The organism is bacterium (genome assembly GCA_016703265.1).
Classification (GTDB): Bacteria; Krumholzibacteriota; Krumholzibacteriia; order LZORAL124-64-63; family LZORAL124-64-63; genus CAINDZ01.
Genome location: JADJCK010000005.1, coordinates 403701 through 461371 on the forward strand (window position 1 = coordinate 403701; position 57671 = coordinate 461371).

Annotated in this window: 36 protein-coding genes and 1 pseudogene (2 of these 37 cut by a window edge); 21 read left to right on the forward strand and 16 right to left on the reverse strand. The window is 69.9% G+C overall.

Going from position 1 to position 57671, the window contains the following annotated elements:
* The 3 genes in view from IPG61_11340 to IPG61_11350 are tightly spaced (at most 8 nt apart) and all read left to right on the forward strand, a layout consistent with a single transcriptional unit that may run on beyond the window.
* Positions 1-844, forward strand: the end of a protein-coding gene (locus IPG61_11340) for a CHAT domain-containing protein (GenBank protein MBK6734663.1). Its footprint begins 2039 nt before the window's first position; only the last 844 of its 2883 coding nucleotides appear in the window; its start codon lies off the left edge, out of view; the stop codon is at positions 842-844.
* Positions 841-1452 carry a sigma-70 family RNA polymerase sigma factor gene (locus IPG61_11345; protein MBK6734664.1) on the forward strand — a complete coding sequence of 204 codons (612 nt, stop codon included), beginning with the start codon at positions 841-843 and terminating at the stop codon, positions 1450-1452. The genes IPG61_11340 and IPG61_11345 overlap by 4 nt, the downstream gene beginning before the upstream one ends.
* A gap of 8 nt (positions 1453-1460) precedes the next feature.
* Entirely contained in the window at positions 1461-2168 is a 708-nt protein-coding gene (locus IPG61_11350; GenBank protein ID MBK6734665.1) for a hypothetical protein, read from the forward strand.
* A gap of 7 nt (positions 2169-2175) precedes the next feature.
* Here the strand turns inward: IPG61_11350 and IPG61_11355 are convergent, their stop codons facing one another.
* Entirely contained in the window at positions 2176-5010 is a 2835-nt protein-coding gene (locus IPG61_11355; protein ID MBK6734666.1) for a PAS domain S-box protein, read from the reverse strand.
* Positions 5011-5278: 268 nt separating this feature from the next.
* Here IPG61_11355 and IPG61_11360 point away from each other — a divergent pair, with 268 nt between their 5' ends.
* From IPG61_11360 to IPG61_11370, 3 genes are all read left to right on the forward strand, one after another.
* Positions 5279-7711: a leucine--tRNA ligase gene (locus IPG61_11360; protein ID MBK6734667.1), complete on the forward strand. Its 2433-nt coding sequence runs from the start codon at positions 5279-5281 to the stop codon at positions 7709-7711.
* 108 nt (positions 7712-7819) lie between these two features.
* Positions 7820-9832, forward strand: a complete 2013-nt coding sequence (locus tag IPG61_11365) for a hypothetical protein (GenBank protein MBK6734668.1) — start codon at positions 7820-7822, stop codon at positions 9830-9832.
* A 144-nt stretch (positions 9833-9976) separates the two neighbouring features.
* Positions 9977-12388 (forward strand): penicillin acylase family protein, encoded by a 2412-nt coding sequence (locus IPG61_11370; GenBank protein MBK6734669.1) that lies wholly within the window; start codon positions 9977-9979, stop codon positions 12386-12388.
* A gap of 8 nt (positions 12389-12396) precedes the next feature.
* Here the strand turns inward: IPG61_11370 and IPG61_11375 are convergent, their stop codons facing one another.
* The 4 genes and pseudogenes from IPG61_11375 to IPG61_11390 all read right to left on the reverse strand — a co-directional run bounded on the left by IPG61_11375 (position 12397) and on the right by IPG61_11390 (position 17733).
* Entirely contained in the window at positions 12397-13116 is a 720-nt protein-coding gene (locus IPG61_11375; GenBank protein ID MBK6734670.1) for a cytidylate kinase-like family protein, read from the reverse strand.
* Between the two features lie 114 nt (positions 13117-13230).
* Positions 13231-14397, reverse strand: a complete 1167-nt coding sequence (locus IPG61_11380) for a carotenoid 1,2-hydratase (protein ID MBK6734671.1) — start codon at positions 14395-14397, stop codon at positions 13231-13233.
* A 54-nt stretch (positions 14398-14451) separates the two neighbouring features.
* Positions 14452-17044, reverse strand: a pseudogene (locus IPG61_11385) (ABC transporter permease).
* Complete coding sequence (locus IPG61_11390; GenBank protein ID MBK6734672.1) at positions 17041-17733, reverse strand: ABC transporter ATP-binding protein; 693 nt, start codon at positions 17731-17733, stop codon at positions 17041-17043. Before IPG61_11390 ends, IPG61_11385 begins: the two are co-directional and overlap by 4 nt.
* A 211-nt stretch (positions 17734-17944) precedes the next feature.
* On the opposite strand from IPG61_11390, the gene IPG61_11395 reads away from it, so the two are divergent.
* Positions 17945-19090 (forward strand): glycosyltransferase family 4 protein, encoded by a 1146-nt coding sequence (locus tag IPG61_11395; GenBank protein MBK6734673.1) that lies wholly within the window; start codon positions 17945-17947, stop codon positions 19088-19090.
* Here the strand turns inward: IPG61_11395 and IPG61_11400 are convergent.
* From IPG61_11400 to IPG61_11420, 5 genes are all read right to left on the reverse strand, one after another.
* The gene (locus IPG61_11400; protein ID MBK6734674.1) at positions 19074-20651 is read right to left on the reverse strand and encodes an anion permease; all 1578 of its coding nucleotides are present in this window, start codon (positions 20649-20651) and stop codon (positions 19074-19076) included. The genes IPG61_11395 and IPG61_11400 overlap by 17 nt on opposite strands.
* A 1-nt stretch (position 20652) precedes the next feature.
* A complete protein-coding gene (locus tag IPG61_11405; protein ID MBK6734675.1) occupies positions 20653-21297 on the reverse strand; it encodes a DUF47 family protein in 645 nt (214 codons plus the stop codon).
* Between the two features lie 96 nt (positions 21298-21393).
* Positions 21394-21855 carry a CYTH domain-containing protein gene (locus tag IPG61_11410; GenBank protein MBK6734676.1) on the reverse strand — a complete coding sequence of 154 codons (462 nt, stop codon included), beginning with the start codon at positions 21853-21855 and terminating at the stop codon, positions 21394-21396.
* Positions 21856-21891: 36 nt separating this feature from the next.
* On the reverse strand, positions 21892-23439 hold the full coding sequence (locus IPG61_11415; protein ID MBK6734677.1) for a fused MFS/spermidine synthase: 1548 nt from the start codon (positions 23437-23439) through the stop codon (positions 21892-21894).
* A gap of 84 nt (positions 23440-23523) precedes the next feature.
* The gene (locus IPG61_11420) at positions 23524-26046 is read right to left on the reverse strand and encodes a S9 family peptidase (protein ID MBK6734678.1); all 2523 of its coding nucleotides are present in this window, start codon (positions 26044-26046) and stop codon (positions 23524-23526) included.
* An 88-nt stretch (positions 26047-26134) separates the two neighbouring features.
* Here IPG61_11420 and IPG61_11425 point away from each other — a divergent pair, with 88 nt between their 5' ends.
* Genes IPG61_11425 through IPG61_11440 form a run of 4 tightly spaced genes read left to right on the forward strand, consistent with a single transcriptional unit; the run spans position 26135 to position 38167 of the window.
* Entirely contained in the window at positions 26135-29518 is a 3384-nt protein-coding gene (locus tag IPG61_11425) for a S8 family serine peptidase (protein MBK6734679.1), read from the forward strand.
* Between the two features lie 26 nt (positions 29519-29544).
* Positions 29545-33744, forward strand: coding sequence for a choice-of-anchor D domain-containing protein (locus IPG61_11430; protein MBK6734680.1), 4200 nt, complete (start codon positions 29545-29547; stop codon positions 33742-33744).
* Positions 33642-37589 (forward strand): choice-of-anchor D domain-containing protein, encoded by a 3948-nt coding sequence (locus IPG61_11435; GenBank protein MBK6734681.1) that lies wholly within the window; start codon positions 33642-33644, stop codon positions 37587-37589. The genes IPG61_11430 and IPG61_11435 overlap by 103 nt, the downstream gene beginning before the upstream one ends.
* A gap of 23 nt (positions 37590-37612) precedes the next feature.
* Positions 37613-38167 (forward strand): hypothetical protein, encoded by a 555-nt coding sequence (locus IPG61_11440; protein ID MBK6734682.1) that lies wholly within the window; start codon positions 37613-37615, stop codon positions 38165-38167.
* 10 nt (positions 38168-38177) lie between these two features.
* Here the strand turns inward: IPG61_11440 and IPG61_11445 are convergent, their stop codons facing one another.
* Positions 38178-39512 carry a PQQ-like beta-propeller repeat protein gene (locus IPG61_11445; GenBank protein MBK6734683.1) on the reverse strand — a complete coding sequence of 445 codons (1335 nt, stop codon included), beginning with the start codon at positions 39510-39512 and terminating at the stop codon, positions 38178-38180.
* Positions 39513-39602: 90 nt separating this feature from the next.
* Positions 39603-40259 (reverse strand): hypothetical protein, encoded by a 657-nt coding sequence (locus tag IPG61_11450; GenBank protein MBK6734684.1) that lies wholly within the window; start codon positions 40257-40259, stop codon positions 39603-39605.
* Positions 40260-40423: 164 nt separating this feature from the next.
* On the opposite strand from IPG61_11450, the gene IPG61_11455 reads away from it, so the two are divergent.
* The 8 genes from IPG61_11455 to IPG61_11490 all read left to right on the forward strand — a co-directional run bounded on the left by IPG61_11455 (position 40424) and on the right by IPG61_11490 (position 51832).
* A complete protein-coding gene (locus IPG61_11455; GenBank protein ID MBK6734685.1) occupies positions 40424-40777 on the forward strand; it encodes a carboxymuconolactone decarboxylase family protein in 354 nt (117 codons plus the stop codon).
* Positions 40774-41244: a YhcH/YjgK/YiaL family protein gene (locus tag IPG61_11460; GenBank protein MBK6734686.1), complete on the forward strand. Its 471-nt coding sequence runs from the start codon at positions 40774-40776 to the stop codon at positions 41242-41244. The genes IPG61_11455 and IPG61_11460 overlap by 4 nt, the downstream gene beginning before the upstream one ends.
* Before the next feature lie 58 nt (positions 41245-41302).
* Entirely contained in the window at positions 41303-41653 is a 351-nt protein-coding gene (locus IPG61_11465; protein ID MBK6734687.1) for a hypothetical protein, read from the forward strand.
* A gap of 83 nt (positions 41654-41736) precedes the next feature.
* Positions 41737-43506 (forward strand): ABC transporter ATP-binding protein, encoded by a 1770-nt coding sequence (locus tag IPG61_11470; protein ID MBK6734688.1) that lies wholly within the window; start codon positions 41737-41739, stop codon positions 43504-43506.
* Between the two features lie 240 nt (positions 43507-43746).
* Positions 43747-44673, forward strand: coding sequence for a sulfate adenylyltransferase subunit CysD (gene cysD / locus IPG61_11475; protein ID MBK6734689.1), 927 nt, complete (start codon positions 43747-43749; stop codon positions 44671-44673).
* Positions 44673-46595 (forward strand): sulfate adenylyltransferase subunit CysN, encoded by a 1923-nt coding sequence (gene cysN / locus IPG61_11480; GenBank protein ID MBK6734690.1) that lies wholly within the window; start codon positions 44673-44675, stop codon positions 46593-46595. The genes cysD and cysN overlap by 1 nt, the downstream gene beginning before the upstream one ends.
* A gap of 269 nt (positions 46596-46864) precedes the next feature.
* Positions 46865-47431 (forward strand): hypothetical protein, encoded by a 567-nt coding sequence (locus IPG61_11485; GenBank protein MBK6734691.1) that lies wholly within the window; start codon positions 46865-46867, stop codon positions 47429-47431.
* 18 nt (positions 47432-47449) lie between these two features.
* Entirely contained in the window at positions 47450-51832 is a 4383-nt protein-coding gene (locus IPG61_11490) for a T9SS type A sorting domain-containing protein (protein MBK6734692.1), read from the forward strand.
* A gap of 107 nt (positions 51833-51939) precedes the next feature.
* Here the strand turns inward: IPG61_11490 and IPG61_11495 are convergent, their stop codons facing one another.
* Positions 51940-52770 carry a LysR family transcriptional regulator gene (locus IPG61_11495; GenBank protein MBK6734693.1) on the reverse strand — a complete coding sequence of 277 codons (831 nt, stop codon included), beginning with the start codon at positions 52768-52770 and terminating at the stop codon, positions 51940-51942.
* Positions 52771-52895: 125 nt separating this feature from the next.
* Between IPG61_11495 and IPG61_11500 the strand changes: the two genes are divergently transcribed.
* Both IPG61_11500 and argH read left to right on the forward strand, forming a co-directional pair.
* A complete protein-coding gene (locus tag IPG61_11500; protein ID MBK6734694.1) occupies positions 52896-54206 on the forward strand; it encodes an argininosuccinate synthase in 1311 nt (436 codons plus the stop codon).
* The gene (gene argH / locus IPG61_11505; GenBank protein MBK6734695.1) at positions 54203-55414 is read left to right on the forward strand and encodes an argininosuccinate lyase; all 1212 of its coding nucleotides are present in this window, start codon (positions 54203-54205) and stop codon (positions 55412-55414) included. The genes IPG61_11500 and argH overlap by 4 nt, the downstream gene beginning before the upstream one ends.
* On the opposite strand, the gene IPG61_11510 is transcribed toward argH, so the two are convergent.
* The 3 genes from IPG61_11510 to IPG61_11520 all read right to left on the reverse strand — a co-directional run.
* The gene (locus tag IPG61_11510) at positions 55401-56390 is read right to left on the reverse strand and encodes a hypothetical protein (protein MBK6734696.1); all 990 of its coding nucleotides are present in this window, start codon (positions 56388-56390) and stop codon (positions 55401-55403) included. The two genes, argH and IPG61_11510, sit on opposite strands and share 14 nt — an antisense overlap.
* Before the next feature lie 169 nt (positions 56391-56559).
* Complete coding sequence (locus IPG61_11515; protein ID MBK6734697.1) at positions 56560-57201, reverse strand: energy transducer TonB; 642 nt, start codon at positions 57199-57201, stop codon at positions 56560-56562.
* Between the two features lie 155 nt (positions 57202-57356).
* A protein-coding gene (locus tag IPG61_11520) for an rRNA methyltransferase (GenBank protein ID MBK6734698.1) crosses the window boundary here: on the reverse strand, positions 57357-57671 show its end. 744 nt of this gene lie beyond the right edge of the window; 315 of the gene's 1059 nt are visible here — the last part of the coding sequence; the start codon falls outside the window, past its right edge; its stop codon occupies positions 57357-57359.

A 57671-nucleotide genomic window follows, 5' to 3' on the forward strand; every position in this document is an offset into this window, starting at 1 on the left:
GGTGTCGCGGGTGCCTTCGGCCACCGTGTTGGCGACACTGCGGCGTGATGTCGTGAGTGCCGATGGTTCGGCGACCGGTGCCCATCAGGGCCTGGTCCTGCTCTCGAATGGCGATGGCGTGGCAGCGTCCAGGTTGGCGGGGGCGAGACACGAAGCCCGCGACCTCGAGCGCCGCTACAAGGATGTGAGCGAACTCCGGGTCATCGACGGGGGCAGCGACGTGCATTGGTTGCGCGCGGCCGCGGGCAAGGCGGTGCTGCACATCCCGGCGCATTCCGAGGCCTTCGACCAGCGGCCGTGGAACTCGCGCATCCGCGTTGGCACCGACGACGAAGGCCGGCCGCGCTGGCTCCTGAGCGCCGAGATCGCGGCGGCTCCCCTCGACGTCTCGCTGGCCGTCCTCTCCGGCTGTTCTTCCGCAGGCGGTCTGGCCCTTTCCGGCGAAGGCATGCTCGGCCTGACCGGGGCGTTTCTGGCCGCGGGCTCGCACGCCGTCGTCGCCTCGTTGTGGGATGTCGATGACGGTGCCACAGCGTGCCTGATGGAACACTTCTACCGGGAACTGGCGGCCGGGCAATCGGTGGCCGGCGCGCTGGCGGCGGCGCGCCGTGCGGTTGCCGCGGACCCGGCGACGGCGGCCCCGTGCTACTGGGCCGGCTTCGTCGTCGTGGGCGACGGGGCCCTCACAGTGCCGCTGGAACGGCGATCGGCTGCCGGTCCCCTGGCGGCCGCCGGTTCGGTCGCCCTGGCGGCCCTGAGTGCCGCCTGGCTCGCCCGCGGCCGCCGGATGCGCCAGGTCAACGGGCGGCCTGTGATTTCCGGGCCGGGCGGGACTCTCCCATGATGGAGCGGAGCGCATTGGGGTCGGCCCTCGACGCGGATCTGGTGACCCTGATCCGCGCCGGGGGCGCCCAGGCGGAACCGGCCGCGGCCGAGCTGTTCGGGCGCTACCACAGCCGTGTCTACGCCTGGTGCCGGCGCTATCGCCGGGACCCGGACCAGGCCCTCGACCTTGCCCAGGATGTGCTGCTGGCCGCCTGGCGCTCGCTGGGAACCTGGGAGGGCAAGGCGCCGTTCGGCGGCTGGCTGTTCGTGATCACGCACCACGCCTGCGTGCGGGCCGCCCGGGCGCGGCCGCTGGTGCAGGACGGCGACTGCGAACTGGAGGACCTGCCCGATCCCCGGCCGGATCCCGCGTCGGATCTGGAGGACAGGCAGGAACAGGCGGCCCTGCTGGCCCTGGTGCAGTTGCACCTGGATCCGCAGGAGCAACGCGCCGTCTGGATGCGCTGCAACGAACGCATGCCCGTGGATGAGATCACGCGGGTGCTCGGCTTGAAGACGGCGACCGGCGCCCGGGGATTGCTGCAGACCGCGCGCCGGAAACTGAAGGCCGCACGGGAACGACAGGACCTCGAGCAGGGCGGATCAACGGTCGATCCGGGCCCATAAGGGGGGGCATGAAACACGAATGTTCAGGACCGGCCGAACTGGCCGCCCTGCTGGACCTGCCGGCTGATGATCCGCAACGGCGCGCCGCGCACGCCTGCACCCGCTGTGACGCCATGCTGTGCGCCATGGCGGCGTTCCTGGCCGGCGACCCCACCGTGCCCGAGGCCGAGGCAGCAGCTGCCGCAACGAGCCTTGCCGGCACGTTGGCCGGGCTTGTCGGGCAGCCGGCACCGGCAGCCGCGCGCGCGAAGACCGTGCAACTTCCCATGCGGCAGCGGGGACGCGGGCGCTCCGGCTGGGGCTGGGGACTGGGCCTGGCGGCCGTGCTGACGGGAGTCGTCATTCTCGGGACACGCCCGGCCTGGCTGCCAGGCGAAGGATCGACCGGTCCCAACGGGGTCCTGCGCGGCGGGGAACCGGTCGCCGGCGCTCCGGTCGACATGGCCGTCACCGTGGTGTCGTCGGGTGAGGGCACACTCGCCGTCAGCTGGCCGGCGGTGCCCGGCGCCGATCATTACCAGCTCGAGCTCTTCACCACGGCCCTCGACACCCTGGCTGTCCTCGGACCGCTGCCGGAACCAATGGCGACAATCGCCTCAGATCTCGTCGCGGTGCAGGCCGGCCCGGAGGGCGTCGACGTCCTCTGCCGTGTGAGAGCGTTGGGTCCGGCGGGACAGGTAGCCGTGTCGCGCCTGGTGGGCATCCGCAAGCCCTGACGGCGCGTCAGGAATCGTCGCCGGCAGAGTCGCCTGCAGTCCGCAGCGCCCGCTGCAACGCCTGCGCCAACGCCGCGACCCGGAACGGCTTACCCAGCACCAGGTCGCCGGATTTCGCGGCCTCACCCGCAAGTGCGCTCTCGAGATCGTATCCCGTCATGAAGAGGACCGGCAGCCCCGGACGCAGTTGCCGCATCCGGCAAGCAGCTTCCGGGCCGCCGAGCCGCGGCATGGACACGTCGAGCAGCGCGATGTCCACTTTTTCCGGATGTTGCGCCAGCAACGCCACGGCGTCCTCGCCGTTGGCAGCCAGGACCGTGCGGTAGCCCAGCGACGAGAGCAGGTCGCGCACGAGGGTGCGCATGAACGGTTCGTCATCGGCGACGAGCACCAACTGCCCATCGCCACGCGGCACGGCATCGGGTGCGACCGTCGGCTTTGTGCGCGGTACCGCGCCGGTCAACGGCAGGTGGAGGATGACGGAGGCACCGAGGCCGGGCCTGTTCTCTATGTGCACACAGCCCCCGTGGCCGGCGACAATACCGTAGACCATCGGCAGTCCCAACCCGCTCCCCTGGCCAACGGCCTTGGTCGTGAAGAACGGCTCGAACACGTGCGGCAGGTCGGCGGCAGCGATTCCGGGCCCGTTGTCGGCCACGATCAGGCGCGCGTAGTGACCGCTCGGCAATCCGCCGTGCGCCTGGCGAAATTGCGGGTCCAGAGTCGTCGCATCGAGACTCACGGTCAATCGGGGCGCCATGCGTCCGTGCATTGCGTCGCCGGCATTTGCCAGGAGGTTCAGCAGCACCTGCCGCATCTGGGTTTCGTCGGCGGCAACGACCACGGGCGCGGCAGGTACATCCACCTCGAGGAGACAGCCTTCAGGCAGCGCAGCCCTCGCGTGATCGAGGGTCGCGCGCACGAACACCGCCAGGTCCACCGGATGCAGTTGCGGGCGGTCCCGCCGCCCGAAGGCGAGCAGCCGCTCGATCATCACCGCCGCCTGGGTGCCCAGTTGCTCGACGCTGCCCAGGCGCTCCCGGGCATTCGCGACAGCAGTCGCTTCGGCTGCAGCGCTGCCGTCACCCAGTACCTGCATTGCCAGGTGCAGGTTGCCGAGCATGCCGGCCAGGAAGTTGTTGAAATCATGGGCGATGCCGCCGACCAGCGTGCCAAGGGCTTCCAGACGCTGGGCCTGGCGCAGGGTTTCCTCGAGTTGCCGCTGGCCCGTTACGTCCTCCATCACTCCCAGCATCGAGGAGCGGCCCTCCAGGCCCGACCCCGGGATTGCTGCGGTCGAGACGCGCAACGTGCGTTGCCGCCCATCGCGCGTGGTGATGGTCCATTCCTCGCCGTGCAGATGCTCGCCGGCGACGGCGCGCCGTGCGCGCGCGATGGCGCGTTCGCGCAACGTGGCCTCGGGGAACAGGGCCTGGTACCAGCCGAGGTGATTGATGTCGTACTGCGTATACCCCGTCAGTTCACGCAGACGTCGATTCCAGACGGTCATGCGCACGTACGGCGCCTCATCGCACATGTAGCCGGCGCAGATGCCCTCGGTTGCCGATTCGATCAGGGCCTCCCGGAAATCCGACTCGGCGCGCAGGTGCTCCTGCATACCGATGCGCTCGCTGATGTCGAGCACGTAGCCGTAATAGTGCGTAGGCCGGCCCTCGTTATCGCGCAGGATGCGCGTGAAGTCGTGCAGCCAGAGCAGGCGACCATCGCGATGTCGCAGCCGGTACGGGCGGTGCTCGAAGAACGCGGTCGGTCCTGCGCTCGCCTTCTGCACCTCCTCACGCACGCGGTCGAGGTCGTCGGGATGGATGAGGTCGGCATACCGCTGCGTGCCCGAGAGAAACTCCTCGGCCCCGTAACCCAGGACGCCGACCACGTTGGCCGAGACGTACTCGACGGGCCAGCCTTCGGTGGCGCGCCAGCGAAAGGCGACCACAGGCCCGGCAATGAAGAGATTCCGCTCGGATTCAAGACCGCTGACGGTCGCCTGCAGACCGCGCGCCTGTGCCAGTTCCTCGTCGCGCGATCCGCGCAGGCGTCCCTGGGCCCGCCGCACCTCGGTGATGTCGCGAGCCACACCCAGCACTCCGATCAGCCCGCCCTGGCTGTCGCGCATCGGCGTCTTGACGGTCTCGAAGAGCCCGCGGTAGCCGCCGTCGGTGAAAGTCAGCCATTCCTCGTTGCGCGTGGGGCGCCCTGCCTCCGCAGCGCGGCGATCGTGGTCGCGGAAGAACTCGGCGGTGGTGGAGTCGACGAAATCGAAGTCCGTATGGCCGATCAGCTTCGATTCCGGCTGGCCGTAGAGACGCTCGAAGGCCGGGTTGCAGGCGCGGTAGCGGCCGGCCGGGTCCTTCAGCCAGACCAGGTCGGGAATCGCGCGGAGCAGCGCCAGCAGCCGCGAGCGCTCGTGGTCCAGCGCCCGGGTCGCCGCCTGCTGCGCGCTGATATCGCGGAAGATACCCTGTACGATCCGCTGCCCTCCGCTCTGCCAGAGCGTGGTGTTGATCGTGACCGGAATGTCACGTCCGTCCGCGTGCCGCACCAGCGATTCGACGAAGACCGGTCGCGCCGCCGCCGCCGTCTGGACATGTGCGGCGAACATCTCCGCATAGCGGTCCGACTCGCCGGGCGGATGCAGCGCGGTCTGGTGCAACCCCGGCAGTTCCCGGTGGTCCCGCCCCAACAGCCTGCCGGCGGCCGGATTGGCGTGCAGGATCAGCCCGGAATCGGCATCGGCGAGGAAGATGCCGTCGACGGCGTTGTGGAAGACGGCGGCCAGCAGCGACGGATCGAGTTCGGGATGGGGCGGCGGGGGTGGTGGCAAGGAAGTATCTCCTGGGGTGAAGGCGCCGGATCGAGGTTACCCGAATGCCGGCGCAAATCCAAGGGCCGTGCCGCCGGATCCGGCCCGGGCCGCACAGCCGGTGGCGACGGGCGGGCGGTCCGGCGGGGCTCCGGTTGGCGGTGGCAACCCGGTCGGGAACGCCACTGCCGGTACAATCGTTGGCAAGTTCCGCGCGATGGCGCATATTTCCCGCTTGCACAGCCGGCGCCGCCCTCCACAGCGGCCTCCCCGCACCCCGAGGATCGCGATGTCGTACGACCCTTCCCGGATCGAGCCCCACTGGCAGCAGCACTGGGCCGACCACGACCTGTTCCGCGCCGCCGACCCGGCTTCGCCCGGCGCCGGGGACCGCCCCAAATACTACGTGCTGGACATGTTCCCCTACCCCTCGGGCTCCGGCCTGCACGTGGGGCATCCGGAAGGCTACACGGCCACCGACATCCTGGCCCGCTACAAGCGCATGCGCGGATTCAACGTGCTGCACCCGATGGGTTGGGACAGCTTCGGGCTGCCGGCCGAGAACCACGCGATGAAGACGGGCACGCACCCGGCCGTGACCACGCGCGCGAACATCGACAACTTCCGTCGCCAGTTGAAGCTGTTCGGCTTCAGCTACGACTGGGACCGCGAGGTGGCCACCTCGCATCCCGGCTACTACCGCTGGACGCAGTGGATCTTCACCCTTCTCTACAAGCAGGGCCTGGCCTACGAGGCGGAAGTTTCCGTCAACTGGTGCCCGGCGCTGGGAACCGTGCTGGCGAACGAGGAAGTCATCGACGGGCGCAGCGAGGTGGGCGGGCACCCGGTCGAACGCCGGCCGATGAAGCAGTGGATGCTGCGCATCACCGCCTACGCCGAGCGGCTGCTGGCCGACCTCGACGGACTGGACTGGCCCGACTCGATCAAGGACCTGCAGCGCAACTGGATCGGCCGCAGCGAGGGCGCCGAGGTCGATTTTCCCGTCGTCGGCCACGATCGCGCGCTGCGCATCTTCACCACGCGCCCGGACACGATGTTCGGCGCCACCTACATGGTGATCAGCCCCGAGCACCCGTGGGTTCGCGAACTGACAACGCCGGACCGGAGTGCTGCCGTCGAGGCGTACGTGGACGAGGCCCGCCGGCGCAGCGACCGCGATCGCCAGGCAGCGAAGAAGAAGACCGGCGTCTTCAGCGGCGCCTACTGCCGCAACCCGGCCAACGGCGCCGACATCCCGGTGTGGATTGCCGACTACGTGATGATGGGCTACGGCACCGGCGCCATCATGGCCGTCCCCGGCCAGGACGAGCGTGACTGGGAGTTCGCCGAAGCCTTCGACCTGCCGATCCTGCGGACCGTGCAGCCGGCTGCCGGCTTCGACGGCAAGGCCTGGACCGGCGACGGACCCGCGATCAACAGCGATTTCCTTGACGGTCTCGTCGTCGACGACGCCAAGGCCCGCATGATCGACTGGCTGGTGGAGAAGGGCCTGGGCGAACGCAAGGTGAACTTCAAGCTGCGCGACTGGCTCTTCAGCCGGCAGCGCTACTGGGGCGAACCGTTCCCGCTGCTCAAGCTTGCCGACGGCACCGTCCGCCTGCTCGACGCCGACGAACTGCCGCTGATGCTGCCCGAAGTCGGCAAGTACGAACCGGCCGGCACCGGCGAGGGCCCGCTCGCGATCATCGACGAGTGGATGAACGTCGACGACGGGCGCAGCGGCCAGCGCGCACGCCGCGAGAGCAACACGATGCCGCAGTGGGCGGGCTCGTGCTGGTACTACCTGCGTTTCCTCGACCCGCGCAACGACCACGAGGCGTGGGCGAAGGACAAGGAACAGTACTGGATGCCGGTCGACCTGTACCTCGGCGGCACCGAGCATGCCGTGCTGCACCTTCTCTACGCGCGCTTCTGGCACAAGGTGCTCTACGACCTGGGCCTGGTCACGACCACCGAGCCGTTCCGCAAGCTGCGCAACCAGGGCATGATCCTGGGCGAGAACAGCGAGAAGATGAGCAAGAGCCGCGGCAACGTCGTCAACCCCGATGACGTCATCCGCGTGCACGGCGCCGACAGCCTGCGCCTGTTCCTGATGTTCCTCGGGCCGCTCGAGCGCGACAAGCCGTGGTCGACGACCGGCATTGAGGGTGTGCACCGGTTCCTCGACCGCGTCTGGCGCCTGTTCTTCGACGAGGAGGACCGCTTCCTGCCGGCTGTCGTCGACGGCCCGGTGGACGACGACGCCCAGCGCGCGTTGCACAAGTGCATCGACCAGGTCACGCAGATGACCGAGGACCTGCGCTTCAACACCGCGATCAGCCAGATGATGATCTTCACCAACGAGATGAACGCGCGGGAGAGCCGGCCGCGCGCGGCGCTCGAGACGTTCGTCCTGCTGCTGGCGCCGTACGCGCCGCACCTGGCCGAGGAACTCTGGTCGCGGCTCGGCCACGAACGTTCGCTGATGTACGAGCCCTGGCCCGTTGCCGACCCGCAGTGGCTGGTCAGCGACACGGTGACGGTGGTGGTGCAGGTCAACGGCAAGCTGCGCGACCAGTTGCAGGTGGCGGCCGATGCCGATCCCGAGCAGGTGAAGGAACTGGCCCTGGCCAGCGCCAAGGTGCGCCAGTGGACCGACGGCAAGCAGATCGTGAAGGTGATCTGCGTGCCCGGCAAGCTGGTTAGCGTGGTGGTGAAATAGCGGCGGCGGCCGGATTGACGGCGGTTCCCTCCGTAGGGTAGAATCAAGACGATCGCGGATGCCTTTCCGGTGCCGCGGGAACGCCGTACCCCGCCCGGAGGTATCACCATGTTTCGGCTGCGCCGCCCCGACCGGGCGTTCCTGTCGACCATTTGCCTGCTGCTGGCCGCTGCGGCTGCGCAGGGGCAAGAGACCGTCCTGCAGAACGACGCCTTCGTCGACGGCCAGTCGGCCGCCTTCCAGGGCGGGTTCGTGGCCGGCGAAATCGCGGCCGTGCGCCTGTCGCCGCCCGGACCCTTCCCGATGTCCGTCACCCGCGTGCAGTTCCTGTTCGGGGGCGCGACCACGACCCGGGTCGTGACGCTCCGCATCTGGGACGACAGCGGCGGCGCCGCCGCGCCCGGTACCGAGCTCTACAGCGGCGACTTCGAGCTGACGGGCTCCGATACCGCGATGCAGGAGATCGACCTCTCGACCGCGAACCTGCAGGTGGGCGGCCCGTTCCGCGTGGGCATCGAGTTCCAGCACAGCGGCGCGCCCTCGGTCGCGCGCGACGGCAACGGCATCACCGCGGCGCGCAATTTCATCGAGGCGCAGGGACTCGGCTGGTTCGACGCCGCGGTGCTGGGCGTGACCGGCGACTGGATCATCCGCACCGGCGTGCAGCCGCTCGGCGGCGGCGGCGGCGGCCCGGTCGTGCAGAACGACTCGTTCGTGCCCGGCCAGCCGGCCGGCTTCCAGGGCGGCTTCGTGGCCGGAGAAACAGCGGCCGCGCGCCTGCTGCCCACCGGCACGTTTCCGCAGCAGGTCAGTGCGGTGCGCTTCCTCTTCGGCGGCGCCGCCGGAACGCGCACTGTCACGCTGCGCATCTGGGACGACCCGACGGGCGCTGCTGCCCCCGGCGTCGAGCTGTACAGCGGCGACTTCGAGGTCACCGCTGCCGACAATGCCCTCCAGGAACTCGACCTCTCGGCGGCGGCGTTGACGGTGGGCGGGCCGTTCCGCGTGGGCATCGAGTTCCAGCACGACGGTACGCCATCGGTCGCGCGCGACGGTGACGGCATCACGGCCGGGCGCAATTTCATGGACGTGATGGGATTCGGCTGGGCGGACGCCGCGCTCTTCGGCATCACCGGCGACTGGATCATCCGCGCGGTGATGGGCACGAACACGCCTGAGCCGGGTGAGCCGGCGATCATCTCGGTCGCCGACATCGCCCGGGACCAGGGGCGGAGCGTGCGTGTGCGTTTCGCGCGCTCGGCCCAGGATGCGCCCGGGGCCGCGACGCCGATCACCTCGTACGAGGTCTACCGCCGCGCTGACGCCCTGAAGGGCGTGAACCCGCCCGCTGACCCCGGCGCCGCCGCGGCGCTGCTCGACGGCTGGGACTACGTCGGGAGCGCGCCCGCCCACGGCGAGAACATCTACAGCCTGGTGGTCCCAACACTTGCCGATTCCACCATCGCCGACGGGCAGCACTGGTCGGTGTTCCTCGTGCGCGCGGCCACGGCCTCGCCGTACGTCTTCTTCGATTCGGCGCCCGATTCGGGCTGGTCGGTCGACAACCTGGCCCCGTCGGCCCCGGCCGGGCTGGCCCTGGCCGGCGGCGTGCTTTCGTGGGCGCCCTCGGCGGCGGCGGACTTCGACTACTACTCGGTCTACGCCTCGGACTTCCCGGCCCTCGACGGTTCGGCTGTTCTGGTCGGACGCACCACGGCCCTTGCCCTGGCCGCCGGCGCGCAGGGACGCGCCTATTTCCTGGTGACGGCCACCGACTTCGCCGGCAACGAAGGCCCGTCGGCGCTTCTCCTGGCGGCCTCGGCCACCGGTGAGCCGACGCCGGTCCGCAACTGGAACCTGACGGCACGGCCCAATCCGTTCAATCCGCGCACGACCATCGTCTTCGCCCTGGCCGCAGCTGCCGACGCACGGCTGGATGTCTACACGCTCGACGGGGCGCACGTCCGCAGCCTGGTTCGCGCGTCGCTCGGGGCCGGCCCCCATGAGTCGACCTGGGATGGCCGCGACGACGGCGGGTTGCCGGTGGCCACCGGAATCTACGTGGCGCGCCTGCGCGCGGGCGGGCAGACGCTGACCTACCGTCTGGCCCTCGTGCGCTGAGCTTCCGCGATTCGAAGGGCCCGGGCTTCTCCCGGGCCCTTTTTCCTGTCGGGTTGTTCTCGGGGCGCGCGCGGCCGGCCGGCATGCTAGTGTCGCCGGCGGTCACGGCGACGAGACCCGGTACCCGGTCGGGAAGGATGTGCAATGCGGCGCAGGCTGGTGCGTGGTGGACTCGTCCTCGCGGGAGTGCTGGCGGCCCTGGCGCTGGTCGCGGCACTTGCCGGTGTCTTCCTGCTGCGCGGCAGCCTGGCTCGCCTCGACGGCCGTCGCGAACTGCCGGGTCTTGGCGCCGAGGTGTCCGTGGAGCGCGACGAACTCGGTGTTCCGCGCCTGACGGCGGCGAGCCGTCCCGATGCGGCCCGGGCCCTCGGCTTCCTGCACGGCCAGGAGCGCTTCTTCCAGATGGACCTGCTGCGCCGCGCGGCCGCCGGGGAATTGGCCGAGCTGCTCGGGCCGGCGCTGCTGCGCACGGACCGCGACACGCGCCGCCATCGCTTCCGCACCCGGCTCGAGGCTTCGCTGCTCGCGATGGACGAGCCGTCGCGGGCGCTGCTCGAGGCGTACGCCGCCGGGGTGAATGCCGGCGTGGGCGCCCTGCGCACCCGGTCGCCGGAGTACCTCCTGCTGCGTCAGCAGCCGCGGCCCTGGCGACCCCTCGACTCGCTGCTCGTCGTGGCCGCGATGTACATGGACCTCGGCCTCTACACCGCCGACCTGGACCAGGCCGCCGGTCGCGTGCGGCAGACACTCTCGCCCGAACTGGCGGCTTTCCTGCTGCCGGAGGTCGGGCACTGGGATGCCGCCCTGTCCGATTCCGGGCCTGCACTTCCGCCCGTGCCTGCAGCGATGGACCGCTCGGGCGCGCCGGCGTCCGTGACGCAGGCCGCGCTGCTGGTGAACGACATGCCGCCGCCGCAGGACACCGCGGGCAGCAACAACTGGGCGGTGGCCGGCAGCCTGACGCGGCACGGCGGCGCGCTCCTGGCCAACGACATGCACCTGGGCCACGCCCTGCCGAACATCTGGTACCGCGCCGAACTGCGGGAGGCGCCGGGCGGCGACAGCGCGCCCATGGTCGTGGGGGTCACGTTGCCCGGCGTGCCAGGCATCGTCGCGGGCAGCAACGGCCGTGTGGCGTGGGGCTTCACCAACGCCTACGGCGACTGGCTGGACCTGATCGTACTCGAGACCGATGAGGCCGACACCGTGCGCTACCGCGTCCCCGGCGGCTGGGACCGCCTGGTGCTGTACGACGAGGTCATCCGGGTGGCGGGGGCAGCGCCCGATACGTTGCGCGTCCTGGAATCGCGCTGGGGTCCTGTCTGGTCGCGGGACACGGCCGGTCGGCCGCTGGTGCTGCGCTGGGCGGCGCACGATCCGGGCGCGATGAACCTCGAGCTGCTGCGCATGGCCGATGCGGCGACGGTCGACGACGTCATCGACCTGGCGCCGCGCCTGGGCATGCCCGGGCAGAACCTGGTCTGTGCCGACAGCGGCGGCCGCATCGCGTGGACCATCGCCGGCCGCCTCCCGCATCGCGTGGGCTGGAGCGGGCGCTGGCCCGTGTCGTGGGCCGACGGTTCCTGCCGCTGGGACGGCTGGCTGGAGCCGTCAAGGCATCCGCGCCTCGTTGACCCGGCCGAAGGCCGGCTGTGGACGGCCAACAATCGCGTGGCCACGGGCGAGGAGCTGCAGCTGATTGGTGACGGCGGCTACGGGCTCGGCGCGCGCGCCGCGCAGATCCGCGACAACCTGCGCGCACTGGACAAGCCGGCGGAAGCGGACATGCTCGCCGTGCAGCTCGATGATCGCGCGGTGTTCCAGGAGTACTGGCGGGGACTGGCGCTGGCGGCGCTCGGCCGCCTGCCTGCGGACGCCGATGCGGACGTGGCCGCGCAGCGCGCGCGCTTCGCACGCCTGGCCGTCGACGGCTGGGACGGCCGCGCCTCGGTCGGCTCGGTGGGCTATCGCGTGGTGCGGGCGTTCAGCGGTGCGCTGGTCGATCTCGTGCTGGCGCCGCTCGTGGCGCCCTGCATTGCGGCGGGCCCGGGCTTCGACGCGCGCGACCTGCCGTTGCGCGCCTCGGTCGCCCGCGAACTACTGGAGAAGCGTCCGCTGCACCTGTTGCCGGCGCCCCATCGCGACTGGGACCAGGTGATCGCAGCCGCCGTCGACACGGCCATGGTCCGCCTCGAGGCAACCGGGCAACCGGAAGCGGCCTGGACCTGGGGAGCGCGCAACACCGCGGCCATCGAGCATCCGTTCGCGGCGGTGCTGCCGCAGCTGCGCCGCTGGCTGGCGGCGCCCGCGCAGCCGTTGCCTGGCGACTCGAACCTGCCGCGCGTGCAGCATCCGTCGAGCGGCGCCAGTGAGCGCCTGGTCGTCTCGCCCGGCCGCGAGAAGGACGCGCTGTTCCACATGCCCGGCGGGCAGGGCGGGCATCCCCTGTCGCCGTTCTTCCTCGCCGGCCACGACGACTGGGCGCAGGGACGTCCCACGCCGTTGCTGGCAGGACCGGCGCGCCATGTGTTGACGCTCGAGCCTGGCGGGTCCTGATCGGTCGGTCAGGCCGACCCGCTCATCTGCACCTGTTCGCGTCGCGCCGCGCCGATCAGCGCGACGAGCGTCACTTCAAGCACCTCGGCCGCGCCGAGCCGGTCGGTGTTGAGCAACAGGTCGTAGCCCGACGCATCCAGCGGGTCCGCGCCGAACAGCTTGCGCACATAGGCTTCGCGCCCGCGATCGGTGTCGTCCAGCAGCGCGCGTGCCTCGGCGCGACTCAGGCCCAACTGCTCCTGCAGCCGGCCTTGACGCGTCGCCCGGCTCGCCACGAGCCGCACCCGGAGCGTGGCGCGGTGACCAAGGACATGTCCGGCGCCACGCCCAAGGATGACGGCATTGCCCGCGGCGGCCATGCCCTCGATGGTCTCGGTCAACGCCTGCAGGTACTGCTCCTTGAGGAACAGCCGGTTCTCGAGCACGCCGCGCACCCACAGGTCGCTCTGGCGAATGTCCTGCTCGTCGAGCAGCGCCACCAGTTCGGGGCTCAGCTTCCGCGCGCGTGCAATCCGCTCGACGATGGAGTGGTCGTGGACGGTCAGGCCCAGCCTGTCGGCGAGTCCGGCCGCCAGGGTGCGCCCGCCGCTGCCGGCCAGGCGCGAGATGGTGATGACCGGGCCCGGCCCGGTCTCGATCGCGGGCCCCTGCTCGCGAAGCACTTCGCGCAGGCGGCTCCAGTGGTTGATCTGGCGCTGGATGAGTTTCTCGGTGACGGAAAATCGCATGACGTGCCTCCCTGTTCGAGGAGGCCGGGTGCGCGGCGGGCCAGGCGCCCGGCGTGCCCGGCACCTGTTGGCATTTTAACAACAATGGGAGCGAACGACAAGGGGGGCACCGGCTCAGACCGGAGGTCGGCTGCCTTCCCCGTAGCCCGTCAGTTCGACGAACCCGCGCCCCTGTGCGGCGCCGGTTCCCGGCACCCCTGCCGGCACGACCACCCGCACGCCGCCCTCCCAGTAGTGGACCCCGGTGCGCGTCGAGACGTTCTCCTGGTCGTCGAGCACGGCGCGCAGTTCCACATCGAGCGCGGCGTCGGGCACGCGCAGCCGCCAGTCCACGGGATAGGTTGCGCCGGTCGCAGCGCTGGTCCAGCTCCGCAGCGGCTCAAGCGACCACGACCCGAGCGGCAACGCCGTGACAGTGCCGCCGGCGTCGGACAGGGAACCGAGCGCGAAGTCGATGCTGCCGTTGGCCGCGCGCAGCCGGTAGAGCATCAGGTTCCGGCCGTCAGCCAGTTGCAGGCTGACCCAGTCCCAGCCCGTCTGCCCGGCGCCGAGCGTGGAGGTGAAGATCTCGCGGTCGAGCCAGGCCTCTCCGGTGACGGCAACGTCGCGGCCGTCGCGGCGCAATGCGCCTGTGACCGACAGGCGCGGCAGGCTGTAGTAGAGACTGCCCGCCTGGCCGCCCGCATCCTTGGGGCTGAAGCCGCCGGGGCCCTGCAGCACGGGCGGGGTGGGGCTGGCGCAGCGCAACGAGAACCCGAGGTCGCGGCGGTCGTCGCGGGCCTGCACGGTGAACGCCTCATCCACCAGCGCGATCGACCACGTCCCGGGCGTGCCCGGCGGCGACAGGCACCAGGCCAGCGTCGTGTCACCCGGCGCGCCGAAGCCGCCGAGGCCGGCCGCCGCGCGCCAGAGTGTTTCACTGAAAGTGTGGCGACCGGCGGCGGCGTCGGTCACGGCGGCATGCCCCATCACGAGGTTGTCGGCACGCCAGGCCGAGGTGCCGTTCGCCGGCAGGCCCACGGCCAGGCCGACGCGGAACAGCGTGAACTGGAACGCGACGGGCTCGCTGCCGGCCGGTGCGTCGAGCGGCTGCAGGTGCCCGGTCAGGTACCACCATTCGGTGCGGTAACCGGGGTGCGCATAGTGGTCGCGCGGGAACGACCAGGCGTAGCCGGGCTGTGCACGCAGCCAACCGTCGGCCGCGGGCGGCGCCGCCGGTGCGGACCGGGCTCCGCGACCACTGCTGCCGCGCCCGTGGTCGCCAGGGCGAGCACCAGGCACCAGGCCGCACAGCGTCGTGCCGACCGTGTATTCGACTGCCGCCTCATCTGCACCTCACAGGTCGTCCCGTGTCAGTTGTCCCGGCTGCGCCAGCCTGGCGCGCGAGGCGGGGTACATCGCCGCCAGTGCCGCGACCGACATCACCACCAGGGCCTGCACGGCCAGTTCCTGGCCCGGCCAGGCCGGGCGGATCGTCCAGCCGAACCACGTGCGGTTGATCACCAGGATTAGTAGCGCCGCCAGGCCGAGCCCGCCGAACAGGCCCAGCAGCAGCCCGAGTGCGCCCATAGCCGCGCCTTCGCCGAGGAAGAGGCCGAAGACCTGGCGGCGCGTGGCGCCGAGCGCGCGCAGCAGCGCCAGTTCGCCCGCGCGCTCATGCGCCTGGATGAGCAGCGTCACCGAGACGCCCAAGGCTGCGATCAGCAGGGCCATGCCCTGCAGCGTGCGCGTGACGGCGAAGGTCTGGTCGAAGATCGCCAGCACCTCGCTGCGCAACGTGCGGTTGCTGCGGATCACCAGCGGGCGGTCGGCAAAGGCGCGCTGCAGCGCATCGACCGTGCCTTCGACATCGCTGCCCGGTGCCAGGAACACGGCTGCATTGTTGGGCGGGGCGGCGTCGAAGCGCTCGCCCAGCACGTCCATCGACACGAAGGCGGTGCCGCCTTCGCTGGTGTAGTCGTAGGTCACGCCGCAAACGGGCAGCGCCACCGGCCCGCGCGGTCCGGCCAGCCGCAGCGTGTCGCCCACGGTCAACCCGTCCTTGCGCGACAACGGCTCGCCGATGAGCACGCCGCCCGCGCGGAGTCCCGCCACCGCCGCCTGCGGCGTGCCGGCCAGCAGCGGCAGTCGTCCGGCCATGTCGGCCTGCGGCACGCCGGGCAGCGGCCGGTCGGTCATGCGCAGTCCGTTCAGCCACACGGGGCGGCCGCCCACCGTGCCCACGCGCAGCCGCCTCTGTTCCTCCAGCGACACCACGCCGGGCCAGTCGCGCAGCGTGGCCAGGACGTCATCCTCGAGGAAGGCGTCGTTGCCGGTTCGCTGCCAGGACTCGCTGCTGATGTAGATGTCGGCGCGAATGGTCACGTCCAGCCAGGTGACCAGCGTCTCGCGGAAACTGCCCACCAGGATGGTGATGCCGAACATCATGCTGACGGTGACCGCCAGCGCGGCCACCGCGAAGCTCGTCGTCTGCAGGCGGGCCAGCAGGTTGCGCAGGCTCAGGGCCAGCCCGAATCGCGACGGGCGCGCGCCGGCGCATATCGTCCGCACGACCAGCGGCACCAGCGGCGGCAGCGCCAGCATCATCACGAAGCCGTAGACGAAGCCGCCCATGCGCAGGGAATGGCCCCAGGCCGCGAACCACAGCGTGCCCGCGGCTGCCAGGGCCGCAGCGAGGAGCGCCAGTCGCCCGGCGCCGCGCCCCGCGCCCTCGTGCAGCACCAGGGGCGACAGCAGCCGCAGCGGGTCGCGCCGCGCCAGGTCCCAGGCCGGCAACAGCGTGCCGCCGAGCGCGCCGAGAAGGCCGACCGCCGCGCCAAGGGCGATCACGGCCGGCGGCAGTACCAGCTTGTCGATGCCTTCGGTCACGTAGATGCTCGTCAACGTCGCGCTGACCGTCTGCAGGTTGTGCCGCGCGGCCAGCCAGCCGAGGGGGATGCCGAGCGCGGTGCCCAGCACGCCGAGCGCCGCCGACTCGCCCAGCACCAGCCACAGCACCTGGGCCCGGGTGGCGCCCAGCGAGCGCAGCACGCCGAACTCGCGCCGCCGGCGCACCAGCGAAGCCTGGACCGTGGTCAGCACCAGGAACACGCCCACGAACACACTGATCAGGCTGAGCGCCGTCAGGTTGAGGCGGAAGGCCGCCAGCAGGCCGGAGGCGTCCTGGCGCCGCTGCTCCGGCGTCTGCACGCGCACACCGGCGCCCAGGCGCTCCTGCAGCCGCGCCGCCACCGCAGCCGGGTCGGCGCCCTTGCGCAGCACGATGTCCACCTGCTGGATCTTCCCCGGCCGCCCGAACAGTTCCTGCGCCTGCGCGATGTCCATGACGGCCAGGCGACGCGGCGCCAGCGGTTCGAAGCGCCGGAAGTCGACCAGGGCGCCGATGACCAGCCGCACGGCGCGGCTGCCGCTGCTGACCATGACGGAGTCGCCCACGGCCCAGCCCTCGGCCGCCGCCAGTTCCGGCGTGACGGCGACCCAGCCCGGTACCGCGAGGGCTTCGCCGAGGCGACGGTTGGGATCGGATCATCCTTGGCTCGGGATCATCCCGGGCTGCCGCGGCGTCCTGCAGCGGATAACGCACCGGCGCGAAGATGTCGAAGCCGACCACGTCGAGGTTCAGGTCGGGGCGCCCGCTGACAGCGACGTTGGCGCGGATCAGCGGCCAGGCGCCGTCCACATCGGCGTCGCCCAGCACGGGCAGCAGCAGCTGCTCGTCGAGGAACGGCAGCACGCCCGTGACCGTCAGGTCGGCCTGCCCGCTGATGGCGCGCACGCTGCCGTCGAAGGCGCGCAACGAACCCTGGTTCAGCGTCTGGATGGCCACCACCGAGGCGACGCCCAGCGCCACGCCGAGCACCGTCAGTCCCAGCAGCGTGCGCGATTGACGCAGGTGCCGGGCCAGGCCGCGCCACAGGTATCCGGTCACGCGGCGGCCTCCGCCTGCAGGCGCCCGTCGACAAGGCGCAGGCTGCGGTCGGCGCGCGCCGCCAGTTCGCGCGAATGGGTGACGTAGAGGAGGGAGCCGCCTTCCTGGCGCGTGAGGTCGAGCAGCAGGTCCATCACCTCGCTGCCGGTGCGGTCGTCGAGGCTGCCGGTCGGTTCGTCGGCCAGCACCAACGCCGGCGCGCGCAACAGGGCGCGGCACAGCGCCACGCGCTGCTGCTCGCCGCCTGACAGGCGGCCCACCGGGTCGCCGGCGCGGTCGAGCAGGCCCACGCGCGCCAGCAGGCGGTCGACGCGTTCGCGCGTGCGGGCACGGTCGTCGCCGGCGATCCAGGCGGGCACCGCCACGTTCTCGCGCAGGCTGAGGTGGGGCAGCAGGTGGAAGAACTGGAAGACCAGGCCGACATGGTCGCGGCGAAGGCGCGTGCGCACTTCCTCGCCGCTGCCGGTCAGGTCGTGTCCGGCCAGCGTGACGCGGCCGCTCGTCGGCACGGCAATGCCCGCAGCCACGTGCAGCAGCGTGGACTTGCCGCTGCCGCTGCGCCCGACCAGTGACACCGCCTCGCCGCGGGCCAGGCGCAGGTCGGCACCGTCCAGGACGGTGCGCCCGGCGCTGTCCCCGTTGTCCCAGGACATTGTCACGGCTTCCAATCTCAGGATGTCGTCGGTCATCACGCCTCCCGTGGTCTCCCTGCCGCGCGCCCGCAGCTCCCTGACCCACAGGCATGGTCGCGCCGTTCGGTCGCGGCGTCCAGTGGCGACGCGCGCCGTCGGGCCCGGCGAGCGTCCGCGTTGCCCGGCCTGCGGTCCCGTGCTAGCTTCGCCTACCGGTGTCGGGTGCCTGACCCGGCCGGCCCATCCCCCAACACCGACCGGACCCGGCATGCCGCTGACCATCCTCACTGCCTGCACGAGCCGCGCCTGGGGCGGCATGGAAATGAGCCTGGTGCAGACCAGCGTGCGGCTGCGCGCGCGCGGCCATGCCGTGGTGCCGCTCTGCGCGCCCGGTTCGCCCATCGAGGAACGCCTGCGGGCCGAGGGTTTCGCGCCCGAGACGGCCGACCTGTGGGGGAAGGTCCATCCGCGGCACGCATGGCGGCTGTCGCGACTCATCGGCCGCCGGAAGATCGACCTCGTGCATTGCGACTGGTCGCGCGACCTCTTCACGCTGGTGCCGGCGCTGGCGCTGCACCGGCGGGTGCCGCTGGTGCTGCACAAGCATGTCGGCGTGCTGGCGGGCAAGCGGTTGTGGGTGCACTACGCCCTGTACCGTCGCGTCGACCACGTGATCGCCATCAGCGACGTCATCCACGGCAACTTCATCGCCATGCATCCCATCGATCCGCGCAAGGTCGTCACCATCCACAACGGCATCGACCCGGGGCGCTTTCGGCCGGATCCGGCGACACGCGTGCGGCTGCGGGCCGAACTGGGCTACACCGATGATGACCTGGTCGTGGGGATCGTCGGGCGCGTGACGCCGTCGAAGGGCCACCGTGAATTCCTCGAGATGGCGGCGCGGCTGGCCGGCACCCACCCGCGGGCACGGTTCCTGGTCGTAGGCGAGGCGACGCGCGGCGAGGAGGACGAGGGCCGGGCCATCCTCGACGGCATTGCGACCGCCGGGCTGGCGGAGCGCGTCAAGGTGACCGGCTTCCGGCCCGACGTGCCCGACCTGCTGGCCGCCATGGACGTGTTCGCGTTCCCTTCGCACAACGAGGCGTTCGGGCTGGCGCTCATCGAGGCGATGGCCACCGGCCTGCCCACCGTCTCTGCCGATTGCGACGGCGTGCTGGACATCGTCGAGGAGGGGATCACGGGCCTGATGGTGCCGCCACGCGACGGCGAGCGGCTTGCGGTCGCGACGGCCCGCCTGCTCGAAGACGCCGGTCTTCGCGCGCGGATGGGCGCTGCCGGCCGTGCACGCGTGCTGGCGCACTTCACCGCGGAACGGATGGCGAAGGACCTCGAGCGTCTCTACGCCGATGCGGTGGCCCGGCGCGGCGGTCCGGTCAGCGGGGGGCGCTGACGGGCGCGGCGGTTGTGTCCGCCGGCGCGGTTACCGGACCTGTCGCGGCCGGCTCGGGCAGCTCCTCTTCCTGGTCGGGATCGCGCTCCCTCACGCTGAACACCTGCTCGAGGTACTCCAGCTTCAGTTCGAGTTCCTTGTTGTAGAGCTTGTTCTGCTTCGAGGCCGCACGCGGGCGCCATTCCGGCGAGGCCGTCGCCAGGTCGTGGCGCAGGGCCCAGCTGCGTTCGTAGCTGCGACCGGCCAGGAACCTGATGGCCTGCATCTGACCGTCGCTGAACCAGTCCCGGTCCCGTTCCCGCGAGACGAGCGCAGGGTCGACGTGCCAGTTCCCCAGCTTCGCCCTCGCGATGACGTCGAGGATCTGCGAGTCATCGAGCCGCGTGGCCTTCTTCAGGTCGTGCTGCAGGCGTTCGCTGTTGGCGCGGTCGCGGTTCTGCAGGCGCAGCAGGCCGGGATCATCGATGCCGGTGGTGTTCAGGTCGGCGATGACGGCAGCATCGATGCGGTACGTCACATCGTGGCTCACGTGCCGGTCGAACACGTTCTCGACGACGAACAGCAGGCCGAACGACATCAGGCCGGCCAGCACCGGCGTGGCCGCCCAGCCCAGCGAGATCTCGCCCAGGACCCCGTAGCGGATGTCCTTGCCGCCCTTGAGCAGCCCGATGCCGATGATCGCCCCGATCACGGCCTGGCTGCTGCTGACGGGCACCAGCGGGAACGTGGGCAGGCCGACACTGGCCAGGACGTGCTCGAGCCCCTCGGAGGCGAAGAGGAACAGCGTGATCGAATGGGCCAGCACCACCACCAGCGCCGCCACCGGCGACAGCCGCAGGAGTCCGCCGCCGACCGTCTTCATGACGCGCTCCGAGAAGGTGAACACGCCCACGGCGATGGCCAGCCCGCCCAGCGCGAAGAGCAGCTGCGCGCCGCTGATCGTCAGGCCGAGCACGGTGAAGTCGGGGAACGGGTTGTCGGGCACGAACACGCCCATGACGTTGGCGATGTTGTTGGCGCCCAGGCTGTACGAACCGAAGGCGCCGGCGACCAGCAGGCCCACGCGCGTCCAGGCGTCGAGGGACAGGAGATGGGGGCGCCGGCGCGCGATGAACCGGCGTGCCGCCAGGTACAGGAGCGCAGCCACCGCGGCGGCCAGCAGCGGACAGGCGACCCAGGTGGTGACGATGCTGCCCAGCGACCGCGTGTCGGTCACGGTATCGGCGTAGAAATTCCAGCCGATGATGGCGCCGACGATGGCCTGCGAGGTGGAGACCGGGAGGTTCAGGCGCGTCATCCACCAGGTCGTCAACCCGGCGGCCAGGGCGACGGTGAACGCACCCGGCAGGGCGTTGACGGCGCCCAGGCGGCCCAGCGTGTGGGCTGCGCCGGCGCCGCTGATCACGGCGCCGAGGATGATGAAGACCGAGCAGACCAGGGCTGCGGTGCGGAACTTCACCATGCGCGTGCCCACGGCGGTGCCGAACACGTTCGCCGCGTCGTTGGCCCCCAGCGACCAGCCCAGGAACAGGCCGCTCGAGAGGAAGAAGATCACTTCCATCTCAGAGGCTCCGCTTGATCGCGTAGATCGCCAGGCGATCGGCGACTTCCTTCGCCTTGTCGGAGACCTTCTCCAGGTTCAGCGCGAAGTAGCGCAGGTGGACCTTGTGGGCCAGCTCCATGTCGCTGGCGAAGATGCTCCGCTTCAAGGCATCGCTGATGGCGTCGGCCTCGTGCTCGTAGTGGGCCACCTTGAACAGGTGGTCCTTGATGGCCTCGGGGTCGCGGAAGAAGGTGCGGGCGGCGATGACCAGCGCCTGCATCGCCTCGTTGCTGGCATCGACGAGGCGCGCGAAGCCGGGCGCATACTGGGCCGGGATCACCGGTCGCTCCACCGAGAACTGGAACAGGCCGGTCTTGGCCGTGTCGATGATCGTGTCGGTGGTCTCGAGCAGTCCCAGCACATCGCCCCTGTGCTCGGGAATGAGCGAGTGACGGTACAGATGCACCTCGACGGCCTTGCTCAGGTCGTCGGCCTTGTGCTCGAGGTCGCTGATGGTCTTGATGCGGCTCTCGAACTGCTCGAGATCGCCATCGAGATAGGCGTGGACACCGGCGCGGAACACGAGCCCGCCTTCAGCCACCGCATCGAGGAAGCCCTCGATCTGGCTCGTCAGGACCTGCGTGGACTTGTTGAACAGCGGCATGAGGCGTCTCCCCGGCGGTTCGCGACCAGGTCCGAAAACGGTCGGTCAACAATACCAGCTTGCAGGAGTCAGGCAAGGGCGCTCTGGGATCGGGCGCTACCAGTCGGCGAAGGGCCGGGCGACGAGGCTGCTGTTGGCGTAGCGGTGGTCGCCGGTGATCTCGGCGCCGACCCAGTCCGGCAGGGTCACGGGCTGGTCGGCCGCCGCCAGTTCGACCTCGGCCACGACCAGGCCCTGGTTGCGGCCGTGGAACTCGTCCACTTCCCAGGTGAGCCCGTCGCAGGCCACGCGGTAGCGGGTCTTGTCCAGGAGCGGCTGTTCGCAGAGGGCCAGCAGTTCGACGGCGTCGGCAACGGGGATGGCGTACTCGTACTCGGCCCGGGTGGCGCCCGCCGCCGGGCCCTTGATCGTCAGGCGCGCCGCCTCGCCTTCGAGGCGCACGCGTACCACCCGCTGCGGGTCCGTGCTGAGATAGCCCTGGCGCAGCCGCGCGCCGGGGCCGCCCGTCCGGTAACCGGCGCCCGTGACCAGGAACCTGCGTTCGATCTCGCGTCCCACTGCGGTCCTCCCTGACTCGAAGCGGCTGCCCGCGGCTCAGGACCCGTGCGCGCCCGCCGGCCGCACCTTCCGCGCCAGCAGTTCCCAGTCGACCATGTGCTCGACCGGCGCCCAGTCGTCGGTCAGCGGGCGCGCTGCGGTGACGGGCGCCACGCCGAATCCGCGGTTCACCTGCTCGGCCAGCGGTCCCATCACATCGCCGTAGTCGGCCGCCGGCAGGTCGAACGCCACCGCCTGCTCGGAGGCCAGCACGATGTAGTCGTTCGAGCCGGGCACCCGCATGCGATAGACGTGGGCGTACTCGGCCTGCAGCGAGGCGCAGATTCCCGTGAGCAGCGGCGCATCGTCGCGGGCAGAGGAGACGTTCATCGCCACCAGCCCGCCTTCGGTCAACCTGGCCTTCAGCTCGCGGAAGAACTCGCGCGTCGACAGGTGGAACGGCACGTAGATCTGGTTCGTGTACGCGTCGACCACCACGACGTCGTACTTGTCGCGCGACTTGGCGGCAAAGATGCGGCCGTCCTGCGCGAAAACGCGCGTTGCAGGGCCCAGCGCGAAGTACTCGCGCGCGATGCGGATCACCTCGGGATCGATCTCGACCCCGTCCACGCGCAGCCCGGGGTGGAAGTACCCGTACTGGTTGGCGATGATGCCGCCGCCGAGCCCGATCACCAGCGCACTGCCGGCCGGCCGGTCCAGCAGCATCGGCAGCAGCGCGTAGTAGTCGTAGTAGAGGCCGGTGAGGGGGCCGGCGCGGTTGGCCACCGTCTGGAAGCCGAGCGCGTCGTTGTAGGTCAGGTGGCGCATGGGCCCGCGGTCGAAGACCTCGATGTACTGGTAGGCCGAGTCGGTGGCGTAGACCAGGCCTGGCGTCTCGCGCACGGCGGGCAGCGGCACGATCAACGTCGCGGCCATGAGGCCGCCCGCCGCGCCGGCCAGGCGGGGGCGCAGGCCCAGCGCCGCCACGGCCAGCAGGAGTCCGGCGAAGATCAGGATCGTCTTGGCGGTGCCCAGAAGGGGAATGAACACCAGCACGGGCAGGAACGTTCCGAGCACGCTGCCGATGGTCGAGATGCCGAAGATGCGCCCCGCCGAGGCGCCCACCTGGCCCTGCCGCGACAGTTCCCGCACCAGGAAAGGGCTGGTCATGCCCATCACGACGATGGGCGGCGCGAAGAGTACCAGGATGCCCAGCAGCGAGCCGACGAACACGAACGAGAACGACGAGTCCAGCCCGGTCAGCGCGCCCGCCAGCCCCCGCAACAGCGGCACACCGAAGAACGGCATCGCCAGGAGCCAGGCGCAGGCCCCCAGCAGCAGCTTGAGCAGGGGCGCCAGGTCGCCCTTCCGGTCGGCCAGCCGCCCGCCGACCATGTAGCCGATCGACAGCGCGATCATGATCACGCCGATGATGTTGGTCCAGACGTAGGTCGACGTACCGAACACCGGCGCCACCAGGCGCGAGGCGCTCAGTTCGACCGCCATGATCGACATGCCCGAACAGAACGAGAGCACGTAAGGATACCAGGGAGCGCGCGTGGGGCGCGGCCCGGCTGCGTGTGCGGATTCCCCGATCGGCGACATCTTTCCGTCCCTTCCGGCTGCGCGGTTCGCCCCAAAACGGTGTGACGGGAGCCGTCCTGTCAAGGGCCGGCTCCCGCCAGGGGCCTAGCGGCCGCCGCCGGCTTTGTCGTCGCCGTACAGTTCGTCCCACCACGCCGGCTGGCCCTTCAGCTGCCGGTCGAACCAGGCGATGATGGTCTCCATCCAGACGACACGCTGCGGGTAGTTCAGGATCCAGTGGTTCTGTCCGTCCACGCGGATGAACTCGACCGGCTTGCCCAGCACCCGCAGCGCCGCGTACATCTGCTCGCTCTCGCCCACCGGCACGTTGGTGTCGGCGGCCCCGTGCAGCAGAAGCAGCGGCGTGGTGATGCGGTCGGCATGGAAGAGGGGGCTCTGCCCGACGTACAGGTCGGGCCGGTTCCAGGGGTAGCTGCCGGACGTGGCCACGCTGCTGTAGTCGACGCCCCACCAGCCCTCGCCCCAGTAGCTGGTCAGCGCGCTGATTCCCGCGTGGGAGATGGCGGCGGCGAAGAGGTCGGTCTTCGTCGCCAGCATCATCGTCATGAAGCCGCCGTAGCTGGCGCCGATGCAGCCGACGCGGTCGCGGTCCACGAACGGGTGCGCGTCGAGGAACTTCCCGGTGCCCTCGATGATCTCGTCGGCCGTGGTCAGGCCCCAGTCGTTCACGTGGCGCGACGAGAATTCCTGCCCGAAGCCCGTGGCCCCGCTCGGCTGCAGCACGTAGACAACGTAGCCGTGCGCAGCCCAGAGGTTCTTCGGGTAGCGCCCGCCGTACTCGCGCGAGACGGGCGAGGTGCCGCCGTAGTAGAAGACGATGCATGGCCAGCTGCGGCTCGTCCCGGGCGTGTACTCGGGCGGGTAGTAGACGTCGCCGAGGATGCGCGTGCCGCTTGCGCTCGTGAAGTCCCACGTCTCGTGGCGGCCCAGTTGCACGTCGGCCAGCTCGTTGGCTGCCGGCTCGGCCACCAGCGCCGGCCGCGCGCCCTTGCGGGCCAGGTCGAGGGTGTAGACGCGCTCGGGGCGCATCGAGTCCTCGCCGTACCAGGCCAGGCGCGAGCCGTCTGCCGAGAGCACGAGGCTGCCGACGGCCTCCACCTGCGTGGCCAGCGCCGCCCAGGCGCGCTTCGCGGGATCCCAGGCGTACAGGCCCACGGCCGTGGTGTCGGTCGCCGTCGCGAAGAGGCGGCCCGCACGCGGCGACCAGGCGAAGTCGCCGATCGCGGGCGCGAAGTCGCGGGTGATGGGGTCCACCTTGCCCGTGGCGCGGTCGAGCGTGAAGAGCTGGCCGTCGTAGTCGTTCGGGATGCGCCCGTCCGGCAGGTTGCGGCCCACGCCGTCGAACGCCGACGGACCCGCCCGCAGCACCAGCGTGCCGGTGCCCGGGCCGTAGCGCGCGCCCACGCCGCGCGGCACCGACACCACCTTCACGGCCGCCAGCGTGTTCAGTTCGAGTTCGTACAGCTCATCCTCGTTGAAGGGGAACTTCGCGTCGTCGCGCATCGTGCGCGTGAACAGCAGCTTGCTGCCGTCGGCGCTCGCGTCCTGGACCTCGCACGACCAGCGGCCGGCGGTCAACCGGCGCGTCACCCCGTCGGCCACGGTGACCAGGTGCAGTGAGCCCACGCTGCGCGCGCCGGCCCAGCGGTCGGTCAGCCCGCGCAGGCGCTTGAAGCCCTCGGGGTCCTTGCCGCGCTCCTCGTCCAGCGTGTAGACGATGGCCCGGCCGCCGGGCAGCCAGCGGTGCCCGCCGAAGTGCTCCACGTCGCGCAGCAGCGCGCGCGCCGGCCCGCCCGCCAGGTCATCGAGCCACAGCGTGGACTTGCCGTCGCGCTGCGTGACATAGCTGCAGCGCTGGCCGCTGGCGCCCCAGGTGAACGAACCGGCATGATCGCCGCGGATCGTGCGCACCAGGGCGCCGTCGGCGGCGCGCCTGATCTCGACCCATGTCTCGCCCGAGTCGCTCGGCACCTCGGGCCGCCGCAGCGTGATCGCGACCAGTTCGCCGGTGGCCGACAGCTGGACGCCGGACACCGCCTGCGTGTCCAGGTAGTCGCGGATGCGGACGGGGTGTTCCGGCGTGGTGAGCGCACCGAGGGTCGCGACAGCGGTCGGGTCGCCGGCCTCCAACGAGGCACCCAGCGTCCAGGCGGCCTGTGACTCCGGGTTGCTCAGCGTGTACACGACCAGCGCGTGCTTGCCCTGGGTCAGCTTCAGGTCGGCCGTCACCTCGGCGGCGCTGGAATCGGCCCGTGCGCGATCGACCAGCTTCTGTCCGTCCAGCCAGGCCGAGAACGGCTGCGTGCCGCGGATCGTCAGCTTGCCGCCGGTGAATGCCGTCGAGGTGAGGTAGGTCGCTGCCACGGCCCAGCGCGGGTCCGCGCCGCTCGCCGCCGGCAGGGTGAGGCTGCCCCCGGGCGCGGCCGTCACGGTCCAGGCGGCCGCATCGCCGCCGGGCAGTTCCAGGCGCTGGCCGGCGCGCGGCCACAGCCGGGCCGGGTCCAGGGGCGGCTGCGCCAGCAGCTGCGCCGGGCCGACCGGGTGGGCGGGGTCGTCGGCGGCCAGCGCGGGCAGCGGCGCGGGGCCGTACGTCGATTGACCAATCACTTTCAAATCGCTACGCTCACGTGGTGCGCCTCCGGCGTGCCGTGCCAAACCGTATCGGTCATGAATCCGGAACCGATGGAGGACAACGATGCCCTGCCGCAGGCTGCGCCCGGCGCGAATCACCGCGTTCGTCGTGATGTTGACCGTACTCGGATTCCTGGCTCCGGCTGCTTCGGCACTGACCGCCGGCCAGGCCACGGTACCCGGCGAGATCATCCTGAAGTTCAGGCCGGGAGCGGCGGCGGCCAAGCGGTCGGCCGTGCTGGCGGATCTCGGCGCCGAGGTCAAGGCCGAACTCACGTTCACGGGCGCGCTCCTGCTGCGCCTGCCCGACGACAAGGTCGCCACGGCCGTCGCGCGTTATGCCGCCGACGCGGACATCGCCTACATCGAGCCGAACTATGTCTGGCAGGCCGACGTCGTGCCCAACGACCCGTCGTTCGGGAAGCTGTGGGGGCTGTCCAACGACGGTCGCGATGGCGGCACCATCGATGCCGACATCGACGCGCCCGAAGCCTGGGACCAGGGCACCGGCTCGGCGGATGTCGTCGTGGCGATCATCGACACGGGCATCGATCCGCTGCATCCCGACCTGGCCGCCAACATGTGGACCAACCCCGGCGAGATCGCCGGCAACGGGCTCGATGACGACACCAACGGCTACATCGACGACGTGTTCGGCTACGATTTTGTCGGCAACGACGCGCAGCCGGTCGACGACCACGGGCACGGCACGCATTGCGCGGGCACGATCGGCGCCGTCGGCAACAACGGGGTCGGCGTTGCCGGCGTGAACTGGCGCGTGAAGCTGATGGCGGTCAAGTTCCTCGACGCCGGCGGCTACGGCACGACGGACGCCGCCGTGGCCTCGGTGGGCTATGCCGTGCGCATGGGCGCGGACATCCTGAGCAACAGTTGGGGAGGCGGGCCCTGGTCGCAGGCCCTGCTCGACGCCATCAGCCAGGCCGGCGAGGCCGGCGTGCTTTTCGTCGCTGCTGCCGGGAACACAGCCTACAACAACGACGGTTACCCCCACTACCCGGCGAGCTACGCGCTCGACAACATCATTGCGGTCGCGGCAACCGACAACGACGACCAGTTGGCCTACTTCTCATGCTGGGGAGCGACCAGCGTCGATATTGCCGCGCCCGGTGTTTCCATCTACAGCACGTTCCCGGACGGCGGCTACGGATACATGGACGGCACCTCGATGGCCTGTCCCCACGTGTCCGGCGCCCTGGCGCTCATCCTGGCGCGCTTTCCGGGAATCCCGGCCGCATCGGCGCGCCTGCTGGTGTTCAATTCCGCCGACCCCCTGCCGCAGCTGTCGGGCCTCATGGCAACAGGCGCCCGGCTGAACGTGTTCCGTGCGATGGCCGGGGTCGACACCATTCCGCCGGCGCCGATCGTCGACATGGCGGTGACGGCCACCGCAGGGCAGTGGGTCGAACTCGCGTGGACAGCCACCGGTGACGACGGGAGCATCGGCACGCCGACGGCGCACGAGATCCGCTTCGCCACCTTCCCGCTCGATGCACTCAACTTCGACACCGGGACGCGCGTCACCGGCCTGCCACGGCCGTTGCCGGCCGGTGCTCCGGAGACGGTCCGTGTCGGCGGCCTCGCCTTCGACACGACCTACTGGTTCGCCGTGTCGGCGCGCGACGAATACGGGCTGTTCGCCCCGGTCACCGCGTCGGTGACCGCCACCACGGGCGGGCCGCCCGTCATGTCGGTGGAGCCGGGTTCCGTGTCGGCATCGCTGCTGCCCGGCGCCAGGGCGATCCGCACCGTGACGATCGCCAACAGCGGTCCGACAGAGCTGGCCTGGACCGCTGCCGTGAGCGCCGCCACCGGCCTCTCGGCGTGGGAATGGCCGGCAGTGACGGCACCGGCGTCGCTGCCGACGGTGGACCGGGACCGGGATGTCGCGCAGTTGTCATCGTCGCCGGTCGCGACGCCGGCACTGTCGACGCAGCTGCTGGACCTGGACGGTGTCCGGATCCTGTGGGATACCGCGCATGGCCAGTACCCGGTCGACTACTACTGGGTGCAGCTGGCCGGGGAACTGCGCGCGCGGGGCGCCGAGGTCTTCGACAGCGAGGCCGCCTGGACGCCGCAGTTGCTGGCCGATGTCGACATCGTCTGGCTGACCGATATCTGGATCGCGACCTCGCCGGCGGAACAGTCGACACTGGCAGGCTGGCTGGCCGCCGGCGGCAACCTCCTGATCGAGAGCGACAGCTCGGGCCCCGATCTCAATCCGGTGCTCACGGCCGTGGGGGCCGGCATCAGCTACGGCGGGTATGGCTCCCCGGGAGTGATCCGGGACATCGTTCCCCACCCCGCCACCGCTGAAGTGTCGGCAATCCGGCTGGCGTACCCGGAGACCGGATTCGACCTGGTCGCGCCGCCGGCCGGTGTGCTGGCCCGCGACGCCCAACAGGAGCCCGTCCTGGCCTGGAGCCGCGTGGGCCGCGGCCGCATCGTGGCCCTGACCGATGAGATGTTCGCCGACGGTTTCCTCGGTGCGAACGACAATCACCTGCTGGGCCACCGCGTCATCGACTGGCTGGCGACCGGCACCTGGCTCACGCTGGATCCCGCGGCGGGCGTGGTGCCGCCGGGCGCCACGGCGGGACTCGACGTCATCTTCGACGCCGAACGGTTCTGCAACCTGGACGCCTCCGGGCTCGTGGCCATCGAGGGCAACGATCCGCTCCATCCCGCGACGATGGTCACCGCCACGCTGGACGTCGGCGGCGGCACGGATATCGCGGTCTCGCCGATGCCCCTGGACTTCGGATTTCGGTACCTGACGACCGTCATGGTCGACTCGGTGCTGGTCAGCAACGGGGGCTGCGATCGGCTGGAGGTCAGTGGCGCCGCCATCGACCACCCCGAGTTCACGCTGGGCGACGGGGGACCGTTCGCGCTCGAGCCGGGTTCCTCGCGCCACCTGGTCGTCACCTGGGGCACGGAAACTGTCGGTGCCGTTGCCGCCACGCTCAACATCTCGAGCAACGACCCGGACGAGCCGGTGCTGGCGGTCGGCATCGTCGGCACTGGGGCAGAGCCGCCCATCATCTCGGTACTGCCCGATTCGCTCTCCGCAGCGGCGCCTGCCGGGGAGACCGTGACTCGAACGCTGACCATCACCAACAGCGGCCTGGGTGCACTCGAGTGGCGGGCTGACGCTCGCGCGCTGCACACGCCGCTGACCATGACGCTGGCGCCGCGCGCGGCTGGGGCCCTGCCCCTGCCGAACCGCCGGGAACCGCCAACGCCGGCCGGCACCACCGATGCCGACGCCGCCGACTCGAACCCGCGCACAGCCGAGCTGGAGGATCTCACCGGCACGCGCATCCTCTGGACGCTGGCGCACGAGAACTACAGCACCGAGTACTGGGCGGTCCTGGTCGGCGACCTGCGGGAGCGGGGCGCGGAGGTTGTCGAGACGGAGCGCCGCTGACCGCAGCGCTGCTCGAAGATTTCGATGTGGTCTGGGCCAACTACGGCAACGCGACCTGGACCGATCGTGAAGTGGCGGACCTGGTGGCGTGGGTGCGCGCAGGCGGGGGCCTGCTCCTGGAGACCTTCGAGCCGGAGCCCTTCACGCCGATCGTGACGGCCCTGTCCGCGGGGCTCGCAATGATACCCGGCTACGTTTCGGACGGTGCTTCGCTGGTTGTCCCGCACCCCGTGACCGCGGGACTGGACAGGCTCCAGAGCTACTACAGCTACTGCCAGGTCGTCATCAGCGGGGTGCCGGCCCAGCCTCTGGCACTCAGTTCCCAGTCTTTCGAGGCCAGCGCGGCAGCCACGACAGCCGACAGGGGTCGCGTCGTGCTGATCAATGCGCCGATGCTCGACGATGGGCTCATCGGGTACGACGACAACCGCGTGTTCGGGAACCAGGCCATCGACTGGCTGCGCGGGCTGGGCTGGCTGGCGGTCACGCCGGCGTCAGGCACCGTCCCGCCGCTGGCCTCGCAGGAACTGGCCGTGGCCTTCGATGCCGGGGACCTGTGCGGTTCCGCGTACGCCGCCGACGTCGAGATCCGCAGCAACGATCCGCACCGGCCGGCCGTCGACGTGCCGACGTTCTTCGACGTCCTCGGGACGGTGCACATCGAGGTGGCGCCGGACAGCCTGGCGTTCGGTCCGTGTTTCATCGGCGGGCGCTTGTCTGCCGATGTGGCCGTCATCGCGGCAGGCTGCGAGGACCTGGAGGTCGCCGGTGTCCTCGCGGGAGACGGACCGTTCAGCGTCTCCCCTGCAGGCCCGTTCACGGTGGCGCCGTTCGACACCGTGTACGTACGCGTCGAATTCGCGGCGGACGCCGTGGGCGACTTCGCCGGGGTGCTCGGGATCAGTAGCAACGACGCAGACCGGCCGCTGGTCGAGATCCCGCTTGCGGGCCGTGGTGTCGAACCGCCCGTGATCACCGTCGCGCCGGCGGCGCTCGCGGAAGCGCTTGTTCCCGGCGACCGCGTCACGCGCCTGGTGACCATCGGCAACGAAGGCGCGTCAGACCTGGTCTGGTCGGCGAGCGTGCAGCCTTCGGATTCCCTGGCCTTTGCCCTGGCCCTGGCCACGGCGGAGGCCGGGTTCACGGTGACGACGACTGCGGCGGATCCGGGTACGGCGGACGAAGCTGTCGCCCCGTTCCTGCGCCAGGCCTGGACGAACCGGCGCCTGCCCATCGATGTGCCGAAGATCCTGCTGCTGGCGACGCGAGACGGCGCCGACGACCCGTACGCCGTGGCGCTCAGGATGGCGGGGCTCAGCCACGTCATCGTCACCAGTTGGTCGACACTGGGGAGCGAACTGGCGCTGGCGAGCGACTGGGACCTCGTGATCGTCCACAGCACGATCACGGCGTCGACATCCGTCCTCAACCAGCTGCTCGCCCACGTTGATCGCGGCGGCGCCCTCATTCATGCCGACACCAGGTTCGGCGGCTATGCGTCACACGCGCTGCTCACGCGCCTCGGCGTGGGCTTCAGTTCGACGCACACGACACCGCTGGACTGGGTGGCGCGCGACCCCGGTCACCGGTTGTTCTGGTGGCCGCACCGGATCACGCAGCTGCGAACGACGGTCGATGCCGTGACACCCAATGGCGTGGATGGCGTACCGCTCGGCGGCGCGCAGGTCCTGGCCGATTTCTCGCCCGTGGGGGCCTCCGCGGCCATAATCCTGGGCCCCACCGGTCGGACCCTGTGCAACCTGTTCCATCTCGCAGACTACGGCGCCGACGACGACAACGACAACGTGCCCGATGCGATCGAGGTGGCGGCCAACGAGATTGCGCTGCTCGCACGCGGCGAACCGTGGGTGCAGATGGTGCCCGTATCCGGCGTCCTGGCGCCGGGAGGGACCTTCGAGTTGCCCGTCGTCTTCGATGCGGCCACCCATTGCGGCGGGCGCCTCGAGGCGCCGCTGGTCGTCACGAGCAACGATCCGCTCCAGCCCTCGGTGATAGTGCCGTTGTCGCTCGACGTGGCGGGCACGCCGGACGTGGCGGCGACGGGCGCGGCTTCCTTCACCCAGGTCTTCCTGGGCGCCTCGGCAGTCGATACGCTGGTCGTGGAGAATGCGGGCTGCGCGACACTGACGGTGCATTCGATCACGACGACGGCGGGCGATTTCACCGTCGAACCCGCCGGCCCGTTCACGATCGAGGCGCGGTCGTGGCGCGAGATCCTCGTGACCTTTGCGCCGACGACGCCCGGGCTGGCCGCGGCGCAGGTCGTGGTGGCTTCCGATGATCCCGACGAGCCGTACGTGAGCCTGGCCGCCGAGGGGCTGGGCCTGGTCGCGCCGGTGATCGAAGTGTCGGGCGAAACCCTGTCCGTGGACCTGGCGCCCTGGCGCATCGCGACCCGGCAGTTGACCGTCTCCAATCGCGGCGGCAACACCCTGGCCTGGTCGGTGGCAGCGGATGTCGCCGACTCGATGTCGGCCCTGTCCGGCATTGCCGACCTGTCCGTCCCGGCGCGGCGCATCATCCACATGGCCGGATGGTCGCCGGAAACCGACCCGTGGGCGCTGGCGCTGACACGCCTGGGCCTGCCGCACATCCAGGTGCAGACCTGGGGCTCCCTGGAAGCCTATCTGGCGACGACCACACCATGGGACCTGGTGGTGGTCACGGGCGCCGGCACGCCGCCGGTGTCGGGACTGAACCGCCTGTCGCAGCACCTCGATGGCGGTGGGCGGCTCATCGTGGGCGCGATGAACATGGGAGGCCTTCTCCACGGGCTGTGGTCACAGCTCGGCGTCACGCAGCTGGCATCGCTGCCGGTCCCGCGGCCATTCGTGGCGGCCATGGTGGACCACCCCTGCTTCTGGTGGCCGGAGCAGGTGCCCCGGACTTTCGGCACCAACTCGAGCTATGGGCAACAGCTCCAGGTCGTGGCGGCGGGCCCGGGCTCGCAGCCGCTGGCCCGCTACCTGCCCCCGGACGGCGGGGAGGCCGTCGTTCTCGGGCACACCGGCCGCACGATCTTCAACTCGTTCCTGCCCGCTGCGTATTCTGCCGACGCCGATGGTGACGGGACCCGCGATGTCGTCGAGCTGGCCATGAATGAACTGGCCTACCTGGCGATGGCTGCACCATGGGTCTCGGTCCAGCCCCGCTCGGGGATCGTGCTGGCGGGCGCCACGCAGGAGCTCACCGTCACGTTCAATACCGCCGATCGTTGCGGACAAAGGTACGAGGCGCCCCTCGTCTTCAGTTCCAATGACCCGCACACTCCCCAGGTGTCTGTCCCGACATCTCTGGACGTCTCCCGCGGGTCGCACCTGGTTTGCGATCCGTCGCAGATCGCCTTCGGCAGCGCGTACCTCGGATCGGTGGTCGTGCGTACGATCGGGCTGCGCAACACGGGTTGCGAGCCGTTGACTGTCTACAGCGTGACCACGGACCTGGCCGAGGTGACGATCGCCGGCGCGGGTCCGTACACGCTCGCGCCCGATTCGCTGCTCACACTCTCGGCCACCTGGATACCCGAAGCCGGCGGTCCCATGGGCGGCGCCGTCACCATCACGAGCGATGATCCCGATCAGCCGTCGCTGGGCGTCGGCCTGACGGGGCTGTGCCTGGTTGCGCCGACCATCACCGTGTCGCCGGATTCCCTCGACATGGACCTGATGCCGGGCGCGCGTCGGACGAGGCGGCTGGAAGTGGCCAACCACGGGCCCGGCCAGCTGAACTGGTCGGCCTCGGTGTTGTTCGACCAGGTAACCTCGGCCTGGGATGAGGCGGCCGACTATCGCGTCGTCGAACTGCCGCCGTCCCCGAGGGCGTCGACCGCTGACCAGGCCGGAGACAAGGATGCAGCCGGCCCGCAGGGCGCCCGGCGCTACACCAACGTCAACCGGACCGGGAGCGGACCGCGGACTATCGCGCTGGTCACCTACCTGCCCGATACCGATGCCTACAACCTGGGACTGCAGCGCCTGGGCCTCGATTTCACGCTGGTCTACAACTGGTGGGATTTCCTGTGGTACCTGCAGCAGTCCGACTGGGACCTGGTCGTCGTCAGCAACCGCGGCTATTCCCCGTCGAGGCGGCGCAGGACCTGCTGGTGGCGCACGTCGACGCCGGCGGCACACTCATCTACAACGACGGTTCCTATTACGGCAGCAACCTGCCGGAGCTCTTTACCCGCATGGGTGTCCAGACGATGACGTCATCCCATGCTGACTTCGACGTCGTGGCCCATGATCCCGACCATCGCCTGTTCCGGCAACCTGACCGGATCACGGAAGTGAAGAACACCCTGAGCGCCGGCGTCTATGTCGATGTCGTGACCCTCCGCGCTGGCGCCGTGTCCCTGGCCGGCTTCACCGGCGCGGCAGGGCCCAACGCCATCGTGCTCGGGCCGGGCGGCCGCACGCTCTTCAATGCCTTCCAGCCAGGCGATTTCGCGGGCGATGACGACCTCGACGGACGGTCCGACATGGTCGAGCTGGCCGGCAACGAGATCGTCCTCATGGGGCTCAGCGCCTTCTGGGTCCGGCTCGATCCTGCGTCGGGAATGGTCCCGGCCGGAGAGAGCCAGGAAGTGGTCGCCTCGTTCGATGCCAACTTCATCTGCGACCGCGACGCTCGGGCGCTGATCACCATCACCCATGACGATCCGCACCGGTTGCCGATCGAGCTTCCCGTGGCGATGCGCGTGCCGGGCGGGACCGATATCACGGTGGCACCCTCGAGGCTCGACTTCGGTTCCCGCTTTCTCGGGACGGCGCGCACCGATACCCTCATCGTCGGCAACCGGGGCTGCATCCCGCTGCACATCAGCGCCATCGGGTCGGATCGTGCCGATTTCACCGTGGCGCAGCCGGGGCCCGTCACGGTCGGGCCCGATTCGACCTTGACCGTGCTGGTCACGTGCGCGCCCCTGGCCGCCGGGCAGATTGCCGGCCAGGTCACCCTGACGAGCGACGATCCCGACGAGCCGGTCATTGTCGTCGAGACGACCTGCTTCGGCGTGGCGCCGGCGGTCATCGAGGTGGCGCCGGATTCGGTGTCGATGGTGCTGCCGGCCGGCACTTCCGCCTCACGCGTGGTGACCATCAGCAACAACGGGTCGGGCGCACTCGACTGGTCGTTGCAGCAGCCCACGACGGGCACGGGCGGGGACCTCACGGGCCTGCGCATCCTCTGGCCGCGCGGCCACGGCGAGTATGCCGCCGTGAACTGGTCCAACTTCACCGGTGAGCTTGCGGCGCGGGGCGCGGTCGTCGTCGAGAGCGACCAGCCGGTCGACAGCATGCTCCTGGCCGGTTTCGACATCGTCTACGTCAATCACGGCACAACGCCCTGGGAGACGGCCGAGGCGGGCGCACTCGCGCGCTGGCTATGGTCGGGCGGCAGCCTGCTGTGCGAGACGTCGACGACGGCGGACTTCACGGCCATCCTGGCCGCGGCCGAGGCCGGGATCGCGTACGGGGCGGCGGCGAGCGCCGGCGGTTTCACGTCGCTGCTCGATCCCCATGTCATCACCCAGGGCGTGGCGAACCTTTCGACGACCTCGTCGACAACCGTCCTGTCCTCGATCACCGGACCTGCGGCCCGCCTGGCGCGCGGCCCGCAGGGGCAGTCCATCGCCGCGCTCAGTTCGGTCGGCGCCGGTCGCGTCGTGGCCCTGTCGCACGTCCTGTTCAACAACAGCCGGCTCGGCGTCGCGTCCAACCGTGTCTTCGGGCATCACGTGATCGACTGGCTCAACGGGGGGGCCTGGCTGGCCGTTTCGCAGTCGACCGGTTCGATCGCCGCAGGCGCCTCGCAGGAGCTGACGCTCGCGTTCGCCTCCGGTGACAACTGCGGTGCGACACGGCATCGCGAACTCCGGTTCGACAGCAACGATCCCCTGACACCGCTGGTGGTGCTGCCGGTCACGATGACGGCTGTCGGCGAACCGGCGATCACGATCGACCGGGCCTGGGTGGACTTCGGCGCCTGCCCGGTCGGCGTGGCGACCCTTGACTCGCTGCGTATCAGGAACCAGGGCTGCGGTCGGCTGCAGATCGTCGGCATCACCGTGACGCCTGCCGCGTTCACGGTCGCACCGCCCGGTCCGCTCAGCCTGGCGCCGAAGGAATCCGTGGTGCTGCGGGTGACCTGTGCCCCCGTCGCGGCCGGCGAACTCGCGGGCACGCTGGTCCTGGCCAGCGACGACCCTGCCGCGCCTGACGTGGTGGTGCCGTTGTCGGCCCTTGCCGTTGCGGCAGACCTGTTGCCGACGGTCACCCTCACGGCAGCGGTCGGGGGCCTGACGTCCGGCACGATCACGCTCGGCACGGATCCGCGGGCCGGCGACGGGCTGGACCCGGCGCTCGACCTGCCGGCCGCGCCGCCGCAGCCGGCGCCTTCGGTGGAGGCCTGGTTTGCGCGCGCCGAGTGGACGGGTGGCGACGGCCGCTATCGGTCCGATTGGCGAGCCGCCTACGACACCGGCCAGAACACGAAGTCCTGGCGGTTCGAGGTCGCCACCGACGTGGCCGGCCAGGCCACACTCAGTGCGGAAGCCAATGCGGCCGTGGCCGCGCCGTGCGCGCTGCTCCTGATCGACCGGATGAGTGGCCGCGTGCACGACCTCCTGGCCGATCCCGTGTTCACGTGGGACGCCGCGGCGGCCGAAGTGCGTTCGTTCACGGTGCGGCTGGGCACCGGAATCCCGGCTGCCTCGCCGGATCGCCGCGTGATGGCTGCCGGCTGGTCGCTTGTGGCGGCGCCGCTGGTGCCGGCGCCGGGCGCCACTTTGGGAGACGTGTTCCTTGCTGATGCGGCGCCGTCCGCGCCGTGGCTGTTCGGCTGGCAGGCTTCGTCGCGCAGCTATGAAGTCCTGGCATCATCGACGCCGCACGCGCCGGGAACCGGCTATTGGTTGAACAGCGCGGTGTCCTACGTGTGGAGCCTGGAAGGTGCGCCGGCGACCGACGGCGTCTCGGTGGAGCTGACTGCCGGCTGGTCGCTCGTGGGCTATCCCCTGTGGTTCCCCGGCAGTGTGCAGGGATTGACCGTGACGCACGAAGGCGTGCGCTACGGCTTTGCCGACGCAACGCGCAGGGGCCTGGTCTCGAGCCGGGTCTACGGCGCCGACCCTGCCGGCAGCTATGTGCTCACGGGCGACCTGGCGCCGTGGCATGCCTTCTGGGTGGCCAGCCACGTCGACGGATTGGCGCTCGGTTTCCGCCACGACTGGATGGAGGACGGCGAACGCCTGCCGCCGTCGCGCTGGCCGCCGGCGAAGGCCCGATCCGCCGGCAAGACGGCAGACACCGCCACGGGGCCGTGGTCGCTGGCCATTGCGGTCGTTTCCGACCGGCCCGTCCCGGCCATCGTGCTGGGCCAGGACCCGGATGCCACCGACGGCTTCGATGCGGCCCTGGACCTGCCGGCGCCTCCGCCGGCCCCGGTCGCCGTCGCCGCGCCGGCGCTGACGCTGCCGCGTCCCGGGTGGTCGCCTGCAACCGGCGACGACTGGCTCAGTGACCTGCGGGCACCGGGGCAGCGGCTTCTCACCTGGGCGGCCAGGCTCACCGTGCCCGCCGCCGGACCGGTGACGCTGACCTGGGACGGGCTCGACCTGCCTGCGGGTGTCGACCTGGAACTGCGCAGTCATGGCCGGATACTCGTGCCGTCGCTGAAGTCGCAGGCGCAGGTGGAGCTCGCGGTTCCCGCAGCGGGGCTCGACCTCGACTTCGCCGTCGTGGACGCCACGCAGCCCCCGCCCGCCGGATGGCTCGATCCGCGGCTTCGCAACGAACCGAACCCGTTCAATCCGCAGACCCGGATCCTCTTCGAGCTGCCGGCTGCCGGCGACGCCGTCGTCATGATCCATGACCTGCGCGGCGTACTGGTGCGCGAACTGCGCGCCGGTCGCCTGCCTGCGGGCCCGGCGGCACTCGTCTGGGACGGGCTGGACAATCGGGGCCAACAGGCAGCCAGCGGCAACTACGTCTGCCGGCTGCGACTGGATGGACGTTCTCTCGGCGCCTCGCGCAAGATGGTGCTGCTGAAATGAACCTGCGCCAGGAAGGATCGGACATGATCTCGACGAGGACCAGATGCTGCACCCCGGCCTGGGCTGCGGGTCTTGTGCTGGCACTGGCATTGCCCGCAGGGGCGGCGACGCTCGTGGTGCAGGCGGGGATCCCCTGCTGCAGTGCGGGCGATCACGTGCTGGGCTGGGACGATGCCGCCCTGTCCGGCATCGACGACCTCGACATTCCCGAGCCACCGGCGCCGCCGACCCGCCATCTGCTGGCCGGCTTCCGCCTGCCCGGGGCGTCCGTCGGGACGCTGTGGCGACGTGACCTGCGGGCGACGGCCGACTTCACCGGCGATGACCGCGAGACCTGGGACCTGTGGCTGACCACGGACGCGCCGGCGGCGGAGTGCAACGTGATGCTCACCGCCGGATCGGGTGACTGGAGCGGCCTGCGGGTGATCCTGGGCGGCGCCGTCCAGGACACGGTTGTCGTGCCGGCTGCCGTCAGTTTCGCCCTGTCCGGAAGCGCGCTGCTGACGCTGGAGGTCGTGCAGGAAACGGTCGCCGACCAGCGGACGTCATGGGGCCGGGTCAAGAGCCTGTTCCGGTGAGGCGCTCCGGCTAGCGCACGGCGTACAGCTGTCCGTCCAGGCTCCCGAAATAGATGACGCCGTCCGCGATCGCCGGCGACGCCATGATCGCGCCCACCGTCGAGAAGCGGTAGAAGTCGATGTACATGTCGCCGAAGTCGCCGGTCACGGGATGGAATGCCGCCTGGTCGAGGCGCAGGTCGGCGTCGAGCAGCTTGAGCGGGTCGCGGCGCGAACCCTCGGTGCGAAAAAGCCAGTCGATGGCGCCGGTGCGCGCGTCGAAGGCGTAGAGCGTACCGTTGTGGCAGCCGACGTAGGCGCGCGGGCCGCTCAACGCCGCCGACGAGAACACATAGGCCTTCGTGTCGGAGTTGAACAGCAGACGACCGGTCTTCGCGTCGAGCGCGAAGAATCGCGAACTGTCCGAAGTGCCGGCATAGACGATGCCGTCGCGCACGGCCGGCGTGCCGATCACCCAGGACTTGCCGGTCGGGTAGTCCCAGAGGCGTGCCCCGGTCGCCGCATCCAGCGCGTAGACGTGCGCATCGCGACAGCCGACGTAGACCACGCCCCCGGCCACCGCGCACGACGACTGGAATCCCTCCTGGTTGTGGATGGCCGGGTCGAGGCCGGCCTGGAACGACCACTTCAGGACGCCCGTGCGCGCCTCGATCGCGTAGACGCGGCTGTCCCAGCTGCCGACATAGACGATGCCGCCGGCCACCGCCGGCGAGGCGTGCACCACGTTGCCGGTGCGGAAGGCCCACTGCAGCACGCCGGTGGCGGCCTCGACCGCGTAGACGCCGCCGTCGCCGGCACCGAAGAAGACCAGGCCGTCACTCACCGCCGGCGAGGAAGTGAACACGTCCCAGGCGTCGGGCATGGTCTGCGAGGCAGGCGGGTAGCCGTGGAGTCCCTTCGCCTCGAAGCGACGCTCGCCCTCGACCGCGCAAACCCACCGCGGCTCGCCGGTGGCCGCGGAAAGCGCCGCCAGGGCACCCGTCGACGAGACGAAGTACACCGTGTCACCGTCGATGGCGGGCGTGCTCGCGATGGGCATGCGCGACTTGAACTTCCACTTGCCGGTGCCCGTGGCGGCCTCGACGGCGTGCAGGTGGCCGTCGAGGGCGCCGAAATAGACGACCCCGTCAGCCACGACCGGCGAGCCGACGATCGGCGCGCCGGCGGCGAACGACCATTTCAACTGGCCGGTCGCCGGCGTGCCGGCCTCCGGATAGACACCGGTGCGGGCGACATCGCCGTGGAACGTGCCCTGGGCCGAGGCCGTCGCGGCCGCCAGGAACAGGAGTGCGAGGGGACGGAGGGCGGACACGACGACCGTGGACGGGTTCGGCAGGCGCTTCATGGGACACTCCGGCGTCAGGGACGGCGTAGGGGGAAATGGTTCCTACGCGCGGAGCCGGGTTCCGGTTGCGCGGCGCGACGGCCGGCCTCCTCAGGCCAGCGGCCGGCGCTTCTTGGCCTGGAACAGCCCGGCCTGGACGGCGCCGAGGAAGCCCGCGCGCATCAGGGCCGGGTCGACCGGCGCCAGGAGCCTGACCTGGGCCGGGCTCACCACCGGCAGGTGCTGCAGCTCGTCGAGGCGGTCGCCGATCCAGTTCAGGTCCTCTTCGTCGAACTGCCACCTGCGGTGGTCGAGGGTGGCCAGGTCGAGCGGGCGCGAGTAGCTGCGCAGCGTCTTCTGGCCCACGGTGTTGAAGTAGACCTCGAAATACGACATCACGAGTTCCCTGAGTGACCGGTACACGGGCTCGCGGTAGCGCAGCACCGTCGTGTTGCTCTTGGCGACGGCGCCCCAGTGGCCCTCGACGGTGAACACGGCCAGTACATGGTCGTCGTCGTTCCAGGCCCGCAGGTCGACCAGGCGCGGCCGGTGGCCCAGTTCGCGCAGCGCGGCGGCGGCGAACATCGCCCCGTCGAAGCAGGCGGCCTTGCGCTCGCGCATCACGCGGCGCGGCGAGCGGGCGCGGTAGTCGGCGTCGTACTTCAGCTCGTTGAGGAACTGCTGGATATGCAGGGGCGACTTCAGGCGCGCGAACAGGCGGCGCTCGGCGGCGGTCCAGGAGTCGCGGGGTGCATTGCGGCGGGCCATGCGGATCCTTCCTCCAGGCGGCGCCTGCCGCCGGAACGGAGGAAGCTAGCATTGCTGCGGGTGCGCGGCAAGCGTGGCCCGGTTGCCGCCGGCGGCCCCGGTGTGCTATGGTGCGCCGTCGACGCAATCGAATAGACCAGCCCGTTTCCGCGAAAGGACCCGCGATGACCGGCCGCCTGCAAGCCTTCCGCGCGGAGCGCGAGCGCCTCAACGCGCGCGTGCTCGAGACCGCGACCATGACCACCAAGCGGTTCTTCAACCTGGACACAGCCACCTACAAGGACGGCGCCCTGTCCGCCCGCACGAAGGAGATGGCCGGGCTGGCCGCCTCGCTGGTGCTGCGCTGCGACGACTGCATCGCCTACCACACCATCCGCTGCGTCGAGGAAGGCGTCACCGAGGCGGAGATCCTCGAGATCTTCGATGTCGGCCTGATCGTCGGCGGCTCGATCGTGATCCCGCACCTGCGGCGTGCGCGGGCGCTGCTGGACGAGCTGCTGGCGGAGCAGGCGCCGTGATCCTCGACCTGCTCGAGCGGCTCGAGGTGGTCGACGGCCTGCCGGGCCCGTTCGCCGACGCGCTGGCGTTCCTGCGCCAGCCGGGTCTCGAGTCCCTGGACGACGGCCGCTACGAGGCCGGGCTGCGCGGCGTTCATGCCACGGTCAGCCGCCAGCGCGCGCGCCACGCCGGTGAAGGCCGCCTCGAGGCGCACCGCCGCCACGCAGACATCCAGGTGCTGCTCGGTGGCCGCGAATCGATCGGCTGGGCGCCCCTGGACATGTACGCGCTGCCGGACACGGCCTGGGACCCGGTGGCCGACCTGCAGTTCTTCGCCGGCGCACCGCAGCTGTGGCTGCACCTGCGCCCGGGCCAGTTCGCGCTCTTCCTGCCGACCGACCTGCACCTGCCCCTGGTCGGCGAGGACCTGATCCACAAGGTGGTGGTCAAGGTGCCGCTGGCGGAGGCCTGGCCGGTGCGGGAGTAGGCTGGTGAACGCGCGCGATTCCTGGTCCTGACATACCCCCGTCGGAAGTGAACCGGCCATGATCGACAATACGGAAGCCGACCATCCCGAGACCCTGCACCAGCGGGCCTATGATTTCTTCAAGCACCTGACGGGTGTTTCGCTGGTTTCCCTCGGCGGCATCATGGGACTGCTCGGCGGGCAGGGACCGGAAGTGCCCAAGTCGAAGCTGATCGTCCTGATGTGCTTCATCGGCGTGGCAGGTGCCGTATCGCTGTTTACGGCGGCGACCATTGTCACGACCAGCGACCTGGATGAGGGGAAGCACATCAGCACCAGGGCGGTTCGCCTTGCCATGTGCGTCGCCGTGTGGTCGCTCACGTTGGGCCTGGGCGCCGCCATCCAGACCTTCTCGACGGTGTTGCTGTGAAACCCGGTGGTCAACTTGACTCGCGGGCGCCGGAAGCGGGATATTCGCGACGAGACGTGATGTAGTCGCGCCAGGAGTTCCGGATGCCCCCACAGCCACTTCTCGGACCGCCCGAACTGCACTACGACAGTGCCAGGCCGCTGCGCACGCTCTTCGGCATGCTGAACCGATCCCGGCGGTACTACCTCGCGACTGCACTGGTGATGGTGATCAAGCACTCTCCGGTGTGGGCCATCCCGTTCCTGGTCGCCAGTGCGATTAACTCGCTGACGGACCCGACCGCCTTCCCCGCTCCCCGGCTGGCGCTGTACTTCGGGGCCGTGGTCATCCTGATCGTGCAGAACGTCCCGATGCACACCCTGTATGTCTCGATGGTCAGCGGAGCCGTCCGCGACCTGGAGAAGACCCTGCGCAGCGCGCTGGTGACGCGGCTGCAGCAGCTCTCGATCGCGTTCCACGGCCGCACCGAAAGCGGGCGGCTCCAGGCCAAGGTGCTGCGCGATGTCGAGCAGGTGCAGATGTTCTGCATGCTGCTGGCCGATGCCGGGGCGATCTCCGTTTTCTCCTTCATCTTCGCGGTGGTGGTGACGGCCATCAAGGAGCCGCGGCTGCTGCTCTTCTTCGTGCTGATGGCGCCGCTGGTTTCACTGCTGCGCCTGCTGTTCGGCCGGCGCATGGTCGAGCGGAACACCGCCTTCCGTTCGGAGATCGAGCGGATGTCGTCGGACGTGGCGGAGATGCTCAATATGATCCCCGTCGTCCGGGCGCACGGGCTGGAGGACGAGGCCGCCGGTCGGATGGACTCGCAGTTCCAGGCCGTCAACCGCCGCGGCCGGCACCTCGACCTGATCAATGCGCTGTTCGGCTCCAGTTCATGGATGAGCTTCCAGCTCTCCATGGTCGCCGCGCTCGGCGTGCTGGTCTGGTTCTGCCGGCGCGGCCTGATCACCGTCGGCGACATCGTCCTGTACCAGAGCCTCTTCACGATGATGGTCAACTGCATTTCACAGCTGCTCAGCATCTACCCGCAGATGGCGCGCGGCGTGGAGTCGATCCGGTCCATCGGCGAAGTGCTCGAATGCCCGGACCTGGAGCTGAACCGCGGCCGGCGCGCGGTCGAGGCGATGGACGGCGGCGTGCAGTTCGATCACGTCGGCTTCGCCTACGACGACGACAGGGCGCCCTCGGTGGTGGATTGCACCCTGCAGGTGCAGTCCGGCGAGTGCATCGCGCTGGTCGGCCCGAGCGGCGCCGGCAAGTCCACGCTGATGCAGCTTCTGATAGGGTTCCGCCGTCCGCAGTCGGGCCGGATCCTGTTCGACGGACAGGACATGGAAGAGCTGGACATGCGCACGGCCCGCCGCTTCATCTCGGTGGTGCCGCAGGAGACGATCCTCTTCTCCGGGTCGATCCGCGAGAACATCGTCTACGGCCTCGACAACGTGGGCGACGAATGGCTGTCCGAAGTACTTGCCGCCGCGCACCTGTCCGAACTGGTCCTGAGCCTGCCCAGGGGCCTGGAAACGCGCATCGGCGAAGACGGCGCGCTGCTCTCGGGCGGCCAGCGCCAGCGCATCGCCATCGCCCGCGCGCTCGTCCGCGACCCGCGCATCCTGGTGCTCGACGAAGCCACTTCCGCCCTGGACGTGGTCTCGGAGAGGAAGGTGCAGGAGGCCATCGATCGCGCCGTGCAGAACCGTACCACCTTCATCGTGGCGCACCGCCTGTCGACCATCCGCAAGGCCGACCGCATCGTCGTCATGAAGGCCGGGCGCATCGCGGAAACCGGCTCGTACGACGAACTGATGGGCCGCCGCGGCTTCTTCTTCGAGATGCAGCAACTGCAGCATTGAGGCTCCCGCGCGGGGCAGGCGGGGGCAGGGCTCAAGGGTGACCGGATGGACCAGTTCTTGTCTGCGGCCGCATCCCTCGAAGTCGGATCCTGATGGGTCGCCTTGACTTACGGGGCGTCGAGGATGGATACTCACGGCGTGCCGCAAAGACGTCTCCGGCGCTATATTGGAGCGCAGAGCAACGCCGCAGTGATTCGGCCGTCCTGCCGCACCTGACCACCGCCCCGGGGAGAACCAGCTTTGGGTTCCTACACCCTGACCCACCTGCAGCACCTCGAGCAGGAATCCACTCACGTCATGCGGGAGGTCGTCGCCGAGTTCCGCAATCCGGTGATGCTCTACTCGGTGGGCAAGGATTCCTCGGTGATGCTGCGCCTGGCCCAGAAGGCGTTCCACCCGGGCCGCTTCCCGTTCCCGCTCATGCATGTGGACACGGGCTACAAGTTCCCCGAGATGTACGCCTTTCGCGATGCGCACGTGGCGGAGATCGGGGCGCGCCTGCTCGTCGAGCGCAACGACGAGTGGATCGGCAAGGGCGCCCACCCGACGCGCCTGGGCAACGACAAGTGCTGCCAGCAGCTGAAGACGCGCGGCCTGCTCGACGCCCTGGCCAAACACGGTTTCGACGCCGCCTTCGGCGGCGCCCGCCGCGACGAGGAGAAGTCGCGCGCCAAGGAGCGCTTTTTCTCGGTGCGCGACCGCCTGGGCCAGTGGGACCCGAAGAACCAGCGGCCCGAGCTGTGGAGCCTGTACAACGCGAAGATCGACGACGGTGAGAACGTGCGGGTGTTCCCGCTCAGCAACTGGACGGAGCTCGACGTCTGGCAGTACATCCGCCAGGAGAGCATCCCCATCGTGCCGCTGTATTTCGCGCGGCCGCGCAAGGTGGTCAGGCTCGGCGGCATCCTGGTGCCGTGCGAGCACCGCGACGTGGTCGACCCGGACGGCAAGCTCGGCTTTGCCGACAGCGACGTGGTCGAGGTCAATTGCCGCTTCCGCAGCCTCGGCTGCATCCCGTGCACCGGCGCCATCGAATCGGATGCGGTGACGGTCGACCAGATCATCGAGGAAGTGGTCGAGGCGCGCCGCAGCGAGCGGGAGAACCGCCTGATCGACCTGACCAGCGACTCGTCGATGGAACAGAAGAAGCGCGAGGGGTACTTCTGATGGACAGCCGCATTGAACCGGCCCCGGCCGCGCTGCCCGACGGCGAGAAGACACTGCTGCGGTTCACCACCAGCGGCAGCGTGGACGACGGCAAGTCGACGCTGATCGGCCGCCTGCTCTACGAGACGAACTGCATCTTCGAGGACCAGTACGCCGCCGTGGCGCGCACCTCGGAGAAGCGCGGCGACGAGCGGGTGGAACTGGCGCTGCTGCTCGACGGCCTGGCCGCCGAGCGCGAGCAGGGCATCACCATCGACGTGGCCTACCGCTACTTCCAGACGGCCAAGCGCAAGTTCATCATCGCCGACACGCCCGGCCACGAGCAGTACACGCGCAACATGGTCACCGGCGCCTCGACGGCGGACCTTGCGATCATCCTGATCGACGCGCGCCACGGCGTGGTCACGCAGTCGCGGCGCCACGGCTTCCTCATCTCGCTGCTGCAGATTCCCCATCTGGTCGTGGCCGTCAACAAGATGGACCTGGTGGACTGGCGGCAGGACACCTACGACGCCATCGTGCGCGACTACCAGGCTTTCTCGCAGAAGCTGGATATCCACGACGTCACCTTCATCCCGCTCAGCGCGCGCGACGGTGACAACGTGACGCGCCGCAGCGAGCGCATGCCCTGGTACCAGGGCCAGACGCTGCTGCACACGCTGGAGAACGTGCACGTCGCGGCCGATCGCAACTATGTCGACTTCCGCTTCCCGGTGCAGACGGTGCTGCGGCCCAACCTCGACTTCCGGGGTTTCGCCGGTACCGTGGCCTCGGGCACCATCCGCCCGGGCGAGGAAGTGGTGGCGCTGCCGTCGGGGCGCTCGTCGCGCGTGAAGTCGATCGAGACGTTCGACGGGCAGCTGGCCGAGGCGTTCGCCGGGCAGGCCGTGGCCATCACCCTGGCCGACGAGATCGATCTCGGACGGGGCGACATGCTGGTCAGGGCGCGCAACCTGCCGCAGGTGGGCACGAACTTCGACGCCACGCTGTGCTGGATGGACCAGGAACCGCTGAACCGCCGCACGCACTACCTGCTCAAGCACACGACGAACACGGTCAAGGCCTTCGTCGGCGAGGTCCAGTACCGGATCGACGTCAACACGCTGCACCGCGAGCCGGCCGAGACGTTTGCGCTGAACGAGATCGGGCGCGTGGCGATCCGCACGGCGCGTCCCGTGTTCTTCGATCCGTACAAGGCGAACCGCGAAACCGGCAGTTTCATCCTCATCGACCCGGTCACCAACCGCACGGCGGCCGCCGGCATGATCCGCGGCGTGTCGCGCGAGGTGGGCGACGTGGCGCGGTCCGTGCAGGCCGTGTCGCACCGCTCGCAGAACGTGCAGTGGGAAGGCGGGCTCATCGCGCAGGCGGACTGGGAGCGGCGCAACGGGCACAAGGGCGCCGTGCTGTGGTGCACCGGCTATTCCGGCGCCGGCAAGTCGACGGTGGCCAAGGCGCTCGTGCGCGAACTGTTCGCCGCCGGCGTGCAGGTGATGCTGCTCGACGGCGACAACGTGCGCCACGGGCTGTGCGGCGACCTCGGCTTCTCGGACCGCGACCGCACCGAGAACATCCGGCGCGTCGCCGAGGTCGCAAAGCTCTTCTTCGAGCAGGGCAACCTGGTGGTCTGCACTTTCATCTCGCCGTTCCGCGCCGACCGCGAGTTCGCGCGCTCGATCATGCCGCCCGGGACCTTCCACGAGGTTTTCGTGAAGTGCGACCTCGAGGTCTGCCGGCGGCGCGACCCGAAGGGGCTCTACCGCAAGGCCGAGGCGGGCGAGATCGCCGAGTTCACCGGCGTGTCGTCGCCCTACGAGGCACCCGCCGAGCCGGATCTCGTGATCGAGACCGACCTTCATGATGTGGACGCGCTCGTGGCCCGGGTCCGGGCCTACCTCCGGGACCGCGGGCTGGCCGACTGAGCCCCACCACAGGGGGGCGGGCTGTCCTGGAGGGTGCAGGACCTCGTCCCGTGAGAATGCATATCATTCTTATATGCAATCACCGCAAATACTTGGCAGCCTGGGCATAAAAAACGGGCCAAATGACTGGTCTCTTTGTGATCCCGGGACCCCAATGGACTCCTGTTACCTGCAGACTATCCCTGACCCGTGTTCACCTGAATGACCGGCGCCACCGGTCCCGGGTGTCCCGGGCTTTCCGTCGAAATGCCTGGACCAAGGGGGAAGACATGAAGCTCGTGCGTTGTCTCACCGTCGTCGTCATGACCGCCGGCCTGGCGGCCGTCGCGCAGTCCGCGGACGAACCGCAGGCCACCGGCCAGATCCCGGCCGCCCAGACCGGCGCCGCGTCCGTTGCCCCGACCAACGTCATCGACCCCGCCGCCGGGCTGGCGGACATCCCCGAGAACCAGGCGGAGATCGAGGCCATGCGCGCGGGCGAACTCAAGCTCGTCAAGCCGGAGGGCACGACGCAGGAGCCTGCGATCGATGCCGCCCGCGAGGCCCGGCGCGCCGCCTTCGCTGCCGTCGTGAATGAGCGGAACGCCAAGGTCGAAGCTCTTGTGGCGCAGCTGAACGGCGCCTCGGGTGAGGACGGCGTGGCCATCCAGAAGCAGATCGAGGCCGAGAAGAAGGCCGCCGACCGGCGCCTGCTCGAGGTCCAGCTGGAACTGGCGACGGCCGCCGGCGACCAGGCCGGTATCGAGAACCTCCAGGCCGCCTTGACGGCATTCGATGCCCCCGCGCCGGCCGGCCAGCCCGTCGTCCGCCCCGTGCCCGTCAACCCCGGCCGCTAGCCGACAGGAGGCCTGATCATGCGCAAGCTTCTTTGCCTGTTGCTCGTGGCCACGGCGCTGCTCGGCGTCGGCGGTGCGCGGGCCGATGTGGGCCCGCCGGTCCACGTGAGTATCCTCGGCGAGCCCCGTGCCGCCGAGCCCGGAGTCCCCTTCAAGGGGCAGTTGCAGATCACGACCGACCAGCCGCTGCTGCTCAGCGACCTGATGTTCACGGAGCAGGGCGCGTGGGACCAGCTCTCGCTGGCCGCCGGCCCGCAGTTGAGCGTCGACAAGGCACGGCCCACGGTGGTCGACTTCGAGGTCGTCACCAGCGATCCTTCGCAGCTGCTGGAGCTGACCTTTGCCGTCGACGGTTTCACGGTGACCCGCAGCTTCGACCTGTCGCCGGCGACGATCGCCTTCATCCGTGGGCCGAATCCCGTGGAGAAGGTCCGTGACGACGACGCGCCCGAGCCGGTGGGCGATACGATGGTCCGCCCCGGGCCGACGCCCTCCCGCGACGGCCTCGCCCCGCAGGACCCTGCCAAGGGCCGGAACATCCGCGTCCGCGGCCGCTTCGTCTATGTGCGCAGCGACGGCTGGACGATTGGCGCCGACGCCATGACCGTGCGCGTCTACGACAACGATTCGCCGTTCGGCTCGGCCGAGCTGGCGGCCGTTGCCACCGATGCGCAGGGCTATTACGACGTGACCTTCTGGTGGGGCGACGACTTCTTCGATCCGCAGCCGGACATCTACGTCCGCTTCGAGACGACCAACTCGAAGGTGCAGACCGAGAGCCCGGCCTTCCTGTCGGGCCCGTATGCCAGGGACACCGCGACGACCAACGACTACACGGGCACCGACCTCAACTACGGCACCCTGCAGCCGGCCGACATCAACCAGCACCCGGCCGTGCACGTCCATACCAACCTCGTGCGCACGTGGCGCTGGTGGACCGTCTACGGCTACGATACGCCGTTCGTGCGGGGCAACTGGCCGAACGGCACCGCCGGCGCCTTCTACAACGGCGAGATCTACTTCTCGACCGGCGAGCAGTGGAACGAGAACGTGGCCACGCACGAGTACGGCCACCACTGGGTCGAGCTCTACGCCCTCAGCCCGGCGCCGGCGTACTGCAACGGCATCTGCGACGGCGATGACGGCTGCGGGCATTGCATCTGGTGCGCCGAGACGACCAACATCTCGTTCACGGAAGGTTTCCCCGACTGGATGGGCGACGTGATTCCGGCCAGCTGGGGCGCCACCTACGGCCGCGCCGCGATGGCCATCTACGACATGGAGAACCTCTATACCTGCGGCGCCGGCTATGCCGACCCGACCATGACCGAGGGCTTCCTCGGCGCGGTCGTGCGCGACATCGGCGACGGCACCAACGACAACCACGCCGCCTACCCGGAGACGGACGAACTGTCGCTTGGCTGGAGCCAGGTCATCGCCACGGTCGATCTGGACCACCCGACGACGGCGACCGCCTTCCTGAGTGCCTTCAAGAACCGCTACCCCGGTTACAAGGAAGGCCTCTGGGCGACGGCGAAGAACTGCAACTACGAACTGGACGCCGCGAACCCGCCCGCAGTGACGGGGCTCTATTCGCCCAGCCACTCGACGAGCGGCGACTCGGCCGACCCGACGATCGACTTCGCGTGGACCCGTGCCAATGACGATTGCTCGGGCGTCGAGGGCTACGGCATCACGATCGCCGGCGGCATCGGGTTGCCCTCGGCCGTCCTGGACATCGGCGACGTGACCAGCTACAGCACGTCGGCCCTGCCCCCGGGTACCTACTACTTCAGCATCCGCACCCTGGACCGCTCCGGGAAGTGGAGCAGTACCTACAACTGGAGCGGCCCCTATGTGATCCGCGCGCCGGTGCCGGCGAACCTGGCCCCGTACCTGTTCGCGGGTTGGAGCCACCAGAGCGTTCCGCGCGGGACCAGCGATGCCACGTTCGGCAGCGTTCCTGAGCCGACGACGCTGACGGGCGCTTCGGCCACCACCTGGTGGAACGTCGGCCTGTGGAACGCCGGCGAGTCGAGCACGGTTTCCGGGTTCGAGATCCGCGCCTACCTCGACAACGAGTGGCACTGGTGGGCCTGGTCCGGCGCCCTCAACTCGGGGCAGGGCCAGTTCGGTGTGAACCTCGGGCCCCTGACTGTCCGCGGCGGCCGCCACACCTTCGAGACGCGCCAGGACGCCACGGACCTCGTGGCCGAGACCAACGAGTCGGACAACGGGTGGGCCCACCAGTGGGTCTGGAGCCCGCTGGCGCTGACGCCCAACGTGGCGATCCAGCGTTCAGCGCCGCCGCTGCCCACGGCGGGCTGGGCCTCGGTCACCGACGGTTCGGCGTTGTATTCCAACAGCGACGGCTTGCGCATGACGGGCTCCTCATGGTGGGACGTAACCGTGCTGCGGCCGCTGACGGCCACGGTCGACCACGATTTGTACCTGCACAGCCCCAGCACCGGCGCGACCAACGGTTTCGCTACCGCCCTGGCGGCCTCGTACGGGGGCAGCGGCGGCATCGACGCCGTCGTGGTCAACCACAACACGCAGGGCTACGGCACGAGCTACGATGTCGGCGTGGTCAACTACGACGGCGAGATGTCCAACTACGAGGTCGTGCACGTCACGAACTCGAACATCGCGTACGGCGACTCGATCACGACGCCGTTCGATGCCAACCAGATGCTGCGCATCTGGGAGTTCTATGTCTCGGCGGAAAATGTCGGCCCCGTCAGCATCACGGTCGACACCGACCCGCTCGGCGGTCCGATCTACGCGCAGTGGCTGGACAGGAATTTCTCCACCGGCTCCCTGTACACGTACTCGGGCTGGGCCGGCAGCAACGCGGCCGGTCGCGCGCGCATGGACCTCAACATCGCCGAGGCGGGATACCACGCCCTGCTGGTCTACCGCCAGCCGGACTGGAGCAAGGGCACCGGCGCGATCAACGTGACGATCGAGATCGACCGGACGCCGCCCGACTTCATCCCGTTGCTGGCAGCCGGTTGGTACGCACCGATCGTGCCGCGCGGCGCGTTTGACGGCACCGGGGGCTCGACGCCGGCGCCCGCATCGCTGCCGGGCAACACGGCCTCGACGTTCCTGAACATGGCCGTGCGCAACAACAGCGTCGTCGACTCGCCGAACGGCCTTCCGGGCCACGTCTATGTCGACGGCAGCTTCTATTCGTGGGTGTCCTGGGGCGCGTTCCCGGCCCTTTACAACGCGACCTTCAACTGGGGCTACGCGCATTGGTTCACGGGCGGCCGGCACACGCTGGCCTGGAAGCTCGACGCCGACAATGCGATCGAGGAGATGTACGAGGACAACAATGACTGGTCCGAGCAGTGGGTCTGGTCGCCGCTCGACCTGGTGAACTTCTCGCCCGTCCTGCGGGGCATGCCCAGCAACCCGTACGGCGGCTGGACCGAGCTGAGCACGGGCGAGATCTTCTATCCGAACTGCGATGGCCTGCGGATGCCGAACAGCGGCGGCTACTGGCGCGCCGTGGCGGTCATGCCCGGGGCCGACAGCGACGTCGACGTGCGCCTGCACCAGCCGAGCGCAGGGGCGAAGGACGGCTTCGCGTCGAACCTCGCCGGTTCGTTCTGGGGCGGCGACACGTCCGACTATGTGCTGGTCAACTTCAACCTGACCGGCTACCAGTCCTACGATGCCGGCGTCGTGAATTTTACCGGCTACAACAACTACACCGCCGAGTCGACCGCTTCGGGCGGCTGGATCAGCTACCCGAACGGGATCTACGGTCCGTACAGCATGGCGGCTGACCGGATCGTCGACCTGCATGAAGTCTACCTGCCGGCGGGTCAGACGGGCATCCACCTGATGAACCTGACGGGCGACGTGGACTGGGGTGTGACGCTCCATGGCAGCACGAGCATCTACCAGGGCAAGTCGAACTACGTGGCGATCAGCTACTCCTCCGGCGGCGCGGGCGGCAACGAGCTCATCGTGGCCGATGTGCCCACCGAAGGCTACTACTGCATCGCCGTCTGGAAGACCCGGTCGGCCGAACTGGCGAAGGCCGGCTCCTACAACCTGCTGATCAAGCCCATGTGGGCCAGCGGGGTGGAGGACAATGTGCCGACCGTGGCGTCGACGCAGCTGGTCGACATCACCCCGAACCCGTTCAACCCGCAGACGAAGATCACCTACGACCTGGCGCGCGACGGCCGGGTGCAGCTGGAGATCTACGACCTGCAGGGTCACCTGGTGCGGACCCTGGTCGACGGCGCGCGCGGCATCGGCCGCCACGTCGAGACCTGGAACGGCGCCGATGACGCGGGGGGCAAGGTGGCCAGCGGGCTTTACATGGCCCGATTGACCGCCGGTGGTGTGACGCAGATGATGAAGATGACTCTTCTGAAGTAGGTCGCGGCCCCCCGCCGTGATCGAAAAGGGACGGCCGCCGGGCAGGGGGACTGCCGGCGGCCGTTCCGTTTGTGGGCCGGTGAGCCTGATTCAGGACACATTGTCGGTCAGGACACAGAGTCGATCAGGGCGCGGAAGTAGCCGGGCATCTCGTGGCGCGGGTACCAGGCCAGCGCCACTTCCTGGTCCAGCCAGCGCTTCGGGGAGAGGTTCACGAGCCGGCCGGCGGCCAGCCACGGGGCCGCGAACTCGGCGTCGAGCACCGTGTAGCCCAGCCCGGCGGCGACCAGTTCGGCCAGCGCGTCCGGATTGTTGACCAGGTGGCGCCGGCGGCGCGCGGCGCTCGACAGGCCGTGCTCGCGAAGGAAGGCGAGCGTGGCGTCGTCGCCCTCGTTGTAGTCGATGATGCGCTCGGCGGCGACCACCTCGCGCAGCTTGCGGCCGCGCCAGGCGCCCGTTCCCACCAGCACCTGCCGGCTCGGGCGCAGCGGCTTCGCGTCCAGTTCCACCACCACGTCGTCGCGCGGCAGCACCGCGAGTTGCGCCTGCCCGGTCTTGAGGGCGGCCAGGCCGGCGTCGTGGTCATCCAGCTCGAAATTCAGGGCCACCCCCGGGTGGCTGGCCAGTACCGCCGTCATGCCGGGGATGACGCGGCTGCGCATGAGGCTGGAGGGACCGGTGATGGTCACGCGTACGCCGGCCGCCGGATCGGCCCGGCGCACCAGGGCCAGCAGCTCGCCTTCGAGGTCGCCCGCGCGCTGGGCGTACCGGACCAGGGCCTCGCCCTCGGCCGTGGGCCGCATGCCGCGACGCGAGCGCACGAACAGCGTGCAGCCCAGTTCCCGCTCCAGCACGCGGATCCGCTGCGTGACGCCCGTCTGGCTCAAGCCGATCTCGCGCGCGGCGCCGTGCACGGTGCCGTGGCGGATGATGGCCATGAAGGCCTCGAGTCCCGGTGGAAGTAAACTCATTATTTATGATCAATAACTGAAATCATTCCATCAGGCAAATCAAAAGACGACGCCTATGTTGGCGCCGCACATCCAACCGGCAGGAGCAGGCGATGGCCCCCAGGGCATTGAACGACAACGGGAAGAAGAAGGTCGTGCTGGCCTACAGCGGCGGCCTGGACACCTCGGTCATCCTGGTCTGGCTCATCGAGCAGGGCTGGGAGGTCATCGCCTACATCGCCGACGTGGGGCAGGACGAGGACCTGGCGGCGGCCAGGGCCAAGGCGCTCGCCCTCGGCGCGGCCAAGGTCTACGTCGAGGACCTGAAGGAAGAGCTGGTCGCCGACTACATCTTCCCGATGATCAGCGCCAACGCGGTCTACGAGGGGCGCTACCTGCTGGGGACGGCCGTCGCCCGCCCGTTGATCGCCAAGCGGCAGGTCGAGATCGCGCAGCGCGAGGGCGCCGAGTGGGTCTCGCACGGGGCCACCGGCAAGGGCAACGACCAGGTGCGGTTCGAGCTGGCGTACTACGCGCTGGCGCCCGAGATCAGGGTCTTCGCGCCCTGGAAGGACGCCGCCTTCCTGGCCGCATTCGCCGGTCGCACCGACCTCATCAACTACGCGCAGAAGATGGGCATCGAGATCAAGTCGTCGCTGGCCAAGCCGTACAGCGAGGACGACAACCTGCTGCACATCAGCCATGAGGCGGGCATCCTCGAGGACCCGGGTGCCGCAGCGCCGGCCGAGGTCTATTCGCGCACCATCGCGCCCGAGCTGGCGCCCGACACGGCGGCCCTGCTGCGCATCGACTTCACCGACGGCCTGCCGACGCAAGTGACCAATCTCGACACGGGGCACGAGGTGGTCGGCGCCCTGCCGCTGTTCCTGTACCTGAACGAGATGGGTGCGGCGCACGGTGTCGGACGCGTGGACATGGTGGAGAACCGCTTCGTGGGCATGAAGTCGCGGGGCGTCTACGAAACCCCGGGCGGCACCATCCTGCTGGCGGCGCATCGGGACCTCGAAGGCCTGGCCATGGACCGCGAGGTGATGTGCCTGCGTGACATGCTGGCGGCCAAGCTCAGCGAGCTGATCTACAACGGGTTCTGGTTCAGCCCGGAGATGGACTTCCTGATGTCGGCCATCCACAAGAGCCAGGAGCTGATCGACGGCCAGGTCACCGTGAAGCTGTACAAGGGCGGCGTGTGGCCGCTGGCGCGCACCAGCCCCAGTTCGCTGTACGACCAGGAACTGTCGAGCATGGACCAGGGCGGAGGCTACGACCAGCTGGACGCCGCCGGCTTCATCCGCATCAACGCCATCCGCCTGAAGGCGCATCACCGCATCTGCCGCAAGCGGGCCGCCGCCGCGGCACAGGTCGCCGCGGTCGTCTCGCCCGCGGCCGCGGCGGCCACCACATGAGCACCCTGTGGACGCGGGCCGACGAGCCCGACCCCTGGCTGCAGGGGTTCCTGGCCGGCGACGACCATGTCCTGGATCGGCAGCTGTTGCCTTACGACTGCCGCGCCTCGCTGGCCCATGCCCGCATGCTCGCGCGCATCGGCGTGCTCGATTCCGACGAGTTGCGCAGCCTAGAGACCGGGCTGGCGCAGATCGAGGCGGCCGCCGAAAGGGGCGGCTTTCCGATCACCGCTGCCGACGAGGACTGCCATACCGCCATCGAGAACCACCTGACGAAGGTGTGCGGCGAGGCCGGGCGGAAGATCCACACCGGGCGCTCGCGCAACGACCAGGTGCTGACCGCGCTGCGCCTGTGGGAGAAGGACCATGTCGACCAGTTGCTGGGCATGGTCGTGGCCTACGTCGACGCGCTGTACGCGATCCGCCAGGCGCAGGGACAGGTCCCGCTGCCGGGCTACACGCACATGCAGGCGGCAATGCCCACCACCGTCGACGTCTGGCTGGGCAGCTACGCCGACGCCGCGCGCGACGACCACGAGTTGCTCTCGCTGGTTCGCCGCCTGGTCGACCGCTGCCCGCTCGGTACGGCGGCGGGTTTCGGCGTGCCGGTGCTCGATCTCGACCGCGAGGGCACGGCTGCCGAGCTCGGCTTCGCCGAAGTGCTCGCCAACCCGATGTACGCCCAGCTGAGCCGGGGGCGACTCGAGGCCCTGCTCCTGGCCGCCTGCAGCCAGGTCATGCTCGGCCTCAGCCGCCTGGCCAGCGACCTGCTGCTGTTTTCCACGCGCGAGTTCGGCCTGGTCGCGCTTCCGCCGGCGCTGTGCACCGGCAGCTCGCTCATGCCCCAGAAGCGCAATCCCGACGTGCTTGAGCTGGTGCGGGCGCGCTTCCATGTCGTGGCCGGCGAGGAGGCCAAGGTGCGCGCCATGACCGCCGGCCTCATCTCGGGCTACAACCGCGACGTGCAGCTGACCAAGGGCCCGCTGTTCGCGGGGGTGGCGGCCACCGTGGACAGCCTGCGGGCGATGGCCCTGGTGCTGGCCAACCTCCGCATCGACCCGGATCGCTGCGCCGCCGCGGTCACCGACGAGATGCGGGCCACCGAGCGCGCGCTCAAGCTGGTGGCCGAGGGCGTCCCGTTCCGCGATGCCTACCGGCGCATTGCCGCCGAGGAGGCGGCGCGGAACGGACAAATCAACGGATCGTGAACACGTCGCTGACACTCGTGCAGTACGGGTCGGCCATGTCCACGATGCGGATGCGGAAGCGGTTGCGCGTTGCGCCCGCGTAACCGTAGTCGTCGGCCCGCCAGGCGAACATCGCGTTGGTGGGCACATCTTCGGCGATGAGCCCGCCCGGCACCGGCAGGGCACCGGTGAGCAGCATCAACCGCACCCGGCGACTGCTGTTCTGCTGGAAGAATGACAGGTTCACCACCTGGCCCTCTTCGAAGACGGCCTCGGCCGGGAAGCCGAGGACCTGGCACGTGCAGATGTCCACATCCCACATCTGGAAGGTCTCCGTGTATGCCTCGCAGTCGGGCATGACCGCATCGACGATCTTCAACGTGAACCAAGCATTGCTGCCGTAGTTGAAGCTGTCGACCGGGTCCCAGAGGTATTGGCCCGCGTCGGGCGTGGCGGTGGCGATGGTGCCGACGTACTCGGGGGGACCGCCGAGGTCGTCCTGCCACAGTTCGATGTTCAGGGCGCCGCTGGTGGTCGTACCCGACCATTCCAGCAGGAGCGGCTCCCCGGCCATGACGTTGTCGGGAAGATCCAGGGTCCAGGTGAGGCTGCAGCCCGAGTAGTCGTGGATCGCGAGCCCGGTCAGCTCGCCGACACAACCTGCTTCACCAATTGCGGACACGCGCAGGCCGAAGTCGTCGCCGCCGGGCTGGCCGGCCACGCCGGGCAACCAGTTGTAGTAGCCGTCGTTGGGGGTTTCTGCAGCCACGACCGCCACGGGCGAACCGCCCTTGAGCAGGTCGATCCGGACCAGCGCGGCTGCGCCCTGGTGCTCCCAGCGCAGGCTGACCGGACCATCGATGCCCACCAGCCACGACGTGATCCGGCCGGTGCTCACATTCGTGATGGCGCAGGGAAGCGGCGCCGTGCTTCCGTCATCCTTCGGGCCGTCCTCCCCGCAACCCGTCATCAGGCCCAGCACGCCTGCCAGCGCCACCGGCCAAGCTCCTGCCGTCAACCGTTGCCGCATCCGCCCGACTGCGCTACGTCCGCGCATGTCGCCCATCGATTCCATGCCCGATCCCGCCGCATGCCCCGCGAGTGATGCGGTGAATATACGGTGGCCGGTGCCGGGCGCGAAAGCGCGCGGCCGCAGGTCCCCGGCGTCAGTTCATCGTGAATCGGTAAGGCACCGCCATCCAGGCCTTGACCGGCATTTCCCGCTGCTTGCCGGGCGTGAACCGGCACAGCCGCGCCGCAGCCACGGCGGCGCGATCCAGTTGCGGGTGCGCACCCTTGACCACCACCACCTCAAGCACCCGTCCGTCAACGCCCACCAGCACATGCACGAGCACCGTGCCTTCGAGCCGCGCCAGCCGGGCAATCTCCGGGTAGACCGGCTTGGCGAAGTGGACGAGCGCGGGTTTCGTCGAACTGGGGACGAACCCTTCGTCCCCCGTGGGAAACGAGATCGGCGCGACGGGATCGCCGTCGATCAGGAAGGGCGGGATCTCGATCGTATCGAGGGCACTGTCATCGTCACCCGGCTCGACTACCGGTGGCAGCGGCAGGGGCGGCGCGATGGGCGCCGGTTCGGTCAGGACCGGCGGCTCCTCGAGTTCGACGAGCGTGAGTTCGCTGCTCCGCAGCACGTAGGGCTGCGGCCGGTACTCGGGCGTGATGCGGATGATCAACGCCAGGATGGCGAACACCGCGACGGCGGCGCCGCGCAGGTTTCGGGGATAGCCCAGCTTGAATCGTTCGTTGGCCGACAGGCCGATGGTCGGTCGTCCGAAGGCGGCGTTCATGGTCACCCCACGACGGGCGCAGAGCTGGGCCCGTTCTTCTGCCCTGCCGGGCGGGCGGCTTCGTGTGGGGTGTCGTGAGTCGTCGTGCCGGCTGCGATCCGGCTGCATGAGGTACGGGAGCAGGCGCCGTGCTGTCAAGCGGCGGCCCGGCGCGGTCAGGTGCGCGTGCCGGCCACCGTGAACTCGTCGCGGTTGTGGTGCAGCACGGCGATGACGGCGCCGCCGGCGTGGCGCGCCAGCGCGGATCCCGGCGCGCGGAGCTCGCGCAGCAGCGCCGGCGGGTCGGTGCGGCCGAACTTCAGGTTGACCACGAAGCGCCGGCACCAGCGTCCGGCCAGCCACGGCTCGACCACGCCGCGCAGCACATGGTGCGGTTCCTCGACCAGGTCGCAGAAGAGCCAGTCGCACACCTGACCCTCGCGCGGCCTGTAGGCGAAGGCGTCCTGGTGAAGGTGCTCGACCAGGGGATG

Excerpts from the sequence above, each read along its gene's own strand:
- IPG61_11345 (MBK6734664.1), top strand. The coding sequence starts at position 841 with ATGATGGAGCGGAGCGCATTGGGGTCGGCCCTCGACGCGGATCTGGTG.
- IPG61_11350 (MBK6734665.1), top strand. The coding sequence starts at position 1,461 with ATGAAACACGAATGTTCAGGACCGGCCGAACTGGCCGCCCTGCTGGAC.
- IPG61_11360 (MBK6734667.1), top strand. The coding sequence starts at position 5,279 with ATGTCGTACGACCCTTCCCGGATCGAGCCCCACTGGCAGCAGCACTGG.
- IPG61_11365 (MBK6734668.1), top strand. The coding sequence starts at position 7,820 with ATGTTTCGGCTGCGCCGCCCCGACCGGGCGTTCCTGTCGACCATTTGC.
- IPG61_11370 (MBK6734669.1), top strand. The coding sequence starts at position 9,977 with ATGCGGCGCAGGCTGGTGCGTGGTGGACTCGTCCTCGCGGGAGTGCTG.
- IPG61_11375 (MBK6734670.1), bottom strand. The coding sequence starts at position 13,116 with ATGCGATTTTCCGTCACCGAGAAACTCATCCAGCGCCAGATCAACCAC.
- IPG61_11390 (MBK6734672.1), bottom strand. The coding sequence starts at position 17,733 with ATGACCGACGACATCCTGAGATTGGAAGCCGTGACAATGTCCTGGGAC.
- IPG61_11395 (MBK6734673.1), top strand. The coding sequence starts at position 17,945 with ATGCCGCTGACCATCCTCACTGCCTGCACGAGCCGCGCCTGGGGCGGC.
- IPG61_11400 (MBK6734674.1), bottom strand. The coding sequence starts at position 20,651 with ATGGAAGTGATCTTCTTCCTCTCGAGCGGCCTGTTCCTGGGCTGGTCG.
- IPG61_11405 (MBK6734675.1), bottom strand. The coding sequence starts at position 21,297 with ATGCCGCTGTTCAACAAGTCCACGCAGGTCCTGACGAGCCAGATCGAG.
- IPG61_11415 (MBK6734677.1), bottom strand. The coding sequence starts at position 23,439 with ATGTCGCCGATCGGGGAATCCGCACACGCAGCCGGGCCGCGCCCCACG.
- IPG61_11425 (MBK6734679.1), top strand. The coding sequence starts at position 26,135 with ATGCCCTGCCGCAGGCTGCGCCCGGCGCGAATCACCGCGTTCGTCGTG.
- IPG61_11440 (MBK6734682.1), top strand. The coding sequence starts at position 37,613 with ATGATCTCGACGAGGACCAGATGCTGCACCCCGGCCTGGGCTGCGGGT.
- IPG61_11445 (MBK6734683.1), bottom strand. The coding sequence starts at position 39,512 with ATGAAGCGCCTGCCGAACCCGTCCACGGTCGTCGTGTCCGCCCTCCGT.
- IPG61_11450 (MBK6734684.1), bottom strand. The coding sequence starts at position 40,259 with ATGGCCCGCCGCAATGCACCCCGCGACTCCTGGACCGCCGCCGAGCGC.
- IPG61_11455 (MBK6734685.1), top strand. The coding sequence starts at position 40,424 with ATGACCGGCCGCCTGCAAGCCTTCCGCGCGGAGCGCGAGCGCCTCAAC.
- IPG61_11465 (MBK6734687.1), top strand. The coding sequence starts at position 41,303 with ATGATCGACAATACGGAAGCCGACCATCCCGAGACCCTGCACCAGCGG.
- IPG61_11470 (MBK6734688.1), top strand. The coding sequence starts at position 41,737 with ATGCCCCCACAGCCACTTCTCGGACCGCCCGAACTGCACTACGACAGT.
- cysN (MBK6734690.1), top strand. The coding sequence starts at position 44,673 with ATGGACAGCCGCATTGAACCGGCCCCGGCCGCGCTGCCCGACGGCGAG.
- IPG61_11485 (MBK6734691.1), top strand. The coding sequence starts at position 46,865 with ATGAAGCTCGTGCGTTGTCTCACCGTCGTCGTCATGACCGCCGGCCTG.
- IPG61_11490 (MBK6734692.1), top strand. The coding sequence starts at position 47,450 with ATGCGCAAGCTTCTTTGCCTGTTGCTCGTGGCCACGGCGCTGCTCGGC.
- IPG61_11495 (MBK6734693.1), bottom strand. The coding sequence starts at position 52,770 with ATGGCCATCATCCGCCACGGCACCGTGCACGGCGCCGCGCGCGAGATC.
- IPG61_11500 (MBK6734694.1), top strand. The coding sequence starts at position 52,896 with ATGGCCCCCAGGGCATTGAACGACAACGGGAAGAAGAAGGTCGTGCTG.
- argH (MBK6734695.1), top strand. The coding sequence starts at position 54,203 with ATGAGCACCCTGTGGACGCGGGCCGACGAGCCCGACCCCTGGCTGCAG.
- IPG61_11515 (MBK6734697.1), bottom strand. The coding sequence starts at position 57,201 with ATGAACGCCGCCTTCGGACGACCGACCATCGGCCTGTCGGCCAACGAA.